Genomic DNA, 54,460 nt, shown 5'->3' with positions numbered 1-54,460 from the left:
GGCGTCGATGCGGTCTTCGACCTCGGTCCGAAGGTGGTCGGCCTCAGCCTCGCCGAGACGGGCATAGGCGACTCTCGCGAGTTCCTGCGCTTCGATCTGGGACACGCCGAGGTGATCGGCGATGGTGCCCCAGTCCTGCCCTTCGCGGCGCATCACGACAGCGCGCAAGGCCCGTTCGACGGCTCGGTCAGCCTCGACTTCGGCGGCGACCGCCACCGCAGCCGCTTCCTTCTTCTTACTCGCCATCATCGTCGCCGATCGAGAAGTCACCGAGGCCCGGGCTCGTCACCGGCTCGTCGACAGTGTCTTCGCCGGGAACGGGCACGACAATGTCGGGCTTCGACTTCGCGGCTCCACGCTGCACGTCGAGGGTGTCCATCGCCTCGCCGATCGCGCTGCCGATGCTGTCGAGCGCACTCGTGACGTACACGTGGGAGTTGTCGACGGCCACGAGCGCCGGCGCGGCGTCGATGCGCGGCTCGGCGAGCCCCCGCAGGCGGAGCCCCGTCGTCAGGCGGTCGAGCAGCCCCAGCACCGACAGATGCTCATCGAGCTCGGCGCCGGCCTTGCGGAGCATCTCCCGTGCGGTGGTGACCCGCAGCACGTCCGCGTCGGCCTGATCCAGCGCGGACGCGCGCCATGCGGCGGCGTGAAAACGGATCGCCTCGACGACGCGCGCGTGCGCCTTGCGCAGGGCGGTGTCGCGGGCGTCGAACTCGATGCGTGCCTCGTCAAGTGCGTCTTGCGCGGCCCGCAGCTTCTTGACGAGCTTCTTCGCAGGCACTGTGCCGCCGTCCTCGGCCGCGTCCGCGGCTTCGGCGTCGATCTCACCGCGCGCACGACTCACGGCCTCGTCAGCGGCGGCCAGGGCGGCGCGCGCATCACGGTGCTGAGCCGCCCGCTTCGCGAACTTCTCGACGGCATCACGCACCGCGGGCACCGGGATCCGGGCCGGGTCCGGGAGCGTGAGCAGGAGCGAAGCGCCCTCGCGGGAGTGGAGGTTGTACGTAGTGGTCATTTCTTCTTGCCCTTCTTCATGGGGTGGGGATTGAGGGAGATCGACGAGACATCGACGCCGGGCGCGAGCGTGTAGCGCCACGTCGTCGTTTCCCGAAGATTGAGGCCGACCGTCGCGACGTCCTCGTCGACCGTCAGAAGGCCGAGAAGGTGCAGTGCCTGTAGCTGGCGATCAACGGTGGAGCGCGGTTTGTCGACGCGCTTGACGACGTCACGGAGCGCTGTCCAGTCGTTCGCTGCGACGTCTTCGAGGATTTCGAGGCGTAGAGGTGGCATCGAGTCGCGCGCTACGCGGATCGCGAGGGCGAGCGCGTCGGGCCGCGCTAGGCCGATCGCCACCGCACCGCGGAAGACTTGCGCGAGTTGCTTCGCGAAGCGGGTCGGCATCTCCGGTGCGTGGGAGTCGATCACGTTCCCGCGATAGTCCACGTCAACAGCTGTGCGAGCGAGGGTGACGAGATCCGCCGCCGCGAGCAGGCGCGCCGACTCGTCGTCGTCGGGGCCGGCCGCCATGAGGTCGGCGCCTTCGAGGACGCCAGCCACGGTCGCCGCAAGCTCAGCGCGCATCGCCTCTTCGCTCCCCGTGTTGCCGATCGCCTTCCGCCCGGCGGCAATACGCCCGACGGACGAATCCATGCGGACCACGACGAAGCGGTCGCCGAAGGCGGCGATCGTGTCCGCGTGCGCGCGGTCCCATGCCGTCGTGACAGCACCGATGACGACGATTCGGCCCTTCCATTCGAGGGCGCGACCGCCGTCGGTGCCGACGTTGCGCACCCAGTGGCCGTCGTACACCTCCCGGAGCGCTGCGAAGACCTGACCGCGGGCGGTGCGATCCATCGAGAGCATTGACGTCACGTCCTTCGGCACGAGGATGCCGCTCGACCCGATCTGGTGCAGCAGTCCCCCGGTCGCTTCCGCTGACCGCTCCCCCTTTGACGTCGCAGACAGAAGCGCGCCCTCTGACGCGATCGCCGAGACGACATGAGCGCCAGCGCCAGCGAGCGACTGGACCGTCTCTGTCTTCGCGTTTCCCGAGCCCGAGACGAGAAGCAACCAGGCCGGGTCACCGTCCATGCGCTCGATGACGGCCGCCGCGAGAACGGCGTCGAGTGCCCCGAGGTCGTAGTCGATGCCGAGCCACCCGCGGAAGGCGTCGTGGCACTCGGCGAGCGACACCGGTGCGGGGCGCTCGGGCTCAGCCGTGCGCGCCCGTTCGCGCTCGCGGAGCGCCTTCTTCTCGGCCTTCGACAGGGCGAACGTCACCGGCGGGAGCCCAAGGCGACGGATGCTCCCAGCGACGGCGAGATCCCATTGGCGGTCGGCGCCAGGCCATCCATCGGAGTAGGTCGCGCGAGCGCTGTCCAGGGCATCACCGACGCCGCGGTGCCCGTTGATGCCAAGCATGACCAGCGCCGCGACGGCGTCGAGCATGTCGGAGTGACTCATGTCCCGCGGCCAGACGTTCGCGAGCGCCTTCCTCACCGCCTTCGACGGCTTCCCGTCGTGCAGCCGGGCACGGAAGGTCGTCTCGTCAGCGCTCGGCGCTCGGTCGCTCTTGCCTGCGCTGCGGCTCGCGGTGAGGAGCCAGTCGGGCGCTGCGGCGACGTCGTCGAGCGTGGCGGGCGGATCGGCGTACAGCACGGCATAGGACTCGCCCGAGCGGCGGTCGATGCCGCTCCCCGCCTCGAAGAGGTCGGCGGCACCGTTGGGCATCTCAATCCCATCGGGCGCGGCGTAGAACGCATGAGAGCCGCCCGAGGGCGTGTCTTGCATCCACGTGGCCGGCAGCGAGTGCCCGAGCCGTGAGAGCGCCGCACGGCCGTCTTTGCCGTCGTGCACGTCGAGGTCGACGATCGCGAGCCCGGAGGGGCCGGCCACGACGGCAGGAAGGGCGTCGGGGTGAGCATCCCACCAGGCGCGGATGACCTTCTTTGACGTGCTCGCGTCCTTGAGGCCGTGGCGGGTGAGCGGGCGCTTGTCCGTGCCGCACGGGATGACGTGCCAGCCGAGGGCGGCAGCAGAGAGCGCGCGATCGGCCGGGCTCATGCGTTTCGCCGCTTCATCGCTTCGGACGCCGCCTCGGCCGCAGCGGTACGCATGAGGAGGATCGCCTCTCGTCGACGTGCCTCTCCTGACGGCCACTGGCGCTTGGGATAGCGACGATCGAGCTCTTCCAGCCATGGCTCAAGCTCTTCGGCGGATGGCTGAGGGGCGCGCTTCTTGAGGGCTGGGCGCCCTTCGGCGGCGCGGCGGTCGCTCTCGCGCTTCCACCGAGCCTCAGCGGCTGTGCGAGCCCGCGCCGATCGTTCTTCCGGCGACATGTTCGCGGCGGCACGGAGCCCGCCGAGGGCGCGACCGCGGAAGGTTGCCGGCGGCTTGCGGTCGGCGCTCATGCCGCACGACCGAGGAGGGTGGAGATCTCAGCGGCGGTGCCGGGAGAGATGGGCGGAGCGGCGTCGACGACGCGCGAGATGATGTCACGTTCGTCGGGAGAAAGCGGAGCGAGTGGGGCTGAGGTAGCCACGATGAGAGGCCCAATCGGTCAGATCCTGAGCACTCCTTTCCCGATTGGGCCGAGTGTCGGATCGACCGGCGATGACCTCCGCCGCTTCCGCGGTGGGCTGCTGCCTTCGAGCCTGTTCTACCGGGCTAGTTCCGCGCGTACCTCCTCGGTGCCACGGTCCCGTTGACGCGAACGTCTGTAGACACGGACACCGTACTACATAGCACCGCGCATTCATGGAAGGGAACCGCGACGGCGTGTCGCACCGCTCATCGACCCTCGCGCACTATCTGCGGAGGTGGAGGAGCCCGGGAGCTTCACCAGATTTGTTGGAGGGGGTACGGGTAGGGCGGTACACGCGAAGACGCCTCTTTCGGGGGTAGGGGGGTTACCCACAAATCTGGTTAGCGTTGAGGCGCAAATCTGGGTCTATTGCTCGTCACGCGCCACACTTAGCAGTGCGTGGGGACGCCCATACCGGGCCGAGAGAGCTAAGAGAGCCCTTCACGCGCAGATAACCTCCGCCACCTCCACCCAGTCGCCCGAACGGGGCGCGCTATCCGCATTTTCTCAGCGGAGTTATGTCCCGCGTATCAATGCGAGCCGGTGCGCTCGGTCAAGGTGTGACCTCGTCATCGACCGGCCTGAGTGCCTCTTCCGTGAATCGGCGCACCTCTCCGTCGTCGGTGAGGACTAGACACGTGTCGACGCGCGGCGCCGAGGGCATCGGACCAACCTTGACGGCGTCCTGTAGCGCGGCGCTAGTGAACGGGGCCGCGATCACACCCACGACGCCGCTTCGGCTGACGACACGCTGACCAACTGTGAACACGGCGGCTCCCTCACCAGTAGCTGACGAGCCCGAGCCTAGAGCTAGGCGTCGCGCCAGCGCGAGAGCCCGCTACGCTCGGCCGCATGGACGACGACCTCGACGGCGCGCAGCCGCGTTGCCCTTCGTGCGGTGTCCTCATGCGCGACGAGCGCGACGGCTTCCGCTGCCCGGCGTGCGCCACGCTGGTCGCCTTCGACGCCGCTCCCCCGCCGCCCACCTTCGACGGCCCCAGCATCCGCGGCGGCTAGTCCCTACGGAATGAGCAGCAGCCCGGCGAGCGCGAAGATGAGCCCCGCGGCGTAGAGGATGCGAGCCCAATCGCTGAGAGTCACGACTACTTGAGCGAGCCCGAACGCCGGATCTCTTCATCGGAGCCGAACGCCGCGAGCGAGTCGCGCGTGAAGTGACGAACCTCTCCGCTCTCCAGCAGCACGGCGAACACCTGGATATTCGGGTCCGCGCCGTCAGTGTGAATCGTGTAGGCCTTCCGGTCGACGCCGAGAATCCGGCCAGGTGTGCCGTCGGGAAGGGTGACAGGAGATCCGATCGCGAGCATGAGCCCGAGCCTAGAGCTCAGCGCCAGGTGAGGTCTAGCGTCGCCTCGGTGTGCGCCAGTCGCGCCGCCGCGTCGCGTGGTGCGCGTGAGCCCTTCCCTGGCGACCGCATCTCGATCGCCAGGAGCGCCCGCACGATCGCTCTCTGACGCTCGATGTCGAGGGCCTGCCACGCTTCGGCCACGGCGGCCCACCGCGCGTCGTAGGCGTCGCCTGCGTGCTCGGCGTGAGCCACGACGTCGCCGAGAACATCGACGCGGCCGCGGTCGGTCATCTGCGCTTCGAGCGCTGCCATTTCGGCCCGGAGATCCCGAAGCATCGCCTCGGCCTTCGCGAGGGTGGTGTGACCGCCGGCCACGAGCGCGAGCACGTTCGCTTCGCCCTGTTGCTTCACGAGCAGCTTCTCCCGAAGGGTGGCGGCATCGGGTGCGTCTTCGCGTCGGAGGATCTTCTCGGCGGCGTCAGGGCGTGCGAGCCGGTCGAGGACGACGTGTGTGATGAAGTGGTCGGCGTCGTCGCGCTTGCGGCTGAGGTGCGGCGACTCGCTGCACCGGTAGGAGCGGATATCGCGAATGACGCCTGCCTTCATCGCTCCCCCGCACACCCCGCACGTCGCGATCCCGGATAGCAGGGTCTTCGGCATCGCGCCGGGGTTGCTGCGTCGCACCGGATCGGCGAGGAGGTCGCGGGCAGCTGCCCACGTCTCGGGAGTGACCAGCGGCTCCCACGAACCGACGGGGAGGTCGGCAAGGCGCAGGTTCTGCTGCGCGCTGTGACCGCTGACGGCTGTTCGCGGCGGGGCGATCAGCGCGGCGTTCCGGGGGTTGGCGAGCACGTTTCGCACGCTGTACGCCTCGAAGGGGTGCCCGACGGTCGTCGTGAGGCCGTCTTCGTTCCAGACACGGGCGATCGAGCGCAGCGTCGCACCAGCGAGCAGCATCGCGTATCCGCGCCTCACGGCGGTCGCCTCGGGCTCGAAGGGCTCGTGGCCGTAGTCCGGCCATTCGCGACCGTCTGCGGCGACCCGCGCCGGCCACTCCGTCGACGCCCCAGCGCGCAGCTTCGTGTACCCGAACGCCCGGCGACCGCTGGCGGGAAGAAGTCGCTCTCGGCGGTGCGCGTTGGCTCGCTTCTGCCGCTCGCTCTTGCGCTGTACCTCGAAGCGCGCGAGCCCCGCAGCGAGAGTCGCCCTGAACTCGCCGTCAGCGGTCGCGAGGTCGATCTCGCCGTCGACGGTGGTGATCTTCGCGCCGACGTCGATGAGGGTGACGAGGTCACGGATGCCGCGCAGGATGCGGTCCTGGTCAACGGCGACCACGACGTCGTAGCGCGACGCCTTCGCGTCCTCGACGAGCCGATGCCACGCCGTGCCGCTGCCGCGCGGCTTCGAGGCCGACACGTCGTTGTCGACGTACTCGCCGACGATCTCCCACCCCCGGCGCTCGGCGAGATCGCGGCATCGCCCCCGCTGTCGGTCGATGCCTTCGGAGCGGCCCTCGCGGTCCATCGACTGACGAAGGTAGAGCGCTGCGCGTGTCATGACTTAAGTATGTCCTAGCCCGAACTTGTTACGCGCAGCACGCGGTCGTAGGCGCGGAGCGTGAGCGCGCCACGCTGCAGCGCGATGTCGAGCGGCCGGCGAGCTGCAGCATCCGGCGCAGCCGGGCCCTCGCGCAGCCACGGTCCGGCGACCTGCGCGTTGCGCCGCCACTCGGTCTCCCGAAGCCGGTGCGCCGCCCGGTCTCGCGCCTCGCGCACCCGCTCACGCGCCGTCTCGGTGCTCATCCCCTCACCGCTCGCGCGCCGCTGCGCCACCGAGACGCGGCGCAGGGTCAGTTCGATGTCGATGCGGTCCAACAGCGGTCCCGAAAGGCGCTGCAGGTAGCGACGGATCGCCATCGGCGGGCATGTGCACGACGAACCCGGAATGCCGTACCCGCCGCACGGACACGGGTTGGTCGCGAGGACGAGTTGGAAGCGCGCCGGGAAGCTCGCGACCGCTCCCGACCGGTGGATCTCGATCTCACCGCTCTCCAGCGGCTGTCGAAGCGCGTCCAGCGCGTGACCGCTGAACTCGCCCGCCTCATCGAGGAACAGCACCCCCTCACTCGCTCGTGCCACGGCGCCCGGATGGATCACGCGACTTCCACCTCCGACGAGGGCCGCCGAGCTCGCGCTGTGATGCGGGGCTTCGAACGGCGCTACGCGCGGAAGCGACCGGATGGTTCCGCCTCCCAGTGAGCGGATCGATGCGACAGCCAGCGCCGCCTCGTCGTCCAGTGGAGGCAGGATCCCGGGCAGCCGTCGGGCGAGCATGGTCTTGCCCGCTCCGGGCGGCCCCGTCATGAGGAGATGGTGGCCACCCGCGGCTGCGACGACGAGCGCTTCCACCGCGTCGTTCTGGCCGATGACGTCGGCGAGGTCGTGCCGGGCATCGGAGCGCACGTCGTCGGTCGGGCGCCCGTTCGCCACCGGCTCGCAGTCGGGGACGTCCACCCCGGCGCCGTGGAGGGCAGCGACCTCCGCGAGCGTCGTGGCAGCGCGCACCTCGATACCGTGGACGAGACGCGCCTCCGGGCCGTTCGCATGCGGAACCACCACGCGGGCGAAGCCGGCCCGCGTGGCCGCGACGACCGCGGGCAGCACCCCCGGCACCGGCCGCAGCCGCCCGTCGAGTCCCACTTCGCCGACGTGCACCGTGGCCGAGACCGACCCCACATCGAGATCGGTCTCGGTCGCGATCGCGGCGACGGCGATCGCGAGGTCGAACGCCGATCCGTGCTTGGGGAGGTTCGCCGGCGACAGGTTCACCGTGAGCCGCCGTCGAGGCAGGGGCAGACCGCTGTTCTCGCACGCGTTGTGCACGCGACGCGACGCTTCGTTGAGAGCCTTGTCGGGGAGCCCGATGATGCGCATGTCGGGCGTCTGATTGGACAGGTCGGCCTCGACCTCGACGATCGAGCCGACCGCCCCGTTGAGGGCGACGGCCCAGGTGCGAGCGACGGTCATGCCGGGACCGGCGGGCGGAGGGAGGAGCGTGTCATGCCCCGAGACTGCGCCCTCGCGACACCGGCCGCGGAGCGAATCTGCTCGGCCGTGCATGAACGGCCTCGTGACGAGGCTGGGGAGGGCAGGACAGGAACGGTCAGCGCAGATCGCGGAGATGCTCGATACGTGCACGGCCCGGAGGGGAACCCGTCACGCCGATCACATCCGTCCGAAGGGCGAGCCCCCGGGACGGCTCCGGATGGGCCGCCGCCCACGCGCGCCCCAGGCGCCAGAGGCGACTCCGCTTGCGCTCGTCGATCGCGTCGAAAGGATGCCCGAATCCGGTGCTCCTGCGCGTCTTCACCTCGACGATGACGAGTTCGCCCGCCTCGCGGGCCACGATGTCGATCTCGCCCTGCCCGCAGCGCCAGTTGCGATCGAGAACCACGAAGCCGAGCGCGACGAGATGATCGTGCGCGGCCTGCTCACCGGCACGCCCGAGGTCGTCCTTGATCGCCATGAGACGACCCTGTCCGCCTCAGGCATCGCCGCGCGGCACATCCGGGCGATCTGTGGACGGACCGGCGGACTCACAGGCCCCGCTCCGCCCGGAAGTCAGCTGTCGAGGGAGAGCTCGTCCGGCAGCCGGAAGTCCCGTCGCGTCAGCTCTTCGACGTTGACGTCCTTGAAGGTCAGCACCCGCACGGACTTGACGAAGCGGTCGGCGCGATAGATGTCCCACACCCACACGTCGGTCATCGTGATCTCGAAATAGAAGTCGTGCTCGCTGTCGCGGCGCACGACGTTGACGTCATTGGCGAGGTAGAACCGCCGTTCCGTCTCGATGACGTACTGGAACTGGGAGACGACGTCGCGATACTCCTTGTACAGGGCAAGCTCGAGTTCGCGGTCGTAGTCCTCGAAGACTTCGTCATCCATGATCCCCCCATCCTACGGTCGTGACGGCCGCGCCGAGACCGCGCGATCACGTGGTCCGGATCATCAGGTCGATTCCCGTAGCGTGGTGTGCGCGGCACATCCCGCACCCGCTGAAAGGACTCCATAACCGTGGCTGAGACCGAGATCTTCGAACCGGACGGACGCGCCGTCCCCTACGCCGACGACCACGGCGACGGACCGGCTCTCGTGCTCCTGCCCGGCGCCGGACTCCGGCTCGGCTATCTCGGCCTGCTGGCGGAGGCCCTCGGCGAAGAGGACTTCCGCGTGGTGAGGATCGGCTGCCGCCGGCCGAACGACGCCGTACCGGCGCCGACGCTCCACGATCTCGCGCAGGACGTCGTGGACGTGATGGATCACGTGGGCATGACACGGCCGTGGGTGGGCGGACACGGGTTCGGCGGCACCGTCGCGCGGACGGTCGCCCTGAACCATCCCGCGCGTGCCGCCGGCGTGCTGCTGCTCGCCGTCGAGGGCGAGGCGCCCGTGGAGGTGTCCCCCACGTCCGAGATCCCCGAGAACGCCTACGACCGGGAGCGGATGGCTCTGCAGCGCGCCGCCCGCGCCGCGTCTGCGGAGATCGGCGCCGCGACTCTCGCGCCCGGGATCCCGGTGCTCGCTCTCCAAGGGTCAGCCGACCGCGTGATGCCTCCGGCGAACGGCGAAACCCTGCGCGCCGCGGCCCCGGAGCGGGTCAGCCTCGTGACGATCGACGGCGCGGCCGACCTCTTCCCCCTCACTCACGTCGGCGAGACGGCCTGGCCGATCGAGGACTACCTCGACTGGGACTGACGTCCCGGCGCGGCTCAGAACAGGGTCGGAGCACTCGCGATGGACCACGACGCACGATGGTGGGGGCTCATGCCGTGCCGGCGGATCGCCTCCCGGTGATCGGGGCTGGCGTAGCCCTTGTTGCGCGCCCAGTGGTAGGCGGGCAAAGCGTCGTGCAGCCCGGTCATGAGACCGTCACGGGCCACCTTGGCGATGACCGAAGCCGCCGCGGCGCTTGCGCAATCCCGGTCTGCCTTGATCACCGGTGTGACCGACAGGCCGGCGCCTCCGGCCGGGGTGATGTAGTCGTGATTGCCGTCGAGGATCACGATCGCCTCCTCGGGGACGACCCCCTGGGCGCGCAGATCGCCGATCGCGCGCAGCGCGGCGAGGCCGAGCGCGCGGATGATCCCGACCTCGTCGATCTCCGCCGCGGTGGCCCATCCGACGGCGTTCGCCGACACCCACGATGCAGCGCGCGCCGCCACCTCGGGCCGGCGAGCCTCGGGGACGAGCTTGGAATCCCGCAGCCCCTCCGGCACGCGTCGACGAGAGCGCCCCGCGTCGACCACGGCGGCGCCCACCGCCACCGGGCCCGCGAGCGCTCCGCGACCGACCTCGTCGCACGCGATCACGAGCGCGTGCTCGCGCAGCAGCCGCCGCTCGAGCGTGAGACGAGGAACGGCGACGGTCACTCGACCGACTCCTCCTCGTCGGCCGCGGGCTCGTCCGGAACCCCCGCGAACACCTCGTGGTGGAAGTCGAGGGTGCCGAGCCGATCGAACGGCCACGTAATGAGGAACGCCCGACCCACCAGGTTCTCCAGCGGCACGAAGCCCTCTCCCGGCTGGTCCTGGTTGTAGCGGCTGTCCTTCGAGCGGTAGCGGTTGTCGCCGAGCACCCACAGGCTGTCCTCGGGAACGACGACATCGAAATCGTCGGCGGACGCGGGCGAATCCGGCGTGGGCAGCTTCAGGTAGGTGGTCTCGTCGATGGCGACCCCGTTGACGGTGATCTGGCCGACGTCGTTGCAGCAGACGACCTCGTCGCCGGGCAGACCGATGATGCGTTTGACGAGGTGGTCATCGCTGTCGGGCGCCGCCAGTCCGATGAGCGACAGCAGCCACTCGCCCATGTCCACGAGCATCCCTCGGTCGGGTGCGTCGCTCGGGGGAAGCCACCCGCCGGGGTCGGCGAAGACGACGACGTCACCGCGCTCGTACTCTCCGAACCGGGGCGTGATCTCATCCACGAGGATGCGGTCGTCGATCTCGAGCGTGTCCTCCATCGAGCCGGAGGGGATGTAGAACGAGCGGACCAGGAAGGTCTTGACGAGGAACGACACCAGAAGCGCGACGAGGATGATGATCACCACGTCACGCAGGAAAGTCAGCCAGCCTCGCCCTCGCGACCCCGAGCGATCGGCCGGCGCTTCCTCGGGTGCCCCTGACGGCGGCGTCCCGGTCTTCTCGGTCGTCATGTCGCTCTTTTCCCCTCCGCGCCGCCCTCGCGGACGGGTTCTTCCAGGTTCGCACATCTCCGCCGGTCGCGGGTGCCGTCGGAGCCCGCGCGTCGCCGCCGAAGTGAACGACGAAGCCCCCGGCGTCGACCGCCGGGGGCTTCGTGAGGGCGAAGCGTCAGTTCTCGCGCTTCTCCTTGATCTTGGCCTTCTTGCCGCGAAGGCTGCGGAGGTAGTAGAGCTTCGCGCGACGCACGTCACCGCGGGTGACGATCTCGATGTGGTCGATCACGGGGCTGTGCACCGGGAAGGTGCGCTCGACGCCCACCTGGAAGCTGATCTTGCGGACCGTGAAGGTCTCGCGCACGCCGTCGCCCTGGCGGCCGAGGACGACGCCCTGGAACACCTGGATGCGCGAGCGGTTTCCCTCGGTGATGTTGACGTGCACCTTGACGGTGTCACCGGGAGCGAAGTCGGGAATGTCGGAGCGGAGCGAAGCCGCGTCGACGGAGTCGAGGATCTGCATGATCGTGTCTCTCTGCAGCCGCCACAGGTCGACCGCGCGATATTCGGAAAAAAGGATGGTGTGTGCCCGAGCGCCTCGGATGTCTCCGGCGCCGGCTCCCCTGAGGCAGAGCAGGTCAGGGCACAAACGACAATTCTGCCACGGATACCGTCCCCGGCCAAAACGTGCGGACTCAGCGCCGGCTCGCGTCGGGCGGGCTTTGGGCGTCGGTCTCCGCGATGACGAACACGTCCGGTTCCGCGCCGCCGGTCCGGGAGGCATTCTCCCCCGCCGAGCCCGCTCCGCGTTGCACCGAAGGGTCGGTGCGGAAGTAGACCGCCGCGGGACGCGCCTCCCGCCACAGCTGCCAGAGTTGGAGCCAGAACAGCCCTGCCGCGACGAACAGGGTCAGCACCATGACGGGGGCCCACCACGCGGGGTCGAAGAAGCCGAGCGACACGATCAGCAGGTGCCAGACGGCGAACCCGCCGACGTCCCACCACGACACGGCGCGCTCAGCACGCACCGTGCCCCGCGCCCGCACGAGGAGGGTGAGGATCAGCTGCCCCACGAACACCGAGGGGATGGCCAGGAACAGCACCCACAGGAACGCCCATCCGCTCGCATCGAACACGCCCCAGCCCACCAGGAGCCATACGGGGAGCACGAACGCGGCGGGGAGGAGCCACGCGAAGAATCCGCGACGGAGCCACATGCCCCCGATGGTACGCCGCGCCGCGCTCGGTGGCGGGGCACGTACGGCGATGATGGGCATCCTCACAGCCCGCGGTCGACGTATCGGAGAGAATGGAGACCGCCCCGCGAAAGGACCCCGATGATCGAACTGCGCACTCCGGCCGAGATCGACGCGATGCGGCCGGCCGGCCGATTCGTCGCCGAGACCCTGGCGACGCTCCGCGAAGACACCAGAGTGGGGACGAATCTGCTCACGATCGACCGACGCGCTCACGACCTCATCCGGCGGGCCGGTGCGACGTCGTGCTACATCGACTACCACCCCTCCTTCGGCGCGAGCCCGTTCGGCAAGGTCATCTGCACCTCGATCAACGACGCGGTGCTGCACGGGCTCCCCTTCGATTACGACCTGCGCGACGGCGACCTCGTCACGCTCGATTTCGCCGTCGCCGTGGACGGCTGGGTGGCCGACTCGGCCGTGTCCTTCGTGGTCGGTTCTGCGCGCGACGAGGACCTCGCCCTCATCGACACCACCCGGCGCGCCCTCGAGGCCGCCATCGGCGCCGCGACCGTCGGGAATCGCATCGGCGACATCTCCCACGCGGTCGCCGAGGTCGCGCGCGCCGACGGCCTCTCGATCAACACCGACTTCGGCGGACACGGCGTCGGCCGCGAGATGCACGGCGACCCGCACGTGCCCAACGACGGCAAGCCCGGCCGGGGATACCCGCTTCGCGACGGACTCGTGCTGGCACTCGAGCCGTGGTTCCTGCAGTCCACCGACAAGCTGGTCACCGACAAGGACGGATGGACCCTGCGCAGCGCCGACGGCTCGCGCGGCGCGCACTCCGAGCACACGATCGCGATCACCGACGCCGGACCTGTCGTCCTCACCGACCGGTCGCACCTCGGCGTCGACTGACCTCGCCTCGCCGGCTCGGGCTCAGAGCAGGTCGGGACGGTGAGCGCGCGTGCGCTCGACGCTCTGCGCGAGCCGCCACTGCGCGATCGCGCCGTGGTTGCCGCTGAGCAGGATCTCCGGCACCTCGAGACCGCGCCACACCGGCGGCTTGGTGTAGATCGGGTATTCCAGCAGCCCCTCTTCGTGCGACTCCTCAACGAGACTGCCGGGGTTGCCGATGACGCCCGGAATCAAGCGCGTCGTCGCCTCGATCATGGCCATCGCGGCCACCTCGCCACCGTTGAGCACGTAGTCGCCGAGACTCACGAGACGCACGCGCCCTCGCGCGGCGTAGTGATCGATGACACGCTGGTCGATGCCCTCGTACCGGCCGCACGCGAAGGCGAGGTGGCCCTCGGCGGACAGCTCGCGAGCGAGCGACTGCGAGAACCGTTCCCCCGCTGGCGACGGAACGATGAGGGCGGTCCGTTCCTCGAGGATCTCGTCGAGCGCCTCACCCCACGGCTCCGGCTTCATCACCATGCCGGCACCCCCGCCGTAAGGGGTGTCGTCGACGGTGCGATGACGATCGCGAGTCCAGGAGCGGAGGTCGTGCACGCGCACGTCGAGGAGTCCCCGCGCGCGGGCCTTGCCGATCAGCGAGACATCGAGCACATCGAAGAACGCCGGAAAGATCGTGACGATGTCGATGCGCATGCCGTGATCACTCCTGCTCGGTGCGGGCCTCGGGAACCTCGCCGCCGAGTGCCTCGTCGGCTTCGGGGGGCAGCTCCTCGAACAGACCCGCCGGCGGTGTGATCCGCACCCGGCCTGCCGCGAGATCGACCTCGGGCACGATGGCCTTGACGAACGGAACGAGCACTTCCGTCTCGTCGGCGAGAAGGACCGCGAGAAGGTCCTGCGACGGCAGGTGGTCGACGCGCGCCACGCGACCGACGACGGCACCGTCTCGCACGACGTCGAGTCCGACCAGCTGGTGGTCGTACCACGCGTCCTCTTCGTCGGAGGCGGCGGCCTCGTCGATCCACAGAATCGCGCGGACGAGCTCCTCGGCGGCGGTGCGGTCGTCGACGCCCTCGAAGAAGGCGACGGGATGGGAGTTCATCCAGCGGAACTCGCGCACGGTCAGCGGCTTCCCATGCCAGGGCGAGGACTCGGGAACCTGGAGGGTGAACGTCGCCCCCGGCACGAAGCGTCCGTCGGGGTCGTCGGTGTACAGCTCGAGCTTGAGCGCGCCTTTCAGGCCGTGCGCCTTGACGAGGCGACCGACGCGCAACTGCGTTTTGGAGCCGACCGGCGGGCGGGCGTCACCGGAGGGGGCCACGTCAGTCATCCGCGACGTCGACCCGCACACGGCGGCCATCGGCGAGCGCGGTGATGAGCGTGCGCAGCGCCTTGGCGGTGCGTCCGCCGCGCCCGATCACGCGTCCGCGGTCATCGGAGTGCACGTGCACCTCGAGGACATCCCCTCGTGACGACGAGGAGGAGACGATGCGGACGTCGTCGGGGTGATCGACGATCCCCTTGACGACGTGTTCGAGCGCGGCGGCGAGCACGGAATTACGCTTCGGCGGACTCGTCGGACGCCGCGGCGTCCTCGGCAGCGTCGGCGGCGGGCTCCTCGGCCTTCTTCTCGACCTTGGGCTTGATGACCGACTTCTTGTCGGCGTCGACCTCGAATGCTGCCTTCGTCTCGGCGGTCTTCACTGTCGAAACGGCGTCCTTGTCACCCTGGTGACGACCCCAGTCGCCCGTGAGCTTGAGGATGGCACGCACCTGGTCGGTCGGCTGAGCGCCGACGCCGAGCCAGTACTGGGCGCGGTCGGAGTCGACCTCGATGAACGAGGGCTCCTCGGTCGGGTGGTACTTGCCGATCTCTTCGATGACACGACCGTCGCGCTTGGTGCGCGAGTCGGCCACGACGATGCGGTAATAGGGCGCACGGATCTTTCCGAGGCGCTTGAGGCGGATCTTGACAGCCACGATTCTCCTGAATGAGTGAAAGCGAACGAACCGATCGCCTGGAGCGTGGGGTGCACACCCGGCGGAAGCTCTGGAACGGTCCACGGCGCTGGATAGAGGGTCGAGCGCCGGGTCCGACCCTCTATTCTGCCAGATCCTGCGCGGCGTCGCGAACCGCGCCGACGGCCGCTCCGGCAAGGGTCCGCTAGGGTGAGCGGGTCAACCCGCCCCCGCCCGAAAGTCTCCCCCATGGCCAAATGGTTGTACCTCGTCGGCGCCATCGTGCTGGAGGTGTCGGCGACTCTCTCGCTGCGACAGCTCGTGGACCACGCCGGCTGGATCGTCCTCGTCCTTCTCGGCTACGGCGGCGCCTTCCTGTGTCTGGCTCTGCTGCTGCGCGCGGGAGCCCCGATCGGCCTGACCTACGGCGTCTGGGCCGCGTCGGGTGTCGCGCTGACCGCCGTGCTGGCCGCACTGCTCTACGGCGACCCGCTGACCTGGCTCATGAGTCTCGGGATCGCGATCGTCATCGGCGGGGTGCTGCTGGTGGAGATGGGTGCGAGCACCCACTCGCGGCAGGCGCCGGCGACCGGTCCGATCGCGACGGCCACGGCCGAAGCAGCCGACACGAGGGAGGGACGACGATGACCTGGCTGCTCCTCGCGGGAGCGATCGTCTTCGAGGTGACGGGCACGATGTCGCTGCGCGCATCGGAGGGCTTCAAGAAGCGCGTCTGGATCGCGCCCGTGGTCGTCTCCTATGTCCTGGCCTTCACTCTGCTGTTCCTCTGTCTGGCGAACGGCATGCCGGTCGGTGTGGCATACGGTATCTGGTCCGCCTGCGGGGTCGCGCTGACCGCGGTCCTGGCGCGCGTGCTCTTCAAGGAGCCCTTCACGTGGGTGATGGGCCTCGGGATCATCGCCATCGCCGGGGGCGTTCTGCTGATCGAGCTCGGCGCGCCGCACTGATTCCCCCGACATTCTGATCCGCGCCCGCAGCGGCGTGGCAGGATGACGGCATGACGGTGCCCTTCGCGACATCCGCGCGCTCCTCGGTCGGCATCGAGTGGGAGCTGATGCTCGCCGATCGGCGGACCGGCGACCTGGTGCCGCGTGCCCCGGAGGTGTTCGCCGCCCTCCCCGAGGACACGGCGCTCGAACGGTTCACCGTCACCCAGGAGCTGCTGACGAACACGCTCGAGCTCACCAGCGGCGTCGGCCAGACGGTCGCTGCCGCCGTGGACGACATCGCCGACGCGATCGAGACGGTGCGCAGCATCACCGATCCGCTCGGGGTCGAGCTGATGTGCGCGGGGAGCCACCCGTTCGCGCAGTGGTACGACCAGGAGATCACCGACAAGACCCGCTATCACGAGCTCATCGAGCGCACGCAGTGGTGGGGGCGCAACATGATGATCTGGGGCATCCACGTGCACGTCGGCATCGATGACGTCGCCAAGGTCCTGCCGATCATGAACGCGCTCTCGGTGTATCTCCCCCACCTTCAGGCCCTCTCCGCCTCGAGCCCCTTCTGGGCCGGGGATCGAACGGGCTACGCGTCGAACCGTGCGCTGGTGTTCCAGCAGCTGCCCACGGCGGGTCTGCCCTGGCCGCTGCGGGACTGGGCGGAGTTCGAGGCCTATCTCGACGACATGGTCCGCACCGGCGTGATGGCCGATGCGACGGAGGTGAGGTGGGACATCCGGCCCGCACCACGCTGGGGCACCATCGAAGTGCGCGCGTGCGACGGCATGTCGACGCTTCCCGAACTCGCCGCCGTGGCCGCCCTCACCCAGGTTCTCGTCGAGCACTTCTCGCGCGAGCTCGACGAAGGGCGCGAGCTCACGATGATCCAGCCGTGGTTCGTGCGCGAGAACAAGTGGCGGGCTGCCCGATACGGACTGGACGCTCAGGTGATCGTCGCCCCCGACGGCACGCAGGTGCCCGTCCGCGAGCACCTGATGGAGACGCTGGAGCGGCACGCGGAGATCGCGGTCGAGCTCAAGTGCGCCAAGGAGTACGCCGGCGTGAACCGGATCATCGCCGAGGGCGCGAGCTCGTCGCGTCAGCTCGTCGTGGCCGATGCCGCCGGCGGTGATCTGCGCGAGGTCGTGCAGCATCTCATCCGCGAGTTCCGCGGAGGGCCGACCCTCCGCGAGCACCTCGCCGCGATGCGCGACTGATCTCAGCCTTTGCCGAGCATCTTCTGCAGCTCGGCAAGATCCGCCTCACTGGGCATGTCCCTGCCGGCACCCAGGCCGAATCCCGAACCGGTCGCCTCCGAGGCGGCGACCCCCGCGTTCTCGGCCGCACGCTTGGCCGGATTCCCCGAGCGCGATCCGCTCTTCTTCTTGGAGTTCTTGCCGCCGCCGCGCTTGGCTGAAGCACCCGGCTTGCCCCCCATGGGCCCCATGCCCGGGACGTTCGGAACACCTCCCCGAGCGACCGTCTTCATCATCTTGGCAGCCTGGTCGAAGCGCTGGACGAGCTGGTTGACGTCGGTGACCGTCATCCCCGACCCGCGCGCGATGCGCAGGCGTCGGGAGCCGTTGAGAACCTTCGGATTGCGGCGCTCGCCCGGCGTCATCGACCGGATGATCGCCTCCGTCCGATCGATCTCACGCTCATCGAAGTCGTCGATCTGCTGCTTCATCTGGCCCATGCCCGGGAGCATCCCGAGCATCTTCTTCATCGAGCCCATCTTCTTGAACTGCTGCATCTGCTCGAGGAAGTCTTCGAGGGTGAACTGCTCCGTCGCGATCTTGTCGGCGACCTTGCGCGCTTCCTCTTCGTCGAACGTCTGCTGCGCCTGCTCGATCAGGGTGAGGATGTCGCCGAGGTCCAGGATGCGGCTGGCCATGCGGTCCGGGTGGAAGGGCTCGAGGTCATCGAGCCCCTCTCCCGTCGAGGCGAAGATGATCGGGCGACCGGTCACCGAGGCCACCGAGAGCGCGGCACCGCCGCGCGCGTCGCCGTCGAGCTTGGACAGCACCACGCCGGTGAAGTCGACCCCGTCCTGGAAGGCCTTGGCCGTGTTGACCGCGTCCTGGCCGATCATCGCGTCGATGACGAAGAGCACCTCGTCCGGTCGGGTCGCGGTGCGGATGTCGGCGGCCTGCTTCATCAGCTGCGCATCGACACCCAGCCGTCCGGCGGTGTCGATGATGACCACATCGTGCTGCTGACGGCGCGCCGTCTCGACGCCGGCGCGCGCGACCGCGACCGGGTCGCCGACGCCGTTGCCCGGTTCCGGGGCGAAGATCGCGGCCCCTGCTCGCTCGGCGACGACCTGCAGCTGGTTGACGGCGTTCGGGCGCTGCAGGTCGCACGCGACCAGGAGCGGGGTGTGGCCGTCCTTCTCGAGCCGCTTGGCGAGCTTGCCGGCGAAGGTGGTCTTTCCCGAGCCCTGGAGCCCCGCGAGCATGATGACGGTGGGAGGGTTCTTCGCGAATTCGAGGCGACGCTGCTGACCGCCGAGGATGGCCACGAGCTCCTCGTTGACGATCTGAACGACCTGCTGCGCCGGGTTCAGGGCCCGGTTCACCTCGTCGCCCAGCGCGCGCTCGCGCACCTTCGCGGTGAAATCCTTGACGACCGTCAGCGCCACGTCGGCGTCGAGCAGCGCACGACGGATCTCGCGGACGGTGCCGTCGACGTCCGCGGGAGTGAGCTTCCCTTTGGTGCGGAGGTTGCGGAAGGTCTCGGTGAGCCGGTCGGAGAGAGTGCCGAAAGTCGCCATGATCCACCGATTCTACGCGTCCGCGGCGGGTCAGCGCGGCAGCACGAGCGCCAGCGCCGCCGTCACCTCGTCGGGGAGAGATGACGTTCCGGGGCCCGACCCGGCCCACCGCCATACGGCGCTGAAGATGGCGGCCGCGCGCGCCGCCCCGTCGATGTCCGCGGCGGCGGAATCGTCCCCCGGAGCGCGAAGCCGGTCCGCGATCAGACCGCTCAGCCGCAGCTGGCGGCGGGCGCGTTCGGACTCGAGATCGCTCTCGATACCCATGATCGCCGCATTCACGATCCCGAGCGCGAGACTGTCCGGCGCGAACGCCTCGGCGAAGGAGCGGAGCGCGGCATCCACCTCGACGCCGTCGCTCAACGAACGCGCGACCACGTCGAGCCGCTCGTCGAACCCGCTCCACAGGATGTCGGACTTGGAGGCGAAGTAGTTGAAGAAGCTCGACCGGCTGACGCCCGCGCGCCGTGTGATGTCCACGATCGACGTCGCCGCGAAGCCCTGTTCGAGGAAGAGCTCGCAGGCCGCTTCGGCGAGTGTCTCTCGTGAAGACGCCTTGGGCCGGCCGACGCGCGCTCCACTGTCCACGGGTCCACGCTATCGACGCGGACGCATGCACGCGCGTGTCGCCGCCCGCTGATCGCAGCGCGGGTATTGTTGGACGCGTTCCAACATTCCAGGAAGGTTCGTGATGCCCGACATCCTGACCCTGGGCCTCGCCCCCGACCTCATGCCCTATCGCCACGCGTGGGAGCTGCAGCGACGCGTGCACGCCGATGTCGTCGATCGCACGCGCCCGGACACCGTGCTGCTGCTGGAGCACGAGGCCGTCTACACCGCGGGCACCCGCACCGCGGCACACGAGCGCCCGACCGACGGCACGCCGGTCATCGACGTCGACCGCGGCGGGAAGATCACGTGGCACGGACCCGGTCAGCTCGTCGGGTATCCCATCGTGCGCCTCCCCGACCCCGTCGACGTCGTCGCCCACGTACGGCGCCTCGAGCGCCTCCTCATCGACGCGCTGGCCGAGCACGGCGTCGAAGGGCGGCAGGTGACCGGACGGAGCGGGGTCTGGGTGCGGCGGCCCCTCGGCGACGACAAGGTGGCCGCGATCGGCGTGCGCGTCGAGCGCGGAGTGACGATGCACGGGTTCGCGATCAACTGCGACAACTCGCTCGCGCCGTTCCAGGGCATCATTCCGTGCGGGATCACCGACGCCGGCGTCACGACAGTGAGCGAAGCCTCCGGAGTGGTGACCAGTCCGCGCGACATCGTCGCCACCGTCATCCGGCACCTCACGAGCACCTACGCGGAGGTGGCGGCATGACCGGCTGCGCACCCACGAGCGGCGACAGTGCCGCGACCCGACCCGACGGGCGCAGGATGCTGCGGCTCGAGGTGCGCAACGCGCAGACGCCGATCGAGCGCAAGCCGGAGTGGATCAAGACGCGCGCGAAGATGGGACCGGAGTACTCCGCGCTGCACTCGCTCGTGAAGACCGAAGAGCTGCACACCGTCTGCCAGGAGGCCGGGTGCCCGAACATCTACGAGTGCTGGGAAGACCGCGAGGCGACCTTCCTCATCGGCGGCTCCCAGTGCACGCGACGCTGCGACTTCTGCCAGATCGACACCGGCAAGCCCGCCGACTACGACACGGATGAACCGCGGCGCGTGGCCGAGAGCGTCGCGAGGATGGACCTCCGATACGCGACCGTGACGGGGGTCGCCCGCGACGACCTGCCCGATGGTGGTGCGTGGCTGCATGCGGAGACGGTCCGAGCCATCCACGAGCGGAATCCGCGCACCGGCGTCGAGATCCTCGCCACCGACTTCAACGGGGATCCCGACCAGCTGGACGAGGTCTTCTCGAGCAGCCCCGAGGTGTTCGCCCACAACGTCGAGACGGTGCCGCGCATCTTCAAGCGCATCCGTCCGGCCTTCCGCTACGAGCGGTCGCTCGGCGTGCTCACGCGGGCACACCGTGCCGGTCTGATCACGAAGTCCAACCTCATCCTCGGCATGGGCGAGGAGCCGGAGGAGGTCGCGCAGGCGCTTCGGGACCTCCGCGAGGCGGGCACGGACATCATCACCATCACGCAGTACCTTCGACCGTCCCCGCGGCACCTGCCTGTCGCCCGCTGGGTCAAGCCGGAGGAGTTCGTCGCGTTCAAGACGGAGGCGGAGCGGATCGGATTCCTCGGCGTGCTGGCCGGTCCGCTCGTGCGCTCGTCCTACCGCGCGGGGCGCCTGTGGGCCCAGTCCATGCGGTCGATGGGACGAGACCTTCCCCGGCACCTCGCGCACATCGGCGAGGAAGCCGGCGCGGACCGCTTCGCCCAGGCCGTCTGACGCGCTCGGCGACCTACCGCGGGGCCCGCAGCCGTCAGTCGGCGCTGGTCACCGAGACGACGTCGCCGTCGGAGTCGAGGTTCACCAGCAGCACATCGTCCGTCGCGTCGGGATCCAGAGCGTACTCGAGCACGGCGAACGGATCGCTGCCGCCGAGTTCGTCCGCGAGGATGGTCATGCTCATGATCTGCAGCGACCGGATGATGTCGACGTGGGTGTCACCGCTGATGTCGACGAGCATGTCCTCGAGGTCGTCGCCGAGCGACTCCTGCTGCTGCAGGATGTACTCGATCACCTCGCTGGTGCGGTCGCCGAGCTCGGAGACCATCGCTCCCCGGGCCTTCGCGTCGACAGCCTCCAGGGCGGCGATGAGCGCGGCGGCGACATCGAGCGCGGCGGGCGAGACATCGTCCTGATCGGGAGCGGTGAGATCGACGGTCACGGACTGGTCGCCGAGCTCGACGACCTCCGACCAGAAGAGCGACCCGTCGGGGCCGGACTCGAGAAGGCCGAAGTAATCGTGCTCGATCGCCATCCCTCCATGAAACCAGCACGCCCGCCCGGGCGATAGATCTGCGGGTCGTGTCGCCGGATCAGTCCACGAGCGACGCGGCGAACACGTGCGGGGTGAACCCCGTGAGGTCGCCGATGCCCTCGCCCTGCCCGAGGAGCTTGACCGGGATCCCGGTGCGCTCCTGCACGTTGAGGATGAAACCGCCCTTGGCGGAGCCGTCGAGCTTGGTGATGACCAGTCCGGTCACACCGGCGTGCTGCAGGAACGCTTCCGCCTGCGTCACGCCGTTCTGTCCCGTCGTGGCGTCGAGCACGAGCAGCACTTCGCTGATCGGCGCCTGCTTCTCGACCACCCGGCGGATCTTCGTGAGTTCATCCATCAGCCCACCCTTGGTGTGCAGGCGTCCGGCGGTGTCGATGAGCACGATCTCCGTGCCGGTCTGCTTGGCGTGGTCGATCGTCTGGAACGCCACCGAGGCGGGGTCCTGACCCTCCTGCTGGGGACGCACGATCGTCGCGCCGCCGCGCTCGGCCCACGTGGCGAGCTGCTCGACGGCCGCGGCCCGGAAGGTGTCGGCCGCCCCGACGACGACGGTGCGTCCGTAACGCTGCAGGAACTTGGCGAACTTGCCGATCGTGGTGGTCTTGCCCACGCCGTTGACGCCGACCACGAGGACGACGGCCGGACGCTCCGTGAGTTTCAGCGTGGTGTCGAACCGGGCGAAGTGCTCCTCGAGCGTCTCACGCAGCATCCGCTGCAGGTCTCTCGGATCGGTGGTGCGGTACCGATCGACCTTCTCGCGCAGCTCGTCGACGATGCGCTCGGTGATGTCCGGACCGAAGTCGGCGGTGAGCAGCGCCGTCTCGAGGTCGTCCCACGTCGTCTCGTCGATCGTCGGCTTCACGAACATGCCGCGCAGCGCGCGACCGAGCGACCAGGAACTCTCTGCCATGCCCCCAGCCTAGGGGCGTCGCCCCGCCGCGACCGGAGCCCGCCACGGATCAGGCGGTGACGCGCTCCCGGTCGCGCACGCGCTGGCCGACGACCGCGGACACGCCGTCCTGACGCATCGAGACGCCGTAGAGCGCATCGGCGATCTCCATCGTGCGCTTCTGGTGCGTGATGACGATGAGCTGGCTGCTCTCGCGAAGCTGTTCGAACACGCCGAGCAGCCGGCCGAGGTTCGCGTCGTCGAGGGCAGCCTCGACCTCGTCGAGGATGTAGAAGGGGCTCGGCCGCGCCTTGAAGATCGCCGTCAGCAGCGCGACGGCGGCGAGTGAGCGCTCTCCCCCGGACAGCAGCGACAACCGCTCGATCTTCTTGCCGACCGGACGCACGGAGACCTCGATCCCGGTCGTCAACGGCGCGTCGGGGTCGGTGAGCGAGATGCTGCCGGTTCCTCCCGGAAAGAGGATCGGGAAGACCTCGCCGAAGGCGACCTTCGTGTCCTCGAACGCCTCGAGGAAGATGGTCCGCATCCGCTCGTCGAGCTCCTCGATGATGGTCGCGAGATCCTTTCGGGTACGCGTCAGATCGTCGAGCTGATCCACGAGGAATTTGTGACGCTGCTCGAGCGCGGCGAACTCCTCCAGCGCCAGCGGGTTCACCCGGCCGAGCTGCGACAGCTTCCGCTCGGCCTCCTGAAGCCGCTTCCGTTGGGCCGTCCGGTCGTATGCGACCGTCGGCATATCATCCTCCGTCATACCGTCAGATTGCTCGCCCGCGGCGTTGAGACTGCTCGATGAGGGGTCTACGTCGCAAGGAACGGGCTGATCCGGACCGTATTCCCCGACCAGGACGTCTTCGCCGAGACCCAACTCGTTCGATACCCGCTCCAGCAGGCTCGACACGTGCAGCTTCTTCTCGTGAATGGTCAATTCCAGCCCGTGCACGCTCTCGGTGAGCCCGGCGAGCCGCTCCCGCGTCGAGGCTTCGGATCGGCGGAGGTCGGCGAGCTCCGCCGTCAGCGCCGTGCGCGCGGACTCGGCCGCGGCCAGTTCGACACGCGCCTGACTGAGCGAGCGGTCGACGGAGTCGAGCACCGCGGGCAGCGCGGCCGAGATCCCCTGCGCGGTCTCACGCTGCGCACGGCGGATGACGGCGCGCCGCGCCGCCTCCTCCGCGGCCGCTCGCTCGCGCTCACGCTGTCTCTCCAGTTGCTGCACCCGTGCCTGCCCGGCTCGCACGCGCTCCCGCAGCGTCTCGACGTCGAGCCGTGCGCGCATCTCGGCGTCGCGGGCCTCTTCGAGCGCGAGGAGAAGGCTGTCGCGCGCGGAGACGTCGAGAATGGGCCGGGGAAGCTCCAGCGCGTGGGTCAGCTGCTCCTGTGCGGACCGGGCAGCCGCCTCGGCCTCTTCCACGGCAGCCTGAGCTTGACGGAGTCCGGCTGTGAGCCGCTCGCACTCGGCAGAGGCCGACTCCTGGCGCACCGTCGCGCGATTGACGCGCTCGGCGTGGGCCGCGAGCGCGGCGTCGTGCTCGCGGAGCGCGGACAGGCTCGCCTTCGTCTCGGCGCGGGCGCGATCGAGCTGTGCCGACCGTTCACCGAGCGCCTCGCGCAGCGAGTCGGCGACGACCAGGATCTCGGCGCGTCGATCCGCGGCGCCGTCGCGTTCAGCGGCGAGCTCGAGGCGCGATCGCCCCTGACCGGAGCCGGCACGCACCGTCGGTCCGGTGAAGACCTCGCCGTCTCGCGTGACCACCGTCAGCGGCGCGGCGGGCTGCGCGTCGAGAGTGTCGGCGACGGCGCGCACGGCGTCGAGGTCGTCCGCGATCAGCACACGGGCGAGCATGTCCTGAATGCCGGCCGGCGCCGTCACCACCTCGTGAGCGGGGCGCGTGCCGGGGATCTCCGGCAGGTCGCTGCCGCCAACCCGGACGTCGGCGATGACGATGTCCACGACACCGAGATCACGACCGCGCAGGGTCGACGCGAGGTCGAAAGCGGCACTGCGGTCCTGGGCGAGAACACCCTCGGCGAGGGGGCCGAGCACGGCGGCGATCGCGGCCTCGTATCCCGGCGTGACCTGCACCGCGTCCCCCACGAGGCCGACAAGCCCGGCAGCGCCTTCGGCGAGGAGCTCCGACGCCGCGTTGCGCACGTCGAGCGCACGGGAGAGGGCCGCGGTCTGTGCGCTGAGGGCTTCGCCCTCGCGCTCGGCGGCGTGCAGTCTGTCGCGCAGCTCCGAGACCGCGGTCTCGAGATCGCCGGCGGTGCGCTGAGCGCGCTCGTAGGCGGCGGCGTTCTCGTCGACGGCGCTCTGCGGCGCCGAGCCGACGTCGATCTCGTCGAGTTCCGCCTCGGCCTCGGCACGTCGGGTCAGTGCCGCATCGAGCGCTTTCTGCTGGCGGTCGACCGCAGTGCGCACCGCTGTCAGGGCGGAATCCGCTGCCTCGGCCGTTCCGCGCATCGCGGTGATCTTCATGTCGTGCGCCGAAACGAGTGAGCTCTGCTCGGCGATGTCGACATCGAGAGCGTCGAGCTCGGCGCGGGCACGGATGACGTCGCGCCCCGCCGATTCGGCGGCGTCCTGCGCGTCACCGAGGCCCGCGGCGATGTCGTCGATCTCGGCTCGTGCCTCGTCGATCGCCGCCTGGGTCACCGTCGCGCCCTCGACGATGTCGCTCTGCTCCGGTTCCGCCAGCAGCGACAGGCGCTGCCCGGCGAGGGCGTAGAGCGACCGGAGGCGCTCCTGAACACGCTCCAGGCCGTGGGCGACGCGCCGCGCCTCGTCGACGGCTTCCGAACGCTGTTCGGCCTCGAGATGCGCGATGCGGCCACGCACGACGTCGAGCTGCTCCTGCAATGCTCCGCGCTCGGTGTGCCGCTCCTGCTCGGTGCGGGCGAACGCGTCGAGCTCGGTGCGCAGGGCGACGAGGTCGTCGGCGAGCAGCCGCGCCTTCGCGTCGCGCACGATCGCGGCGATCGATTGCGCCTCTCTGGCGATCTCGGCCTGCCGACCGAGCGGCTTGAGCTGTCGGCGCAGCTCGCCGGCCAGGTCGCTGAGGCGTGTGAGGTTCGCCTCCATCGCCTCGAGCTTGCGCAACGTCTTCTCTTTACGGCGCCGATGCTTGAGGATGCCTGCTGCTTCTTCGATGAAGCCGCGGCGGTCTTCGGGAGAGGCCTGCAGCACGGCGTCGAGCCGGCCCTGACCGACGATGACGTGCATCTCGCGACCGAGCCCCGAATCGCTCAGCAGCTCCTGCACGTCGAGGAGCCGACACGACTCGCCGTTGATCGCGTATTCACTCGATCCGTTGCGGAACAGGGTGCGGCGGATGCTCACCTCGGCGTACTCGATCGGCAGGGCACCGTCGCCGTTGTCGATGGTCAGCTGCACCTCGGCACGTCCGAGCGGACCGCGCGTGGCCGTTCCGGCGAAGATGACATCCTCCATCTTGCCGCCGCGCAGCGTCTTCGCACCCTGCTCCCCCATCACCCACGCGAGCGCGTCGACGACATTGGACTTGCCGGATCCGTTCGGCCCGACGATGCACGTGACCCCTGTCTCGAGTTCGAAGGTCGTCGGCTGGGCGAACGACTTGAACCCTTTGAGCGTCACGCTCTTCAGGTGCATGGATGCGTCCTCCGGCCTGTCTGGATCACCGATACACGCTACCCGAGACGCGCCGTGACGTCGGCGCGACAGACGGTCATCGATCGCATCCGACACGCCCGTCGTCCACCGAAACCGAGAAATCCCTTGACGTCTTGGATCCGCCGCGCTAATGTCCAGATCGCGTCTCAGCCGGAAAGGAGGTCACCGATGATTCAGATGCTTGCGCCTTTTGCGCCGATCACCCGTACCGGGATCCGCTCCCCGCACCGTGGTCTCGCTCCGGTGGCCGGATTCCGCGACGTCGTCACGCGCGTCGCCGCCTGACCGCCGCCTCACCCGCACCCTGCGCCATCTGTGCGCGCCGCTTCGGCACCCCCGGCTCGACCTCGCTTCACCCCGAGGCTCCCTGCCGCTCGATCATTCTGCGCCATTCGCGCGTCCTCACTCGAAAGTGCACTTCCGTGAACACACTCGCACCCTTCGTGCCTTCGCACGAGCGGGAAACCCTGTCCGCCGCGGTGAGCGATCACCGCCTGTCCGCCCTCGATCGGCTCGAACTGCGTCTCGGCCTGTGGCTGCTCCTCCGGAGCGCTCGGCGCCTCGACGTCGCCGATGACCCTGCACAGCTGTCTCGACGCGACGCCGCACGCCGCGAACGCGCCGAACGCGAGAGACGGGCCGAACGCGTCTACCTGCTGCGCGTTCCACGCCTGTGACCACCCGACGGAAGAAGCGATCATGTCCGACACGACCCCCGAGGTCGTCCCCTTCCACGGCGGCTCGTTCCGCCGCGTCGGGATCCCCCGATCACCGGCGGATCCCGACGCGTCGGACTTCGTCGCCACCGTGGCGGCACGCAACACCGTCTCCCGGGAGGTGTCCGGGACCGACGACCACACCCGCACCGTTGCGGAGCTGTTGCCGCACTACCGCCCGGACGCGTATGAGATCCGGCATCTGTGGCTCGTGACCGACGACGACGGACGCGCGATCGGCCGGGTCGGCGTGGACATCCCTCTCGAAGCCGTGTCGACGGTGGCCTTCTGGACCATCGAACTCATCCGGGCGTCGTGGGGGCGCGGCATCGGCTCGGCCGCTCACCGTCTCGTCGAGAGGACGGCGCGCGAACACGGGCGCACGGTCCTGCAGTCGTGGGCGGACCACCCCGACGCTCGGGGCGAACGTCTTGCACCGCCGACGGGGTTCGGCAGCATCCCCCTCGATCACGCCGCGCGCTTCTATCGACGGCACGGCTACACCCTCGAGCAGATCGAGCGATGCAGCGCCTTCGACCTCACCGCCGCACCGGATCGGGTGCAGAGCCTGCTCACCGCTGCCCGGGCGGCGGCCTCCGGCTACCGGGTCGTGCAGTGGATGCTGCCCACTCCCGCGGAACGCGTCGCCGGGTACGCCTGGATGAAGTCGCGGATGTCGACGGATGTTCCCGCCGCCGCGCTGACCTTCGACGAAGAGGCCTGGGATGCCGCCCGCGTGGAACGGCACGACGCCCTGTGGCTCGACGGCGGCCACCGCGTTCTGGTGACCGCCGCAGAGCACATCGCCACCGGTGAGCTGTGCGCGTTCAACGAACTCGTGCGCGGCTCCGCTCCCGGTTCGGTCACGTTCCAGGAGGACACCCTCGTACTCGCGGCGCATCGCGGGCACCGCCTGGGCATGCTGGTCAAGTGCGCCGGTCTGCTGCGATGGCGCGAGATCGCGCCGGACTCCCCGCGCGTGCTGACCTACAACGCCGAGGAGAACCGGCCGATGCTCGACATCAACGAGGCACTCGGATTCGTCCCCGTCCTGTACGACGGCGCCTGGAAGAAGACGCTGACGTGAACCTCAGGACGCGCGCCTCTGGCACCGGGCGCAGAAGTGGCTGCTGCGGTTGGTGAACGACACCCGCACGACCGGATGCCCGCAGCGCGGACAGGCCTGCCCGGTGCGCCCGTAGACGTTCAGCGAATGGGCGAAGTAGCCCGCCTGACCGTTGACGTTCACGTACTGCGCGTCGAAACTCGTCCCACCCTCGGCGAGGGCCTTGTGCAGCACCGCGCGAACCTCGGAGAGCAGGCGCTGCACGGCTCGAGTGGTCAATGCGAACGCCGGCGTCTCGGGATGGATGCGAGCAGCCCACAGGGACTCGTCGGCATAGATGTTCCCGATGCCGCTCACGACGGTCTGATCCAGCAGCACGCGCTTGATCGCGGAGCCCTTGCGGCCCAGAGCCTTCCGGAAGTCCGCTTCGGCGAACGCGGGGTCGAGGGGGTCGCGGGCGATGTGAACGACCTGCGTCGGAACGGTCGCGGCCGGCCAGCCGGCGCCCCCGGCCGCGGCGTCCGGTGTCGGCACGAGGGCGTCCCAGGCGAGCGAGCCGAAGGTGCGCTGATCGGCGAACACGACGGCGAGCTCGCCGTGCTCGGGGTGCTGCACGTCGAGGCGAACACGTTCGTGACGCTCGGGGGGCGAACCGGCGGGACGAAGCAGCAGCTGACCGCTCATGCCGAGGTGCGCGACGACGCCGACCGATTCCTCCGGCGCCTCCGCCAGGAGCGGGAGCCACAGGAACTTGCCGCGGCGCGCGGCCGCCTGCATCGTCCGCCCCGTCAGTCGCGCCTCGAAGTCGGCCGCGGTGCCGGGGTGCCGTGTGAGAGCCCGGTCATCGAGCACCGTCACGGCGGCCACCCGGGCGCCGCTGACGGCGGGGGCGAGGCCCGCACGGACGACCTCGACCTCGGGCAGCTCAGGCACGCGCGCTGAGCTCGTGCCACGCGGCGAGCGCCGCGGCCATCTCGGCCTGCTTCTTGCTGGTCCCGACGCCGACCGAGGAGTGATCGCCCACGGCGACCGTGGCGGTGAACACCCGGTCGTGGTCGGGACCGGTGGAATCGACCTCGTAGACCGGCGCCGGACGCTCGAGCCTCGCGGCGAGCTCCTGGAGTCCCGTCTTGGGATCCATCGCGACGCCGTAGCGCTCGGGATCCGCGAGCAGCGGCTCGACCAGCCGCAGGACGAGGGAGGTCGCCGCGTCCGGACCCGTCGACAGATAGGTCGCGCCGATCACGGCCTCCATGGTGTCGGCGAGGATCGAGTCCTTGTCCCGCCCGCCCGTGCGGTCTTCACCGACCCCCAGGCGCAAATGCTCCCCGAGCCGGATGCCGCGCGCGACCTCGGCCAGCGCGACGGTGGACACCACGCTTGCACGACGCTTGGCCAGCGAGCCCTCGTCGAGTTCGGGATGCCGGGTGTACAGCCGCACGGTGACGGCTTGGCCGAGCACACTGTCCCCGAGGAACTCGAGACGTTCGTTGTGCGGTCCTTGGCCGTTCTCATACGCCCACGAACGGTGGGTGAGCGCAAGCGACAGAAGCTCGGGGTCGATATCGACCCCGAGCTTGTCGAGAAGGGACGCGTCGGACGCCGTCGCCCGCGTGCCACGCTGCGCCATGATCAGCCGCGACGGCCGATCAGACGTCGGCGACCTTGCGGCCCTTGTACTCCAGGAACAGCTCCGTGCCCTGCGAGTCGGTGACGACCTTCGCCTGGTGCGGACGACTGTAGACGGTCTTGCCGTTCTCGACGGTCTTGACGAGCGTGGGGGCCTCGGCCTTCCACTGCGCGCGGCGTGAGCGCGTGTTGGAACGGGAGACCTTCCGCTTCGGGGGGTTACCTGCCATGGCTGACTCTCTTCTGTGTTCTCGGCGACCTGCCCGCCCTCACGGGCGCGAGGTGTCGTCGTGGTCTGTGGTGTAGTCCTGCAACGCGGCCCAGCGCGGATCGATCGGAGCGGGCTGCTCCTGAACCGTGCGCTCCGTCAGCCTCTCGCCCGTCACGGGGTCGAGCCCGGGACAGTCCGGCTGACACACCGGCTGGAACGGAAGCGACAAGACGATCGCTTCCCTGACCGGAGGTTCAAGATCCACGTGGTCGTCGTGAACCTCGAAGTCAGTTTGTTCCGATCCAGGATACGCGAAAAGCTCCTGAAACTCGACTTCGACCGGTTCCGACACATCGGTGAGGCACCGACCGCAGACGCCTCGGTAGTCGGTGTCGATGTCCGCGGAGACGAGAATGCCCTCGTGAACCGACTCCAGACGCACGTGGACGGTGATCGGCTCACCCTGCGGAACCGAGACGAGGCCCTCGCCCCACTTCTCGGGAGCAGTCACCTCGATCTCGAACTCGCGCATCTCACCCGGGCGGTGGGTGATGTCGCGGACGGGGAGGACGAACGGTCCCTGACTGTGCTTGACCACGGTCGACAATGCTACCCGTGCGAAGCGGGAGGCGGGCCGGTCGGAGCATCCCGTCAGATCCCGCGGGCCCCCGTGTCGAGGAAGCGCGCAACCGGCGCAGGTACGAACGGCGACACGTCGCCGCCGAGAGCCGACACCTGCCGGACCAGGGAGCTCGACACCATGGCGTGGGCGGGGTCGGGCAGCAGGAACACCGTCTCGATCTCGGCGAGGTGCCGGTTCACGATGGCCATGGGGGTCTCGTATGCGACGTCCACCTGTGAGCGGATGCCCTTCACGAGCACGCCCGCTCCGACCTCCACCGCGTAGTCGACGAGCAGACCGACGCTCCAGGCCGCAACGACCACGTCGCCGTCGACGTCGCCCTCGGCGATGGATTCCTCCAGCAGCGACAGGCGCTGCGCGATCGGAAGCATCGCCTCCTTGTCCGGATTGTGCACGACCAGTACGTGCAGCCGGTCGTACAGACCCGCGGCGCGACGGATGACGTCGAGGTGGCCCAGGGTCGGCGGGTCGAAGGATCCCGGGACCACGGCGACACGGCTGCTCATGCGGCCAGCCTAGCGGCGCGGCCGTGCTCAGTTCTTGGCGAGGGCTGCTCGTTCCGCCATCCCCACCCTCCGCGCGAGGGCCGCCTCCAGCGCGGGGTGTCCTTCCAGGGCCGGATCGGCTGCGAGCACCTCCTCGGCCGCGGCGCGGGCGTGGGCGATCATGTCGGCGTCGGTGACGACCCGGAGCAGTCGCAGCGAGGTGCGCGCGCCCGACTGCGCGTCACCGAGCACATCTCCCTCGCCCCGCAGCTCGAGGTCGACCTCGGCGAGGGCGAATCCGTCGAGGGTGCGCGCCACCGCATCGACCCGGTCGCGCGCGGGACTGCCTCGCTCGGCCTCCGTCACGAGCAGGCACAGGCCCGGCACGCCGCCGCGGCCGACACGCCCCCGCAACTGGTGGAGCTGCGACACACCGAATCGATCAGCCTCGAGGATGACCATCGTCGAGGCGTTGGGCACATCGACGCCGACCTCGACGACGGTCGTTGCCACGAGCACGTCGACCTCGCCGCGGGCGAAGGCCTGCATCACCGCGTCCTTGTGCTCGGCGGGCATCTTGCCGTGCAGCGTCTCGACGCGCAGCGCCGCGAAGGCCGGGTGCCCCGCCAGCAGCTCTGCGACCTGCACGACGCCCCATCGCGTGCGCGCCGGACCCGCGCCCGCCGCATCGGCGTCAGCGAGGGGGTCGACGGTGGGGGCGTCGGCGCCGTCGCGCACGGCTCCTCCGCTGCCGTCGGCGTCGATCGCCGCGCACACGACGAACGCCTGTCGTCCCTGCGACACCTCTTCGGCGATGCGGTCCCACACGCGAGCGAACCAGGCCGGTCGCTCGGCGACCGGAGCCACGTGCGTCTCGATGCCTGCTCGTCCGGCCGGCATCGAGCGGATCGTGGAGACGTCGAGGTCGCCGAACACCGTCATCGCGACGGTGCGGGGGATGGGTGTGGCCGTGAGGACCAGAGCGTGCGGGGAGGTTCCCTTCGCCCGCAACGATTCGCGCTGGTCGACCCCGAACCGGTGCTGCTCGTCGACGACGACGAGTCCGAGGTCGGCGAAGGTCGTGCTCTCGCTCAGGAGGGCGTGCGTGCCGACGACGACGAGCGACTGCCCCGACGCGACGCGCAGTGCTGCGCGTCGTCGTTCCGCCGCCGAGAGCTGCCCGGTGAGCAGCGTCGGCATGATCCGCGGGGCGAGTTCGGGGCCGAGCATTTTGGTGATCGAGCGAAGATGCTGAGCGGCGAGGACCTCGGTCGGCGCGATGAGGGCGGACTGCCCCCCGCTCTCGGCGACCTGGAGCATCGCTCGGAGCGCCACCAGCGTCTTCCCCGAGCCGACCTCGCCCTGCACGAGACGGTTCATCGGCCAGGCCCCGGCGAGGTCCGCGCCGATGCGCTCACCGACCTCGACCTGATCCTCGGTGAGCTCGAACGGCAGTCGCGCATCGAAGTCGGCCAGCAGTGCGCCCGATGTCCGGGCGGTCGCCGACATCGCCCGCACGAACTGACGCTGCTGCAGCAGCGCCGCCTGCAGCACGAAGGCCTCGTGCATGCGGAGCGTCTGTCGGGCTGGTTCGATCTGCTCGTCGAAGTCCGGGCGGTGAATGCGTTCGATGGCGGTGCCCAGCGGAAGCAGACGAGCAGCCTCGCGAAGCCTGTCGGGTAGCGGGTCGGGCACGGGGTCGAGCACGTCGAGGGCGTGGTGGACGAGCTTGGTGATCTGCCAGCTCGTCAGCGTGCTGGTCGCCGGATAGATGGGGATGGGAAGCTTCGCCCACGCTTCGGCCGACATGAGGGCGGTGTCGATGTCATCGAAGAGTTCGTAGGCGGGATGCGTCAACTGCACCGACCCGCGGTACTCCCCCACCTTTCCCGAGAAGGTGCCGCGACGCCCCGGCCGGAGGTCCTTCATGCGCCAGGACTGATTGAAGAACGTCAGCGACATCTCGCCGGTGCCGTCGCCGATCACGACCTCGAGGATGCTCCCGCTGCGGTTGCGCATGCGCCGTTCGCCGACGCGGCGCACCTCGGCGACGATGGTGACCGTCTCGCCCACGGGCAGCGTGAGGATGGGCGTCAGCTCGCCCCGACGGGCGTAGCGCCGAGGATAGTGGCCGAGCAGATCGCCCACGGTCTTCATCCCGAACGCGCGCTCGAGCGTCTTGGCCGCGGTGCCGACGACACCGTCGAGGCGGGAGTCGAGGGTGGGCATGGCAGAAAGTCTAGGCACCGCCACCGACGCCTCCGGCTTTGTAGGGTGGAGCGGTGACCCGCATCATCGCCGGAGGCGCCGGCTCGATCCCCCTCGAGGTCCCCGATGCCGGCACGCGACCGACCTCGGAGCGGGTCCGCGAATCCCTGATCGGGGCGCTCGAGTCCGCCGGGGCGATCGCCGGATCGGCTGTCCTCGACCTGTACGCCGGCTCCGGGGCGCTCGGCCTGGAATGCCTCTCCCGCGGCGCCACGTCGGCAGACCTCGTCGAGAAGGCACCGAAGGCGGCCGCCGTCGCCACGCGGAACGCCCGACGAGTGGCCAAGGCCATGGACGGCGTGATGGCGCTGGTGCACCGGTCAAGCAGCGACGCGTTCCTCCGCGGCACGTCGCAGCGGTTCGACCTCGTGTTCCTCGATCCGCCGTACGACCTCCCCGACGCGGAGCTGACCGAGACCCTCGCGCTCGTTGCCGGAGTGCTCTCCGCCGACGCGGACGTCGTGATCGAGCGCGCCACGCGGTCGGGCGAGCCGACCCTTCCGCCGGGACTGCGCTGGCAGCGATCCCGACGCCACGGCGACACGACGATCTGGTGGGCGCGGCCGGAGCCCGCTGGGGAATCGGATCAGCCCCTGCCGGCGTCCCAGTCGGCGTAAGGGTCCCAGCCGCCACGACCTCGCGGAGCCTGCCCGTCGATGAGCACGGCGTCGCCTCCCGCGGGGACCACCTCTCCGACGACGCGGAAGCCCTCCGGACGTGACGCCTGCGGCGGGAAAGTGGCCAGCAGCGCGTGGTCCTCGCCGCCGGACAGCTCCGACTCCCCGCCGATCGACGACGAGCGAAGATCGATCGTCACCCCGGAGGCGGCCGCGAGGCGCGTCGCGTCGAGCACGAGCCCGTCCGACACGTCCATCATGGCCGTCGCCCCCGCGCGGGCGGCTGCGGGACCGGCGGCGATCGGCGGAACCGGGCGGAGCTGACGGGACAGATCGAAACGCTCCGCGGCGTCGAGTACGCCCTCGTCGACAGCGACCGGCGTGCCGTCGCGGTCACGGAATCGCTGGAACAGCAGGCCGAGGCCGCGCGCAGCAGGGCCGACCTCCCCCGCGACGGCGACGACGTCGCCCGCGTACGCGCCGCTGCGCCGCACCGGTTCCCGACCCTCGAGGGTGCCGAGGGCGGTGACGGCGATCGTCAGGGTGTCGGACGCGGTGAGGTCGCCGCCTTCCACGCGGCTGCCGGGCGCCAGGGTCTCGCACGCGGCCCGCAGACCGTCGGCGAGGGAGGCGACGGTGTCCATCGACGTGTCGTCGGGCATCGCGAGCGCGACCAGCAGCGCGACGGGGCGTGCACCCATGGCCGCCACGTCGGCGAGGTTCACCGCCGCGGCCTTCCACCCGAGGTCGAAGCCGCTGGACCAGGCCAGACGGAAGTCCGGCCCGTGCACGAGCGTGTCGGTCGTCGCCACGACCCGGTGGTCCGCGAGCGGGAGCACCGCGGCGTCATCCCCCGGGCCCACTTCCGCCGCGGAGGTCCCGAGGCGGTCGAGGATGCGCGCGAGCACCTGCATCTCGCCCAGCTGTCCTACGGTGCGACTGTCGGTCATGACTCCACGCTATCGGCGGGCGGCTCGCAGGATCGCCGGGTAGCGTGGACGGGTGCTCACCTCCCGTGGTCCGTCGCGCCGCATCGCCAGCGGAACGGTGGGCGTCTCACTCGCTGTCGCCGTCTTGGCCGGCTGCTCGTCGACGGTCGCCCTCGACCCCGCCGCCGACGCCAACGACCCTCTCTGCGCCGACGTGATCGTGCGCCTTCCCGACGCGCTCGACGGACAGGATCGGCGGTGGACCGACGCGCAGTCGACGGGAGCGTGGGGAGATCCCGCCGCGGTGCTGCTCACGTGCGGGGTCACCCCTCCCGGCCCCACGGAGGCGCAGTGCATCACCATCGGCGGCGTCGACTGGATCGTCGACGATTCGCAGGCCCCGACCTACCTGATCACGAGCTACGGGCGCACGCCGGCGGTGGAGGTCTTCGTCGACAACGAGACGGTCTCCCCCAACGAAGTGCTCGGTTCCCTCGGTCCCCTCGTGGAGCAGCTGCCGGCCGAGAGCTCCTGCACGACCACCGACACGCTGCTGCCCTGAGCGGTCGGCTCAGCGCTCGCGCGCGCCGTCGATCAGTTCGGAGATCAAGTCGGTGTAGGTCATGCCGGTCGCGATCCAGCAAGCGGGGAACATCGAGATCGGGGTGAAGCCGGGCATCGTGTTCACCTCGTTGACGAAGAAGTCGGTGCCGGTGAAGAAGAAGTCGACGCGAGCGAGACCCTCGCCGCCCACGGCCTCGAAGGCGCGGGCCGCGACGCGTTGCATCTCGGCCATCTCGCCGTCGCGGAGCTGGGCCGGACACACCAGTTCGACCCCGGGCGCGCCGAGGTACTTGGCCTCGAAATCGTAGAACTCGCGTCCCGTGATCACGATCTCCCCGGGCAGGCTCACGCGCGGCAGACCGCCGTCGCGCCCGGGCAGCACGCCGCACTCGATCTCGCGGCCCGTCACGGCCTTCTCCACGAGCACCGTGTCATCTTCGGCGAAGGCGGTCTCGAGCGCGGCGTCCAGGTCGGACAGGTCCGCCACCTTGGTCACCCCGACGCTCGATCCGGCGCGCGCCGGCTTGACGAACACGGGGAGGTCGAGGGCACGCACGCGGTGCTCGATCTGCGCGCGGTCTCGTTCGAGATCAGCGCGGGTCACCGTCACCCACGGCACGACGGGCACGCCCGCCGCCTTCAGCACGCTCTTGGTCGTGTGCTTGTCCATGCCGATCGCCGACATCAGCACTCCGGCGCCCGCGTAGGGGATGTCGAGGAGCTCGAGGAACCCCTGCACCGTCCCGTCCTCCCCGAATCGCCCGTGGAGGATCGGCAGCACGACGTCGATCCGCCCGAGCGAACGCTCGCCCGCGGCATCCCGCACCCGCAGTTCACGGGTCTCGGCGGAATCCGGCCAGACGATGCGCGTGCCGTTGTCGACGACCTCGGGCATGCGGCTCGGGTCGAGGGCGAACTTCTCGGGGTCGTCGTCCTCGAGCACGTAGGCGCCGGAACGGGTGATCCCGACCGGGATCACGTCGAAGCGATCCCGGTCAATCGCGCGGAGGACGCCGCCCGCCGTCGCGGAGCTGATCGAGTGCTCGCTGGAGCGACCTCCAAAGAGCACCGCCACCGCCCGCTTGTCCATTCTGCGTCCTCTCCCCCTGGGGGTCGTCGTCGTCGGTCGTCAAGTGCGGCGCGATCTCGCGCGGGTCCATCGTGCCATCCAGCACGCGCTTGACCTGCTCGACGATGGGCATCTGCACACCGGCCTCACGGGCGAGCTGGAGCACCGGAGCCACCGACGCCAGGCCTTCGGCGGTCTGCTCCATCTGCTTGACCACGTCCTGAAAGCTGTAACCCTGCCCGAGCAGCCGCCCGGCGGTGTTGTTCCGGCTCAGGGGCGACTGGCAGGTGGCGATCAGGTCGCCGAGGCCCGCCAGGCCCTGGAGCGTCTCGGGCTGCGCGCCCTGCGCGACCGCGAAGTCGGTCATCTCGACCAGACCGCGGGTGATGATCGACGCCTTGGTGTTCTCGCCGTATCCCACGCCGTCGACGATCCCGATCGCGACCGCGATGAGATTCTTCAGCACGCCACCGAACTCGGTACCGATGACATCGGTGTTCACGAAACTCCGGAAGTACCGATTCCTGGCGCGGCGCGCGACGGCGTCGGCGGTGTCCTGGCTGAGCGAGGAGATCACCGCGGCCGTCGGCTGCTCGCGGGCGATCTCGAGAGCGAGGTTCGGTCCCGACGCCACGGCGATCCGCGCCGGATCGCACACCAGCTCCTGCTCGATGACCTGACTCATCCGCAGGCCGCTGCGCCGCTCGACGCCCTTCATGAGCGACACGATCGGAACATCGGTCGCCGCCACGAGCGGACGCAGAGCCGTGAGGTTCTGCCGAGCCGACTGGCTCGGGATCGACAGATAGATCTGTTCGGCGCCCTCGACCGCCTCCGACAGGTGGGGGGTCGCGCTCATCTCGCGGGGGAGGTTGATGCCGGCGAGGTACTGGCTGTTCCGCTTGGCTTCGTCGATCTCGTGGGCGAGCTCCGGGCGACGAGCCCACATGGTCACGTGCGCGCCGCCGTCGGCGAGGATCTTGCCGAAGGTCGTTCCCCAGCTCCCGGCGCCGATGACCGCCACGCGCGGCAAGGTCGCCTCGTGCTTACGACTCAAGGCGTCCGGTCTCCTTCTGCCCGTGGGCACTCGGGTCCCACCGGTCGGCTGGTGCGGGCTCGTCGCGGAGGGTCGCCAGCAGACGGGAGATCTCGCCCATCACCACGTCGGTCGCGGGGATGAGGGCGGCCGCCTGCCCGTCGCGCGCGGCATAGGCCGTCAGATCGACGGGATCGCCCACGACCACCCGGACCCGACGGCGCAGGGGCCAGAGCTTGAGCTTCCCGTAGCGCGGCAGGATCTGCTGAGTCCCCCACTGCGCCACGGGGATGACGGGGATGCCGCCGGCCAGGGCCAGCCGCACCGCTCCGGTCTTGCCGCGCATCGGCCACAGGTCGGGGTCGCGGGTGAGGGATCCCTCCGGGTAGACGATCACGCCGCGGCCGTTGGCCACGATCTCGGTGGACGCCTCGAGAGTCGCACGCGACGACGACGCGGAGGCGGAGCGTGCGACCGGCACCATGCCCGTCGTACGCAGAGCCCAGCCGAGCACCGGCACGCGGAACAGGCTCTCCTTCGCGAGGAAGCGCGGTGCGCGGCCCATGCGCCACGTCGCGACGGCGACGATGATCGGGTCGAACTCGCTGTTGTGATTCGGCGCCAGCACGTAAGCACCCTCGCGCGGAAGCTTGTGACCGTCGATGACCTCGATCTTGGCGAGGAGTCCGGTCAGCGGCACGATGATCGCAGCGAGCGGCCAGAACATGCTGGGGCGCGTCTTCTCCGTCGAGGCGCGCGGGCGAGGCGACGTCACCGGGTCATCCGATGATGTCGAATTCCGCGCCCAGGGCGTCGAGCTTTGCGAACAGCTTCTCGTAGCCGCGGCGCAGGATGTCGACGTTCCGCACGATCGACTCGCCGTCGGCGGCGAGCGCGGCGATGAGGTAGCTGTACCCACCGCGGAGGTCGGGCACGACGACATCCGCCCCGCGCAGCGGCGTGGGTCCGTTGATGACGGCCGCCTGCTCCAGCGCGCGACGCGGGACGCGGCGTTCCGGGGTGTCCAGGCCGTCGGGGTGCACGACGATGTCGGCGCCCATCTGGTTGAGGGCGGCGGTGAATCCGAGGCGGTTCTCGTACACCGTCTCGTGCACGATCGAGCGTCCGTCCGCCTGGGTGAGCGCGACGATCAGCGGCTGCTGCCAGTCGGTCATGAAGCCGGGGTGCACGTCGGTTTCGACCATGACGGGTTTCAGCGCTCCGTCTCGCCGGAAGAGGATGCCGTCCTCGTGGACGTCGAACCAGCCCCCGGCCTTGCGGAAGACGTTGAGGAACGTGAGCATCTCCTGCTGCTTGGCGCCGTCGACGAAGATCTCGCCGTCGGTGGCCAGCGCCGCACATGCCCACGAAGCGGCCTCGTTGCGATCGAAGATGCAGCGATGGTCGTAGCCGCGCAGCGAATCGACGCCCTCGATGAGGATCACACGGTTCGGCTCGTACGAGATGATCGCGCCCATCTTCTGCAGCACCGCGATCAGGTCCATGATCTCGGGCTCGATGGCGGCGTTGCGCAGCTCCGTCGTGCCCTTCGCGCGCACGGCGGTCAGCAGGACCTGCTCGGTGGCGCCGACGCTCGGGTAGGGCAACTCGATCGACGCACCGTGGAGGCCGTCGGGTGCCGTGATGCGGATGCCCTCGTAGCTCTTGTCGACCACCGCGCCGAACGCGCGCAGCGCGTCCATGTGGAAGTTGATCGGACGGTCTCCGATGCGGCATCCGCCCAGGTCGGGGATGAGGGCCTCGCCCAGCAGGTGCAGCAGCGGACCGCAGAACAGGATCGGGATGCGGGAGGCACCCGCGTGCGCGTCGATCTCCTCGAAGTGGGCCGCCACAGCCCCTCGCGGGTCGAAGGTGTAACTGCCGGGCTCCGGCCCCTCCGCCACGGTCACGCCGTGCACTTCGAGGAGGGACCGGACCACCTGCACATCGCTGATGTCGGGAACATCGCGCAGAACGCTCGTCGTCTCGCCGAGGAGCGAGGCCACCATCGCCTTGGTCGCGAGGTTCTTCGCGCCCTTCACCTCGACGCGGCCGCGCAACGGCCGACCGCCCGTGATCCGCAGGGTTTCTCCGGTCATCTGCTTCTCTCCTGACGTGGGCTCGGCCGAGTCGTCGAGAAGTGTCTTCATCCGGTGAACCTCATTCGCGTGTTCGAGGGGCGCTTGTCGCCGACCCTTCCGGTGGGAAGGGTCCGGGCTCAACGGACGGGTGTCGTCCGTGGCCGCCACGCCTCGCGGCGAGCCTCGAATTCTGCGATCTTGTGTTCGTTCCGCAGGGTGAGCCCGATGTCATCGAGCCCCTCGAGAAGCCGCCACCTAGTGTAATCGTCGATCTCGAATCGAGCTTCGAGGTTGCCGAGTACGGCGGTTCGCGCTTCGAGGTCGACGGTCATCTCGGCTCCCGGCTCGGCCGCCATCGCGTCCCAGAAGGCCTCGAGCTCGGTGTCGGTGATCACCCCGGTCACCAGTCCCTGCTTGCCGGAGTTGCCCCGGAAGATGTCCGCGAACTTGGTGCTGAGCACGACTTTGAAGCCGTAGTCGCGCAGCGCCCAGACCGCGTGCTCACGGCTGGACCCGGTTCCGAAATCGGGCCCGGCGACGAGGATCGACGCGGATGCGTACGCGGGCTGATTGAGGACGAAGTCGGGGTCCTGACGCCAGTTCGCGAACAGCGCGTCGTCGAAGCCGGTCTTCGTCACGCGCTTGAGGTAGACGGCGGGGATGATCTGGTCGGTGTCGACCGCGGAACGGCGCAGCGGGGCGGCGACGCCGGTGTGGGTGGTGAACTTCTCCATGTCAGGCCCCCGCTCCGCTCGTGGCCGGCACAGCCTGCTCGACGGGTTCGAGATCCGAGGGACTGGACAGCGTGCCGCGCACCGCCGTCGCAGCCGCGACCAGGGGCGAGACCAGGTGGGTGCGGCCACCCTTGCCCTGTCGCCCCTCGAAATTGCGGTTGCTCGTCGACGCGCAGCGCTCCCCCGGGCTCAGCTGGTCGGGGTTCATGCCGAGGCACATCGAGCAGCCGGCGAACCGCCATTCGGCACCGAAGGCCGTGATGATCTTGTCGAGTCCCTCGGCCTCGGCCTCCAGCCTCACGCGCGCGGAGCCGGGAACGACCATCACCCGGACACCGGGTGCCTTCGTGCGCCCATCGATGATCGACGCGAACTCGCGCAGGTCTTCGATGCGGCTGTTCGTGCACGATCCCATGAAGACCGCGTCGACGGGGATGTCCTTCATCGGCGTCCCCGCCTGGAGGTCCATGTACTCGAGGGCGCGCTCGGCCGCGACGCGCGCGTTCGCGTCGGCGAAATCGTCGGGCGAGGGGACGCGATCACTCAGCGACACCCCCTGCCCGGGGTTCGTGCCCCACGTGACGAACGGCTCGAGTTCTGCGGCGTCGAGGAACACCTCGGCGTCGTACACGGCCCCCTCGTCCGAGGGCAGGGTGCGCCAGTACGCGACCGCGTCATCCCAGTCCTGTCCGGTCGGCGCGTGATCGCGACCCTCGAGATAGGCGAAGGTCGTCTCATCCGGGGCGACCATGCCGGCGCGGGCGCCCGCCTCGATCGACATGTTGCACATCGTCATGCGGCCCTCCATCGACAGGCCGCGGATCGCGCTGCCTCGGTACTCGAGCACGTAGCCCTGGCCGCCGTTGGTGCCGATCTTCGCGATCACGGCGAGGATGATGTCCTTCGCCGTCACGCCGGGGCGCAGCTCGCCCTCGACGGTCACCGCCATGGTCTTGAACGGCTTCAGCGGCAAGGTCTGCGTCGCGAGCACGTGCTCGACCTCGCTCGTGCCGATGCCGAAGGCCATCGCCCCGAACGCTCCGTGCGTCGAGGTGTGGGAGTCACCGCACACGACGGTGATGCCCGGCATCGTGAGTCCGAGCTGCGGGCCGACGACGTGGACGATGCCCTGCTCCTTGTCACCCAGAGAATGCAGACGCACGCCGAACTCCTCCGCGTTGCGACGCAGGGTCTCGATCTGGGTGCGACTGGTGACGTCGGCGATGGGCTTGTGGATCTCCAGCGTCGGCGTGTTGTGGTCCTCGGTGGCGATCGTGTGCTCGAGACGCCGCACCGGGCGGTTCTCAGCGCGCAGGCCGTCGAACGCCTGCGGGCTGGTGACCTCGTGCACCAGGTGCAGGTCGATGTAGATCAGGTCGGGCTGGCCACCCTCGCCCTTGACGACGAGGTGGTCGTCCCACACCTTCTCGGCGAGGGTCCGGGGGCGGTCGGGAATGACGGATGCGTCGGGAATGGGTGTGCTCATTGCGCTCTCCTCGGGATGGGGGATCAAGCCCGCGACGAAACTCCGCGACGAGTGAGGCCTGGATTACGAGGACTCGTCGCGGCCGCTAAGGAGAAGGCGAGCGATCCGCACGGAGCCAGGTTACCACTGCCGCCGCCGTGCCCGGACGCGCCCGAGCATGCCTCAGCCGCGGTCGCGGGGGTCGACCGTGGGCGGAGTGGCGTGCTCGTCCGCGACGACGGATGCCGCCTCTTCGGCGTCGGTCGCGCCGCTGCCGTCGGGGAGGGCGGGCGTCTCCGGCTCCGGCACCACCGGCTCCTTGCCGGCGGCGACGAGACTGGCGACGGTCGCGACCGCCATCGACACCAGGATGACGCCCAGCGAGACCCAGGTGGAGATCTCCGGTGCCCACTCGACGTGCTCGCCGCCGTTGATGAACGGAAGCTCGTTGACGTGCAGGGCGTGCAGGAAGAGCTTCACGCCGATGAAGGCGAGGATGAATGCGATGCCGTAGTGCAGGTAGCGGAGCCGGTCGAGCAGTCCGCCGAGGAGGAAGTAGAGCTGGCGCAGTCCCATCAGCGCGAAGAGGTTCGCCGTGAACACGATGAACGCACTCTGGGTGATGCCGAAGATCGCGGGGATCGAATCGATCGCGAAGACGAGATCGGTGAAGCCGATCGCCACGAAGACGAGGATCATCGGCGTCCACACCTTCTTGCCGCCGATCACCGTGCGCAGCTTGGGGCCGTCGTACGACTCGGAGATGTTGAAGAAGCGCCGCATGAAGCGCACCAGCCCGGTCTCGGTCTGCGCCGAGTTCTCGTGCGATCCGGGGAACGCCTGCCGCCACGCCGTGTAGACGAGGAAGAGGCCGAAGACGTAGAAGATCCAGCTGAGGTTCTCGATGAGGACGGCGCCGAGCATGATGAAGATCGCGCGCAGGACCAGCGCGATGATGATGCCCACCATCAGCACCTCCTGCTGGTATCGGCGCGGCACCGCGAACTGGCTCATGAGCAGGACGAAGACGAAGAGATTGTCCACCGACAGGCTGTACTCCGTCAGCCATCCCGCGACGAACTCCCCCATCGCATCGTGGCTGCCGGTCACCCACAGCAGCACGAACGCGAACACCAGCGCCAGCGAGACGTAGAAAACCACCCAGAGCGTCGCCTCCCGCATCGACGGGATGTGCGGGCGCTTCAGGATCAGCAGCAGGTCGGCGACCAGGATGACCACCAGCACGGCGAGCGCGGCGATCTGGAACCACGCGGGGATCTCGTAACCCATCAGGGCCTTTCGAAGAGGGATGCACGAATCACCGAAAGTCTCTCCCCCGCTGACGCGGCGCGCGCCCGGGGCCCTGCAGGACCCGTGATGACGGACGCGCGAGGACGGGATACTCCCTCTCGCGGCCTCAACCCTACCGGGTCGCCGCGCGGCACCCCACCGATGTGAGACGATCGCGCCGGTGCCGACACTTCACGGGTGTAGGACCACCCTCGGCCTCGAAGGAGCAGCACCGCATGAGTTCCGCGCCCGCATCCGACGACGCGACGCTCGTGGCGCTCGCCGCGAGCGGGAGCGAGCACGCCTTCCGCACGCTGTACCGCTCCTATGCGACCGCCCTGTACCGCGTCGCGTACGCGCTGCTCGGTGACGCGGCCGACGCCGAGGACGTGCTGCAGGAGACCTTCCTCGTGGCGTGGCGGAAGCTGCCGGGCATGCGCCTGGCGGGCGAGTCGCTCTTTCCGTGGCTGGTGACGATCTGCCGCTTCCAGTCGGCGAACCGGATGCGCCTGCAACGTCGCGACCGGGAAACCCGCGGTCGGCTCCCCGAGGGCGCGCCCGCGCGAGTGGACGTCGAGCAGCAGGTGATCGGAGCCGACCTCGCGCGTCGCATCGGCGACGAGGTCGACGGACTCGGCGAGCTCGATCGGGGCATCTTCCTGCTGTGCGCGGTGGAAGGACTCGACTACGGGACGGCGGCCGCGCGGCTCGGTGTCTCGCACGGGGTGGTCCGCAATCGCCTGTCCCGCATCCGTTCGCGGCTGCGGGCGACCGTGAAGGAGAGCACGTCATGACATCGAACGACCCGCTGCCGCACCTCTCCGAGGCCAGCCTGGATCGCATCGAGGACTCGGTGTTCACCGGAATCGCGCGCGAACGCGACCGACGCCGCAAGCGACGTGCGCGGTGGTGGGCCGGCGGCGCCGCCGCGGTCGCCGTGATCGCAGCGGCGGCGCTCATCGGCCCCGCCGTGCTGGTCGGGCCCGCCTCCACCGACATCAGCGCGGTCGAGGTCCCCGACGGCGGCGGCCAGATGGCGGATGCCCCCGCCGATGGCGCGACGGAGTCGGGGATGGCTGCCGACGATGCGACCTCGTCGGGGATCGAGATCGGGCCCGGCGACACCGATCGCGAACTCATCACCTCCGCGACGGCGAATATCGTCGTCGACGACGCCGCGACCGGCGCCGAGGCGGTCGCCGTCGCCGCACGAACCCGCGGCGGCTGGGTGGAGTCGCTGACGATCACCGAGGACGAATCCCGCTCGGACGAGGCGTACACGTCGGGGATGACGGACACGTCGATGCCCGTCCCGTACGCCGGATCGTGGATCACGGTGCGCGTTCCCGCCGATCAGCTCGACGCGATCGTCGCCGACCTCTCCGGGATCGGAGAGGTGCGTTCGAGCTCGGTCGACACCTTCGACGTCACGGAGCAGGCGATCGACCTTCGCGCACGGGTGGAGGCCACGGAGACGTCGGTTGCCCGGCTCACGGAACTGCTCGACGAATCCGCGGACCTGTCTGATCTGATCGCTGCCGAGACGGCGCTCGCCGACCGACAGGCGCTCTTGGAGTCGTACCGCCAGCAGCTGGAAGACCTCGAAGGGAGGGTCGCGACATCGAGTCTGACGGTGACCCTCATCGAGCCGTCGGAGCCGGTCGAAGCCGACCCCGCCGGATTCGGAGACGGGCTGGCGGCCGGGTGGAACGGGCTCGTGGCCACACTCAACGGAATCGTCATCGGCCTCGGTTTCCTGCTCCCCTGGCTTCTGGTGGTCGCCGTGGTGGTCGCCGCCGTCTGGCTGATCGTCATCGGTCGCCGAGCGCGTGCTCGGCGCCGCGCCGCATCCGTCGCCCCCACCCCGGAGGACGCCGACGTCTGAGGCCCGCTCAGTGCGTCAGATAATGGATGACCGCGAGCACCCGACGGTGGTCGTCGGCGTCCACGGCGAGCCCGAGCATGTCGTAGATGTTCGAGGTGTGCTGCACGATCGCCTTCTCCGACAATCCGAGTTCCGCGGCGATCCATCCGTTGCTCCGACCCTGCGCCATGAGTGCGAGCACCTCCCGCTGCCGCGGCGTCAGGGCCTCGACGCCCCCGCCGAGCAGACGGGCGCGCGCGACCATGATCTCGACGACGTCGGGGTCGAGCGCCGTGCCGCCACGGGCGACGCGACGCAGGTCGGCGGTGAAGGTGCGCACGTCGGCGATCCGCTGCTTCAGCAGGTATCCGATCCCCGCGCCGCCGTCGCCGATGAGCTCTTCGGCGTAGCGGCGCTGCACGTGCTGGGAGAGCACCACCACGGGCATCGCCGGCCGCTCCGACCGGATGCGCACCGCGGCGGCGAGGCCCTCATCGGTGTAGGAGGGCGGCATGCGGATGTCGGTGATGACGAGATCGGGGTCGTGAGCCCGGACGGCTTCCTCCAGCGCGACCGCGTCGGGCGCGACCTCCACCACGTCGAACCCGTCCTGTCGCAGCAGCAGCGCGAGTCCCTGGCGCAGGAGCGCTTCGTCTTCACCGATCACGACGCGCACGGCAGACGCACCTCCAGACGTGTGCCCTCCCCGTGCGGCGACGAGATGAACCAGTCGCCGCCGAGGGTGTCCACCCGATCGGCGAGCCCTCGCAGACCGCGACCGTTCGGGTCGGCACCGCCGATGCCGTCGTCGGTCACGGTGATGCGCAGCGTCGGGCCATCGTGCGCGAGTCCCACCTCGGCGGACCCTGCCCTCGCGTGCTTGACCGCGTTCGCGAGAGCTTCGGCCACGACGAAATAGGCGGTGGTTCCCGTGGCGGCGGGCAGCAGGCCCGGCTCGACCCGCGCCGACATGGTGGTCGGCACGGGCATACGGTCGACGAGGTCCTCCACGGCCGCGACGAAACCGCGCTCCATGAGCGGCATGGGCAGCACGTCGTGTACGAGCCGGCGCAGATCTGCGGCGGCGACGTCGATACGACGACGCAACGCCGTGGCCGCCGCAGCGGCAGCGGCTCCGACTTCCGGCGCATGCGCGATCTGCTGAGCCTCGACGCCCAGCAGCACCAGCTGCGCCTGCAGTCCGTCGTGGAGGTCTTGGGCGATGCGGAACCGCTCGCGATCGGCGGTCTCCACGATGCGGATGCGGGATGCGAGCACCTCGCGACGGCTCTGGCGCAGCTCGGCGGTCAGCCGGGAGCGGTCGATCGCGACGGCGATGATGCGTCCGGCGCGACGCACGCGCGTCTCGTCGATCTCGGAGCGGCAGTCATACTCGATCGCACCCACCGGGCGTCCGTCGATGTCGACATCGACGACCCCGCGGTCAGGATGCGCCGACACGCGCGCGGGTTCGCCGTCCTCGTCGACCAGACCGTCGGGCGCGCGCAGGAGCACCCGGAGCGACGGATCGCCGAGCGTGTCCGCCACGGCATCGGACAGCGGACGCGAGCCGTCGGATGAGGTCGACAGCTGCTCACCGAGATCGGCGAGATCCCGCGTCGGAGTGAATCCGCCGCCGAGCACGCCGATCAGGAACGAGATCGGGATGCCGAGCAGGAGCAGCAGCTGGAGCCCGGCGCGCAGCACCGCCTCGTCGGCGGGCAGGACCACGGGGAGCGCGACGATGGCGAGCACAGCGATGATGCCGTAGGTGTAGAGCGGCAGCAGCACCCGCCTCGCGCGAGCATCGGCGTGCTGCAGTCGTCGCACCAGCAGCCACGCCGTCGCGACCATGATCGCAAGCCCGACGGTGCTCTGCACGGCGGCCACCGGCGGCGCCATTGCGGGAGCATCCAGCAGCACCGCGGGCAGCGGGAGGAGGATGGCGATCGTGTAGGCGATCGCAGCGAGTCCGACCGCGAGCCTCCCCGTGAGCCGGCCGGTGGGGAAGGCCAGCAGCAGGTGCACGATGACCGCGAGAACCGCCGTCGCGAACACGTTGCCGAGTGTCGCGAGCTCCGGCACCGGCGCGTTCGCGAGATTCGCGACCGTGAGGGAGACCCCGCCGCAGACCAGCAGCATCCCGGTGGCATTGGCGGGGCGTCGAAGCCAGGCGACGGCGCCCGCGACCAGGTAGACGATCGCGACGACCGCGAAGAGGGTGATGGGGACGGCCCCCTCCCCCGCACCGGGGAGCACGAGCGCGAGCACGACGAGCGCCAGCAGCGATCCGACGAGCGTGAGGATGCTGAGGACCCCGCGCATCGACCGGACCGACGGCGCCCGGTAGCGCGTGGGTGCTGCCATGCGTCCTCCCCGATCATCACCGGCCCGATCATCGCCGGCGGGTTCGACTATCCTCGCGCATCCCGTTCACCGCCATGGACCTGGGTCTATGTTCCTCACGCGTGGTCCACCGCCAGAGTGGAAGAGGCCCTGCCCCACCCGATACGGAGAGCCCATGCCCCGCAGAACCCTCGTTCCCGCCGCCGCCATCGCCTCGGCGGGCCTCCTTCTCACCGGGTGCGTCTCCGACGCCGGCGGTGAGGCGGTGGTCGTCGACACGGCCGACGCGCCGCCGGGCGATGCGATCGCCCTGCCCGCGGCGAGCGTCGACGATGCCGTCACGGGCGCTCTGGCGCAGCTGTCCGACCTGATCGCGGACGACCTCGCGGAGACAGGCGTGCCCGGACTCGCCGTGGCCGTCGTCCACGGCGGCGAGATCGTGTACGCCGAAGGCTTCGGGGTGAAGACCGTGGGCGAAGGGGATCCGGTCGACCCGGAGACGGTGTTCCAGATCGCGTCGGTCTCGAAGTCGCTGTCGGCGACCGCGGTCTCCGCCGCCATCGGACAGGGTGCCCTCACGTGGGAGACCCCGGTGTCCGATCTCCTCCCGGGCTTCGCGCTGAGCGACCCCTACGTGACCGAGCACGCCACGGTCGGCGACTTCTTCTCGCACCGGACGGGACTGGATACCGGAGCGGGCGACGACCTGGAAGACCTCGGGTACGGGCGCGAGTACATCCTCGATCATCTCGACATGCTCCCCCTCGACGCGTTCCGATCCAGCTACCACTACTCCAACTACGGCATCACCGTAGGCGCTGAGGCGGCCGCCGCCGCAGTCGGCGAGCCGTGGGAGGACGTCACCGAGTCGCTGGTGTACGAACCGCTCGGGATGACGCGGACGAGCTCCCGCTACGAGGACTTCCTCGCGGAGGACGATCGCGCGACCATCCACGCGTTCGTCGACGGCACGTTCCAGCCGCTCTTCGACCGCGACCCCGATGCACAGGCTCCCGCCGGCGGCGTCTCGTCGAACGTCATCGACCTCGCCGCGTGGATGAACGCCGTCCTGGCCGGCGGAGAGCATGGCGGGGAGCAGGTCTTCGACCCCGCGGCCCTGACGGCGGCGACGACCGGTGAGATGATCTCGGGCCATCCTCCGGAAGCGACCTGGCGCACCAGCATGTACGGGTTCGGCTTCAACGTCGACACGGCGGTGGGAGGACGCACCGGCATCGCCCACTCCGGGGGGTTCGTGCTGGGAGCCGCGACGAACTTCCGCCTGATCCCGAGCCTGGACCTGGGGATCGTGACCCTCACCAACGGGGGCCCCTACGGCCTTCCCGAGGCGGTCAACGCACAGTTCCTGGACCTGGTGCAGTACGGCGACCTGACCCGCGACTGGATCACGGACTACCGTGCCGCCGTGGCGAGCCTCACGACGCCCGTCGGCGATCTCGTCGACGAGCAGGCGCCGAGTGCCCCCGATGCACCTCGTGAACTCGCCGACTATGAGGGGACCTATGAGAACGCCTACTTCGGACCGCTCACCGTGTCCGAGCGGAACGGTCAGCTCGTCGTGGCGATGGGAGCGGATGACGGGTACGTGCTCGAGTTGAGGCATTGGGACGGGGATGCCTTCGCGTTCGTCCCGACGGGCGAGAACGCCCCGGAGGGATCCCTGTCCTCCGCGACGTTCGTCCAAGACGCGGGTGATGTCACCGGCGTCACACTGCAGTTCTTCGACACCCAGGGGCTCGGGACCTGGAGCCGGTGACGAAGCGCGCCGAGGCGGGTGAGCCGGGACTGGGGCCGGCTCACCCGCGTCGAGGCCGCTGCGATGAGAGGTGAAACGAAGAACTCCCCGGCGCAAGCCGGGGAGTTCTTCGTTGTTGCCGGATAAGGTGTGTCAACACGTGTGACCCCAGCGGGATTCGAACCCGCGTTACCGCCGTGAGAGGGCGGCGTACTAGGCCGCTATACGATGGGGCCGGAAGGCAACCGTTCGATTATGGCACGGCTTCGCCATGCCTCCAAATCGATGCAGGCATGCCGATCGGCGCTTGCCCGACAGCCCTCGCGGGAGTTGACTCGACCCATGCGAGTGACCAAGTTCGAGCACGCCACCCTGACGCTCCGCGAGTCCGGCAAGACGCTCATCATCGACCCGGGCTCCTTCACCTCCCCCCTCCCCGATCTCGAAGACGTCGTCGGCGTGGTCATCACTCACGAGCACCCCGACCACTGCACACCGCAGCATCTCGACCGCATCCTGAAGGCGTTTCCCGGCACTCCCCTCTTCGGACCGCAGGGGGTCGCCGACGCCGCAGCCGAGTACGACATCACCGTGGTCGCGCCGGGCGATGCGATCAGCGTCGAGCCGTTCCGGCTGCAGTTCTTCGGCGGCCGTCACGCCGTCATCCACGAGTCGATCCCGGTGGTCGACAACGTGGGTGTGCTCGTCAACGACACGGTCTACTATCCGGGTGACTCCTATACGGCACCCGAGGTTCCCGTGAAGCTGCTGGCCGCACCCGTTGGCGCACCGTGGCTGAAGATCGGTGAGGCGATGGACTTCGTGCTCGCGGTGGCGCCGCGAAGTGCGTTCGGCACGCATGACATGACGCTCTCGGTAGCGGGCCGGCAGATGGGGCGGGCGCGCTTGACGTGGGCGGTCGAGCAGAACGGCGGCGAATTCTTCGAGCTCGATCCCGGTGAATCCGTCGACGTGTGACGCGAGGCTGACGCGGAGGGAACGGACCGGATGACCGACGACGCGCGGGAGCCGATCACCGCGGAGGCGTTGATGCGGTCGCGCTTCGACGCGTTCCGGCGGGCGGACGCCGCCTGGTTGATGCGCACGTGGCATCCGGACACCCGACCGGCCCAGCTGGACCTGACCGGCAACCCGCGATGGCGGGGACTTCAGATCGTCGACGTGGTGGCCGGCGGGGAGGATGACGACACCGGCGTGGTGGAATTCCGTGCCAGTTATCTCACCGACGAGGGGATCGCCGTTCTCCACGAGCGCTCGAGATTCGTACGGGAAGGCGGACGCTGGTTCTATCTGGACGGGGACGACCGCGCGGGCTGAGGGGGCTGCCAACCGGGTCGCGAGACGCGCCTCGTGAAACGCGAAAACCCCCGCTGAGCGGGGGTCTTTCACGTGGCTGACTTACACGACCTCTGTTCGAACCATTGGGAGCTGCCGTTCACCCCTGTAGAAATGCGGAATCTCGCGGTTCCTGGCGATCGAAACGACGATTCGGGAGCGCAGAACATGTACCGAGACCATGAGCTGTCTAAGCGTCTTGGCGGCGCGAAGGTCGACGAACTTGTCCGTCGCGCCAAAGCAGGTGAAAGTGTGCGGTCACTCGCGCGCGAACTAGGTGTGGCGAACTCAGCACTCACGCGGATGCTGCGTGAGCACGGTGTCGATATCTCGAAGCGGAAGGTCACTGACGACGAGGCAGCCGCGATGACGCGGGAGTATGAGGCCGGCTCGACCATAGCGGAACTGGAGAAGAAGTACGGGTTATCGCACGGAGCGGTCTTGAGAGCACTGCATCGATGCGGGGCAAAGATGAGAGCAAGTGCGCCTCGCCACAGAATCTAGGCAAGATCACGCTGCGTCACTACCACTCGTGTTCCTGCTCGCCCTGGAGTACATCTCCCAGTCGAGACTCGAGGTGTTCAAGCAGCTTCCGACACCACCGCTTAGCACCCTCGGATTGACCAGGTTGCGCGAGCCAGCGCTTCACCTGAGCAATCTGACCCTTGATTCGATCTGACTCGTCCCCTGACCACATCCCGGAAATGAACTCACCGACAAGCGAAGATGTCACACCCCTCTCGTCTCCGAAGCGACTCAAGAGAAAGGACGCGACCGGATTTATCTCGTCTGAGCCTACAGAAGCAACTGAGGCCACAGTCTTGGCGCGATCTACCGAGTCGCCGACCCAACTTTCAATCACATCAAGATCGATGATGTCAGCGACCCAACCTTGCGTAGAGAATGCCAACTTCCATGACTCACGCTTCGCAAGCCGATCAAGGAGTTCGATCCAGGTCTCTTTCCCTGCGAGCTTGAGAGCTCGGCCGAAGAGTCCCTTCTCTTGAGAGTCCGAGTACATACTGATCGCGTCTTGCTCGACAAGCTCTACGAGAATTCGAACGATGCTCGCCGGGTCCTTCTCAAGCTGTCGCTCTGCGAGTTGAGACCAGTCATACTCTTGCTGACCCAGTACTGGAAATTTAAGCCGCAGCTCGACGATCTCTTCGATCGCAGTCTGAAGCTCTGGCGAGATTTCCGGTCGATCATGCAACTCGAATGCAAGGAAGTCCACGAGTGCGCGATAGTCATCCTCCGATTCGACGCGCGTCTTCCAGTCATTGATGTAGAGGCGAAGTAGGTCGTCGTCGCTGGTCTCACGCAGCCAGTAGAAGACTGCGCGAGCGCCTTCTGCAACTGAGATTTGTGGAAGAAGCTCTGCCGCCCGTGCTTCAGCGCGCGAAGTGCGTGGACCTTGCGTGGTGAGGCGAAGCTTCGTAATCGGATCGGCGTTTAGCTGGTCAACGTACTCGTCGTAAGTACCAGGAGTTGCCTCCTCCAGACCAACGAGGAACCCTACCAATGCGCGAGCGTTGGAGCCCGACAACTTCGCGAGCAGCATAGGTGCAGTGGCGGCGATATCTGCACCACGCTTTGCAAGCACCCTCCCGATAATGAAGTCGGTGGGTACCTCTTTCACGAGCAGTGCGAGAAGCTTGGCCGTGGCGGACTCGGTTTCCGTCCCCTCCAGGGCATTTATGAAGTCAGTTTCGATGTCGCCGTTGCGCCTGTCCCATGGCGATGCGTGCGCGAGCACCCAGAGCTGGTCGTCAAGCGTGCCGGCGGGCAGTGCCGTGAGGATAGCGTCGATGTCTTCGGCATGATGCTTCTCGTCACCAGTGCGGTCGTACAGCGACGCAAGGTCTGCAAGTTTCGCACGAGCATCTTGGAGCTGCTCGGGAGGAAGGCTTGCAAGGGTTGACGCCAGATGGTCTCGAAGCACGGGCTGGCCGAGGGAAACATGAATAGCGTCCGTAAGCGCCTTGACGGCGGACGCCGCAACGTCTGCGTCCGAATCGCCGCTGAGAGAACCGAGGGTGTCGATGATGGCGTTGCGGTATTCCCAAGACTCACCCCAAGTCTTGGGCGCACCGCGAGGTTCAACCACCACTCCACCTTGAAGCTCTCCTGACACCATCGTGTGCTCGTGGGAATCAAGCGCCCGATGCGCGGCCTTCACTACGAGCGCACGGATTTCCGGACGACCTTCCGCGGCCTTCGATCGCAGATAGGCGAGGCGTTCGGCCGGAGACGCAGCTGTCGACGGCAGCATCGTTCCGAACAGGTCCACCCAGACGCCCGTCGAGTTATTGGAGAAGGATTCATTTTCAACGAGAGCAAGTCGTAGAAGGGAATCGGCTGCTTCAGTGAAGGTTGAGGTATGCCATGCAAGCTTCTGCAGTGCCCACACCAGTGGCCGTCGTGCGCCTTCAGCCTTGCGCAGGTCGTCGTCGTCTGTTTCCGCAAGTAGCTCAGCAATCCGACCCGACACCCTCTCGGGCGAGAGAATCGCGAGGTGATCCAGCAGGTTCCCGCGGCGATCTGTTGCTACGGCTTCAAGTGAGCTGAGTGGACCATCGGCACCAAGCATTTGATCGATGACCGCGCGAGGCAATGTGGAATCGCCAATCTCGGCAGCGCGTCGGAAGAGGCGTTCAGTGAGGTCTTCGGAGAGTTTGGGCAGGAGGTCAGTGACGATGCGTGATCCGAACTCTGTCCACCCGTTTGAGGCTAGGTAGATTGCGACAGGGTGGGGGCCGACACTTCGATAGCGTCCCTGTGTCGTGAGCAAACCGTGTGAGGCGAGGTCTGCTGCCGCGGCCCGAAGATCGGGCTCAGGTACGCCGAGCCCCTCGCCCAGTATTGAGAGTTCCGAAGCGAGTTCAGCGTCGAAGCCGATGCGGCTAAAAAGGGCGAGGGCGGATGATGCTAAAAAAAGTGTCCCTCCAGGAAGTTCATCGACGATGAACTGGCGGATGTCGTTGGGGTCGATCAGTTGGCGTGCAGTGCCAGGACGTTGGGCAACGAGTGCCTTCGCACACTTCAGTGCGTAGTCGATGTTCCCCGCAGAGACTTCGACAATGACCCTGGTCGCTTCCGGCCATAGTGTCGGTACGTTCTTCTGCAAGAGCTCAGTGAGCGGAGCGTCCTCGAAAGCCGTGATTTGGAGCGTCGCCGCTCGGGCTGCACGCTGAGACGGTTCGCTAACGGTGACGAGTCGGATCTTCGTACCTGTCTGGAGCATCGCGGCAAAGATGTCATGACGCTTTGCATCGCACTCATCGATGATGATTACCGCTGAGCGCCCCTGCGTCTGAAGTTGACTCAAGACGGCCGGAGTGAACTGGTCTTCGCTCGGCACATAGATCACAAGGCCCTGATTGGGCTGGCCTCGGAGCGCCTCCATGACCAGTCGGGTCTTTCCGAGTCCGCTCACGCCCTCGACATGCACGCCAGACTCGTCCCCAGACTGTATGGCTTCCTGCAAACTCTCGATTTGTTTATCGCGTGCCTCAGACGCAACCCAAGTCGTTTTATGACTGACTGAGGCCGACCACTCATCGAAGGTCTGCCCGATAATGCCGATACCGCGAATCAAAGGACTGATCGCAACCGCTGGGTACACCTCCGCCCATCGAGCAAGGTGATCAGCGTTCAACACCTCGATAGTGCCAGCGTCGACCGTAATACCGACAGAACGCGCGGCATCTTCCAGGGCTGCCTTCCGTTTGGCGATCTTTGCAGGGGTCAGTGACCGGCCCAGAGCTAACCGGTAGGAGCCGCCATTCTTGAGAACTTCTAGGGCTGCGGTCGCGCCAAGAAGCTCTGTCTTACATGCGGCTGGCGCGAGATCGCCAGCCTTGAACTGCCATGCTGATTGTCCAAGAGGAACCCAGACAGTAGCGAGATCAGAGTCCAGTCCTGCATCGACACCCCCGTCGGGTGCGTTCGTACGGTATGTCTG

The 54,460-nt window shown here is 68.8% G+C and carries 56 protein-coding genes and 1 tRNA gene (1 of these 57 cut by a window edge); 17 read left to right on the top strand and 40 right to left on the bottom strand.

Annotated features, from left to right (window positions below):
* From ACGG9C_RS00285 to ACGG9C_RS00270, 4 genes are all read right to left on the bottom strand, one after another.
* Positions 1-246, bottom strand: the 5' portion of a protein-coding gene (locus ACGG9C_RS00285) for a hypothetical protein (protein WP_390178066.1). The gene continues 147 nt to the left of window position 1, outside the view; only the first 246 of its 393 coding nucleotides appear in the window; it begins with the start codon at positions 244-246; its stop codon lies beyond the left edge, outside the window.
* Positions 236-1,018, bottom strand: a complete 783-nt coding sequence (locus ACGG9C_RS00280; protein WP_390178065.1) for a hypothetical protein — start codon at positions 1,016-1,018, stop codon at positions 236-238. The genes ACGG9C_RS00285 and ACGG9C_RS00280 overlap by 11 nt, the downstream gene beginning before the upstream one ends.
* Positions 1,015-3,066: a bifunctional DNA primase/polymerase gene (locus ACGG9C_RS00275; RefSeq protein WP_390178064.1), complete on the bottom strand. Its 2,052-nt coding sequence runs from the start codon at positions 3,064-3,066 to the stop codon at positions 1,015-1,017. Before ACGG9C_RS00275 ends, ACGG9C_RS00280 begins: the two co-directional genes overlap by 4 nt.
* Positions 3,067-3,409: 343 nt before the next feature.
* Entirely contained in the window at positions 3,410-3,544 is a 135-nt protein-coding gene (locus ACGG9C_RS00270) for a hypothetical protein (protein WP_390178063.1), read from the bottom strand.
* Between the two features lie 894 nt (positions 3,545-4,438).
* Here ACGG9C_RS00270 and ACGG9C_RS00265 point away from each other — a divergent pair.
* Positions 4,439-4,603: a hypothetical protein gene (locus tag ACGG9C_RS00265; protein WP_390178062.1), complete on the top strand. Its 165-nt coding sequence runs from the start codon at positions 4,439-4,441 to the stop codon at positions 4,601-4,603.
* Between the two features lie 86 nt (positions 4,604-4,689).
* On the opposite strand, the gene ACGG9C_RS00260 is transcribed toward ACGG9C_RS00265, so the two are convergent.
* From ACGG9C_RS00260 to ACGG9C_RS00240, 5 genes are all read right to left on the bottom strand, one after another.
* On the bottom strand, positions 4,690-4,911 hold the full coding sequence (locus ACGG9C_RS00260; protein ID WP_390178061.1) for a hypothetical protein: 222 nt from the start codon (positions 4,909-4,911) through the stop codon (positions 4,690-4,692).
* A gap of 17 nt (positions 4,912-4,928) precedes the next feature.
* Positions 4,929-6,449, bottom strand: a complete 1,521-nt coding sequence (locus ACGG9C_RS00255; RefSeq protein ID WP_390178060.1) for a recombinase family protein — start codon at positions 6,447-6,449, stop codon at positions 4,929-4,931.
* Between the two features lie 14 nt (positions 6,450-6,463).
* On the bottom strand, positions 6,464-7,918 hold the full coding sequence (locus ACGG9C_RS00250) for a YifB family Mg chelatase-like AAA ATPase (RefSeq protein ID WP_390178059.1): 1,455 nt from the start codon (positions 7,916-7,918) through the stop codon (positions 6,464-6,466).
* Between the two features lie 136 nt (positions 7,919-8,054).
* On the bottom strand, positions 8,055-8,417 hold the full coding sequence (locus ACGG9C_RS00245) for a YraN family protein (protein WP_194385126.1): 363 nt from the start codon (positions 8,415-8,417) through the stop codon (positions 8,055-8,057).
* A 95-nt stretch (positions 8,418-8,512) separates the two neighbouring features.
* The gene (locus ACGG9C_RS00240) at positions 8,513-8,836 is read right to left on the bottom strand and encodes a DUF2469 family protein (RefSeq protein WP_071043217.1); all 324 of its coding nucleotides are present in this window, start codon (positions 8,834-8,836) and stop codon (positions 8,513-8,515) included.
* Positions 8,837-8,965: 129 nt separating this feature from the next.
* Here ACGG9C_RS00240 and ACGG9C_RS00235 point away from each other — a divergent pair, with 129 nt between their 5' ends.
* Positions 8,966-9,646 (top strand): alpha/beta fold hydrolase, encoded by a 681-nt coding sequence (locus ACGG9C_RS00235; RefSeq protein WP_228481009.1) that lies wholly within the window; start codon positions 8,966-8,968, stop codon positions 9,644-9,646.
* A gap of 14 nt (positions 9,647-9,660) precedes the next feature.
* On the opposite strand, the gene ACGG9C_RS00230 is transcribed toward ACGG9C_RS00235, so the two are convergent.
* The 4 genes from ACGG9C_RS00230 to ACGG9C_RS00215 form a co-directional block, all read right to left on the bottom strand.
* On the bottom strand, positions 9,661-10,320 hold the full coding sequence (locus ACGG9C_RS00230; protein WP_194385125.1) for a ribonuclease HII: 660 nt from the start codon (positions 10,318-10,320) through the stop codon (positions 9,661-9,663).
* The gene (gene lepB / locus ACGG9C_RS00225) at positions 10,317-11,105 is read right to left on the bottom strand and encodes a signal peptidase I (protein ID WP_194385124.1); all 789 of its coding nucleotides are present in this window, start codon (positions 11,103-11,105) and stop codon (positions 10,317-10,319) included. The genes ACGG9C_RS00230 and lepB overlap by 4 nt, the downstream gene beginning before the upstream one ends.
* A 157-nt stretch (positions 11,106-11,262) precedes the next feature.
* On the bottom strand, positions 11,263-11,610 hold the full coding sequence (rplS, locus tag ACGG9C_RS00220; protein WP_071043209.1) for a 50S ribosomal protein L19: 348 nt from the start codon (positions 11,608-11,610) through the stop codon (positions 11,263-11,265).
* 172 nt (positions 11,611-11,782) lie between these two features.
* Positions 11,783-12,304 (bottom strand): MFS transporter permease, encoded by a 522-nt coding sequence (locus tag ACGG9C_RS00215; RefSeq protein ID WP_194385123.1) that lies wholly within the window; start codon positions 12,302-12,304, stop codon positions 11,783-11,785.
* A gap of 120 nt (positions 12,305-12,424) precedes the next feature.
* On the opposite strand from ACGG9C_RS00215, the gene map reads away from it, so the two are divergent.
* Positions 12,425-13,207 (top strand): type I methionyl aminopeptidase, encoded by a 783-nt coding sequence (gene map, locus ACGG9C_RS00210; RefSeq protein ID WP_071043205.1) that lies wholly within the window; start codon positions 12,425-12,427, stop codon positions 13,205-13,207.
* Between the two features lie 21 nt (positions 13,208-13,228).
* Here the strand turns inward: map and trmD are convergent, their stop codons facing one another.
* The 4 genes from trmD to rpsP are packed head-to-tail and all read right to left on the bottom strand — an operon-like array spanning position 13,229 to position 15,190.
* Entirely contained in the window at positions 13,229-13,903 is a 675-nt protein-coding gene (gene trmD / locus ACGG9C_RS00205; protein WP_071043203.1) for a tRNA (guanosine(37)-N1)-methyltransferase TrmD, read from the bottom strand.
* Between the two features lie 7 nt (positions 13,904-13,910).
* Positions 13,911-14,540: a ribosome maturation factor RimM gene (rimM, locus tag ACGG9C_RS00200; RefSeq protein ID WP_228481007.1), complete on the bottom strand. Its 630-nt coding sequence runs from the start codon at positions 14,538-14,540 to the stop codon at positions 13,911-13,913.
* A complete protein-coding gene (locus ACGG9C_RS00195; RefSeq protein WP_071043200.1) occupies positions 14,533-14,763 on the bottom strand; it encodes an RNA-binding protein in 231 nt (76 codons plus the stop codon). The genes rimM and ACGG9C_RS00195 overlap by 8 nt, the downstream gene beginning before the upstream one ends.
* 4 nt (positions 14,764-14,767) lie before the next feature.
* Positions 14,768-15,190 carry a 30S ribosomal protein S16 gene (gene rpsP / locus ACGG9C_RS00190; RefSeq protein WP_071043198.1) on the bottom strand — a complete coding sequence of 141 codons (423 nt, stop codon included), beginning with the start codon at positions 15,188-15,190 and terminating at the stop codon, positions 14,768-14,770.
* Positions 15,191-15,418: 228 nt separating this feature from the next.
* On the opposite strand from rpsP, the gene ACGG9C_RS00185 reads away from it, so the two are divergent.
* Genes ACGG9C_RS00185 through ACGG9C_RS00175 form a run of 3 tightly spaced genes read left to right on the top strand, consistent with a single transcriptional unit; the run spans position 15,419 to position 17,351 of the window.
* On the top strand, positions 15,419-15,817 hold the full coding sequence (locus ACGG9C_RS00185) for a multidrug efflux SMR transporter (protein WP_286720721.1): 399 nt from the start codon (positions 15,419-15,421) through the stop codon (positions 15,815-15,817).
* Positions 15,814-16,137, top strand: a complete 324-nt coding sequence (locus tag ACGG9C_RS00180; protein WP_071043194.1) for a multidrug efflux SMR transporter — start codon at positions 15,814-15,816, stop codon at positions 16,135-16,137. The genes ACGG9C_RS00185 and ACGG9C_RS00180 overlap by 4 nt, the downstream gene beginning before the upstream one ends.
* 50 nt (positions 16,138-16,187) lie before the next feature.
* A complete protein-coding gene (locus ACGG9C_RS00175; protein WP_071043192.1) occupies positions 16,188-17,351 on the top strand; it encodes a glutamate--cysteine ligase in 1,164 nt (387 codons plus the stop codon).
* Between the two features lie 2 nt (positions 17,352-17,353).
* Here the strand turns inward: ACGG9C_RS00175 and ffh are convergent, their stop codons facing one another.
* Positions 17,354-18,907 (bottom strand): signal recognition particle protein, encoded by a 1,554-nt coding sequence (gene ffh / locus ACGG9C_RS00170; protein ID WP_071043190.1) that lies wholly within the window; start codon positions 18,905-18,907, stop codon positions 17,354-17,356.
* A gap of 30 nt (positions 18,908-18,937) precedes the next feature.
* Positions 18,938-19,495 (bottom strand): TetR/AcrR family transcriptional regulator, encoded by a 558-nt coding sequence (locus tag ACGG9C_RS00165; RefSeq protein ID WP_071043188.1) that lies wholly within the window; start codon positions 19,493-19,495, stop codon positions 18,938-18,940.
* A gap of 103 nt (positions 19,496-19,598) precedes the next feature.
* On the opposite strand from ACGG9C_RS00165, the gene lipB reads away from it, so the two are divergent.
* Both lipB and lipA read left to right on the top strand, forming a co-directional pair.
* Complete coding sequence (gene lipB, locus ACGG9C_RS00160) at positions 19,599-20,237, top strand: lipoyl(octanoyl) transferase LipB (protein ID WP_286720727.1); 639 nt, start codon at positions 19,599-19,601, stop codon at positions 20,235-20,237.
* A complete protein-coding gene (gene lipA, locus ACGG9C_RS00155; RefSeq protein ID WP_176759360.1) occupies positions 20,234-21,259 on the top strand; it encodes a lipoyl synthase in 1,026 nt (341 codons plus the stop codon). The genes lipB and lipA overlap by 4 nt, the downstream gene beginning before the upstream one ends.
* 34 nt (positions 21,260-21,293) lie before the next feature.
* Here the strand turns inward: lipA and ACGG9C_RS00150 are convergent, their stop codons facing one another.
* From ACGG9C_RS00150 to smc, 3 genes are read right to left on the bottom strand one after another with little or no spacing between them, the layout of a single operon-like run.
* Positions 21,294-21,794 carry a DUF2004 domain-containing protein gene (locus ACGG9C_RS00150; RefSeq protein ID WP_071043184.1) on the bottom strand — a complete coding sequence of 167 codons (501 nt, stop codon included), beginning with the start codon at positions 21,792-21,794 and terminating at the stop codon, positions 21,294-21,296.
* 58 nt (positions 21,795-21,852) lie between these two features.
* Entirely contained in the window at positions 21,853-22,725 is an 873-nt protein-coding gene (gene ftsY, locus ACGG9C_RS00145) for a signal recognition particle-docking protein FtsY (RefSeq protein WP_286720730.1), read from the bottom strand.
* A 49-nt stretch (positions 22,726-22,774) separates the two neighbouring features.
* On the bottom strand, positions 22,775-26,350 hold the full coding sequence (smc, locus tag ACGG9C_RS00140; RefSeq protein ID WP_390178058.1) for a chromosome segregation protein SMC: 3,576 nt from the start codon (positions 26,348-26,350) through the stop codon (positions 22,775-22,777).
* Between the two features lie 443 nt (positions 26,351-26,793).
* Here smc and ACGG9C_RS00135 point away from each other — a divergent pair, with 443 nt between their 5' ends.
* Together ACGG9C_RS00135 and ACGG9C_RS00130 are read left to right on the top strand one after the other, a co-directional pair.
* The gene (locus ACGG9C_RS00135) at positions 26,794-27,048 is read left to right on the top strand and encodes a hypothetical protein (protein WP_286720733.1); all 255 of its coding nucleotides are present in this window, start codon (positions 26,794-26,796) and stop codon (positions 27,046-27,048) included.
* 22 nt (positions 27,049-27,070) lie between these two features.
* On the top strand, positions 27,071-28,174 hold the full coding sequence (locus ACGG9C_RS00130; protein WP_286720735.1) for a GNAT family N-acetyltransferase: 1,104 nt from the start codon (positions 27,071-27,073) through the stop codon (positions 28,172-28,174).
* Between the two features lie 3 nt (positions 28,175-28,177).
* Here ACGG9C_RS00130 and mutM read toward each other — a convergent pair whose 3' ends face one another.
* The 6 genes from mutM to ACGG9C_RS00100 all read right to left on the bottom strand — a co-directional run bounded on the left by mutM (position 28,178) and on the right by ACGG9C_RS00100 (position 33,350).
* A complete protein-coding gene (mutM, locus tag ACGG9C_RS00125; protein WP_286720736.1) occupies positions 28,178-29,086 on the bottom strand; it encodes a bifunctional DNA-formamidopyrimidine glycosylase/DNA-(apurinic or apyrimidinic site) lyase in 909 nt (302 codons plus the stop codon).
* A complete protein-coding gene (rnc, locus tag ACGG9C_RS00120) occupies positions 29,079-29,783 on the bottom strand; it encodes a ribonuclease III (protein ID WP_390178057.1) in 705 nt (234 codons plus the stop codon). The genes mutM and rnc overlap by 8 nt, the downstream gene beginning before the upstream one ends.
* 19 nt (positions 29,784-29,802) lie before the next feature.
* Positions 29,803-30,012 carry a 50S ribosomal protein L32 gene (rpmF, locus tag ACGG9C_RS00115; RefSeq protein WP_045297913.1) on the bottom strand — a complete coding sequence of 70 codons (210 nt, stop codon included), beginning with the start codon at positions 30,010-30,012 and terminating at the stop codon, positions 29,803-29,805.
* A gap of 39 nt (positions 30,013-30,051) precedes the next feature.
* Positions 30,052-30,525 carry a DUF177 domain-containing protein gene (locus ACGG9C_RS00110; RefSeq protein ID WP_286720777.1) on the bottom strand — a complete coding sequence of 158 codons (474 nt, stop codon included), beginning with the start codon at positions 30,523-30,525 and terminating at the stop codon, positions 30,052-30,054.
* A gap of 119 nt (positions 30,526-30,644) precedes the next feature.
* Positions 30,645-31,142, bottom strand: coding sequence for a pantetheine-phosphate adenylyltransferase (coaD, locus tag ACGG9C_RS00105; RefSeq protein WP_071043171.1), 498 nt, complete (start codon positions 31,140-31,142; stop codon positions 30,645-30,647).
* 27 nt (positions 31,143-31,169) lie between these two features.
* Entirely contained in the window at positions 31,170-33,350 is a 2,181-nt protein-coding gene (locus ACGG9C_RS00100; protein WP_286720746.1) for an ATP-dependent DNA helicase RecG, read from the bottom strand.
* Positions 33,351-33,403: 53 nt separating this feature from the next.
* Between ACGG9C_RS00100 and ACGG9C_RS00095 the strand changes: the two genes are divergently transcribed.
* Positions 33,404-34,006 carry an RsmD family RNA methyltransferase gene (locus tag ACGG9C_RS00095; RefSeq protein ID WP_286720748.1) on the top strand — a complete coding sequence of 201 codons (603 nt, stop codon included), beginning with the start codon at positions 33,404-33,406 and terminating at the stop codon, positions 34,004-34,006.
* Here ACGG9C_RS00095 and thiL read toward each other — a convergent pair.
* Positions 33,976-34,956 (bottom strand): thiamine-phosphate kinase, encoded by a 981-nt coding sequence (thiL, locus tag ACGG9C_RS00090; protein ID WP_390178056.1) that lies wholly within the window; start codon positions 34,954-34,956, stop codon positions 33,976-33,978. The two genes, ACGG9C_RS00095 and thiL, sit on opposite strands and share 31 nt — an antisense overlap.
* 52 nt (positions 34,957-35,008) lie before the next feature.
* Between thiL and ACGG9C_RS00085 the strand changes: the two genes are divergently transcribed.
* Entirely contained in the window at positions 35,009-35,497 is a 489-nt protein-coding gene (locus tag ACGG9C_RS00085; protein ID WP_286720751.1) for a DUF3515 family protein, read from the top strand.
* Between the two features lie 9 nt (positions 35,498-35,506).
* Here the strand turns inward: ACGG9C_RS00085 and ACGG9C_RS00080 are convergent, their stop codons facing one another.
* From ACGG9C_RS00080 to ACGG9C_RS00050, 7 genes are all read right to left on the bottom strand, one after another.
* The gene (locus ACGG9C_RS00080) at positions 35,507-36,589 is read right to left on the bottom strand and encodes a D-alanine--D-alanine ligase family protein (protein ID WP_286720753.1); all 1,083 of its coding nucleotides are present in this window, start codon (positions 36,587-36,589) and stop codon (positions 35,507-35,509) included.
* Positions 36,495-37,625, bottom strand: coding sequence for an NAD(P)H-dependent glycerol-3-phosphate dehydrogenase (locus tag ACGG9C_RS00075; protein ID WP_286720755.1), 1,131 nt, complete (start codon positions 37,623-37,625; stop codon positions 36,495-36,497). The genes ACGG9C_RS00080 and ACGG9C_RS00075 overlap by 95 nt, the downstream gene beginning before the upstream one ends.
* A complete protein-coding gene (locus ACGG9C_RS00070) occupies positions 37,615-38,331 on the bottom strand; it encodes a lysophospholipid acyltransferase family protein (RefSeq protein WP_071043391.1) in 717 nt (238 codons plus the stop codon). Before ACGG9C_RS00070 ends, ACGG9C_RS00075 begins: the two co-directional genes overlap by 11 nt.
* Before the next feature lie 52 nt (positions 38,332-38,383).
* On the bottom strand, positions 38,384-39,754 hold the full coding sequence (murA, locus tag ACGG9C_RS00065) for a UDP-N-acetylglucosamine 1-carboxyvinyltransferase (protein ID WP_286720758.1): 1,371 nt from the start codon (positions 39,752-39,754) through the stop codon (positions 38,384-38,386).
* A gap of 68 nt (positions 39,755-39,822) precedes the next feature.
* Complete coding sequence (gene leuD, locus ACGG9C_RS00060) at positions 39,823-40,419, bottom strand: 3-isopropylmalate dehydratase small subunit (protein WP_071043160.1); 597 nt, start codon at positions 40,417-40,419, stop codon at positions 39,823-39,825.
* Between the two features lies 1 nt (position 40,420).
* A complete protein-coding gene (gene leuC, locus ACGG9C_RS00055) occupies positions 40,421-41,905 on the bottom strand; it encodes a 3-isopropylmalate dehydratase large subunit (protein WP_286720759.1) in 1,485 nt (494 codons plus the stop codon).
* 162 nt (positions 41,906-42,067) lie between these two features.
* The gene (locus ACGG9C_RS00050; RefSeq protein WP_071043157.1) at positions 42,068-43,174 is read right to left on the bottom strand and encodes a TerC family protein; all 1,107 of its coding nucleotides are present in this window, start codon (positions 43,172-43,174) and stop codon (positions 42,068-42,070) included.
* Between the two features lie 236 nt (positions 43,175-43,410).
* On the opposite strand from ACGG9C_RS00050, the gene ACGG9C_RS00045 reads away from it, so the two are divergent.
* Both ACGG9C_RS00045 and ACGG9C_RS00040 read left to right on the top strand, forming a co-directional pair.
* The gene (locus ACGG9C_RS00045) at positions 43,411-43,968 is read left to right on the top strand and encodes an RNA polymerase sigma factor (RefSeq protein ID WP_286720760.1); all 558 of its coding nucleotides are present in this window, start codon (positions 43,411-43,413) and stop codon (positions 43,966-43,968) included.
* Positions 43,965-45,059, top strand: a complete 1,095-nt coding sequence (locus tag ACGG9C_RS00040) for a DUF4349 domain-containing protein (protein ID WP_390178055.1) — start codon at positions 43,965-43,967, stop codon at positions 45,057-45,059. Before ACGG9C_RS00045 ends, ACGG9C_RS00040 begins: the two co-directional genes overlap by 4 nt.
* Before the next feature lie 7 nt (positions 45,060-45,066).
* On the opposite strand, the gene ACGG9C_RS00035 is transcribed toward ACGG9C_RS00040, so the two are convergent.
* Together ACGG9C_RS00035 and ACGG9C_RS00030 are read right to left on the bottom strand one after the other, a co-directional pair.
* The gene (locus ACGG9C_RS00035) at positions 45,067-45,714 is read right to left on the bottom strand and encodes a response regulator transcription factor (protein WP_071043149.1); all 648 of its coding nucleotides are present in this window, start codon (positions 45,712-45,714) and stop codon (positions 45,067-45,069) included.
* A complete protein-coding gene (locus ACGG9C_RS00030) occupies positions 45,702-47,405 on the bottom strand; it encodes an ATP-binding protein (protein ID WP_286720762.1) in 1,704 nt (567 codons plus the stop codon). Before ACGG9C_RS00030 ends, ACGG9C_RS00035 begins: the two co-directional genes overlap by 13 nt.
* A 154-nt stretch (positions 47,406-47,559) precedes the next feature.
* On the opposite strand from ACGG9C_RS00030, the gene ACGG9C_RS00025 reads away from it, so the two are divergent.
* Positions 47,560-49,161 (top strand): serine hydrolase, encoded by a 1,602-nt coding sequence (locus tag ACGG9C_RS00025; RefSeq protein ID WP_390178054.1) that lies wholly within the window; start codon positions 47,560-47,562, stop codon positions 49,159-49,161.
* A gap of 142 nt (positions 49,162-49,303) precedes the next feature.
* Here ACGG9C_RS00025 and ACGG9C_RS00020 read toward each other — a convergent pair.
* Positions 49,304-49,376, bottom strand: a tRNA-Glu gene (locus ACGG9C_RS00020).
* Positions 49,377-49,482: 106 nt separating this feature from the next.
* On the opposite strand from ACGG9C_RS00020, the gene ACGG9C_RS00015 reads away from it, so the two are divergent.
* Both ACGG9C_RS00015 and ACGG9C_RS00010 read left to right on the top strand, forming a co-directional pair.
* A complete protein-coding gene (locus ACGG9C_RS00015) occupies positions 49,483-50,118 on the top strand; it encodes an MBL fold metallo-hydrolase (protein ID WP_390178053.1) in 636 nt (211 codons plus the stop codon).
* Positions 50,119-50,148: 30 nt separating this feature from the next.
* Positions 50,149-50,478: a YchJ family metal-binding protein gene (locus tag ACGG9C_RS00010; RefSeq protein ID WP_071043141.1), complete on the top strand. Its 330-nt coding sequence runs from the start codon at positions 50,149-50,151 to the stop codon at positions 50,476-50,478.
* 541 nt (positions 50,479-51,019) lie between these two features.
* Here the strand turns inward: ACGG9C_RS00010 and ACGG9C_RS00005 are convergent.
* Positions 51,020-54,154, bottom strand: coding sequence for a hypothetical protein (locus tag ACGG9C_RS00005; protein WP_390178052.1), 3,135 nt, complete (start codon positions 54,152-54,154; stop codon positions 51,020-51,022).
* Between the last annotated feature and the right edge of the window lie 306 nt (positions 54,155-54,460).

The organism is Microbacterium sp. MTN4-26, from assembly GCF_042846595.1.
Lineage (GTDB): Bacteria > Actinomycetota > Actinomycetes > Actinomycetales > Microbacteriaceae > Microbacterium > Microbacterium luteum.
This window is presented reverse-complemented; position numbering and strand designations above follow the sequence as displayed.

Bases quoted from the DNA above. Each gene is read 5' to 3' on its own strand.
- ACGG9C_RS00280 (WP_390178065.1), bottom strand. From the start codon at position 1,018: ATGACCACTACGTACAACCTCCACTCCCGCGAGGGCGCTTCGCTCCTG.
- ACGG9C_RS00275 (WP_390178064.1), bottom strand. From the start codon at position 3,066: ATGAGCCCGGCCGATCGCGCGCTCTCTGCTGCCGCCCTCGGCTGGCAC.
- ACGG9C_RS00265 (WP_390178062.1), top strand. From the start codon at position 4,439: ATGGACGACGACCTCGACGGCGCGCAGCCGCGTTGCCCTTCGTGCGGT.
- ACGG9C_RS00260 (WP_390178061.1), bottom strand. From the start codon at position 4,911: ATGCTCGCGATCGGATCTCCTGTCACCCTTCCCGACGGCACACCTGGC.
- ACGG9C_RS00255 (WP_390178060.1), bottom strand. From the start codon at position 6,449: ATGACACGCGCAGCGCTCTACCTTCGTCAGTCGATGGACCGCGAGGGC.
- ACGG9C_RS00250 (WP_390178059.1), bottom strand. From the start codon at position 7,918: ATGACCGTCGCTCGCACCTGGGCCGTCGCCCTCAACGGGGCGGTCGGC.
- ACGG9C_RS00245 (WP_194385126.1), bottom strand. From the start codon at position 8,417: ATGGCGATCAAGGACGACCTCGGGCGTGCCGGTGAGCAGGCCGCGCAC.
- ACGG9C_RS00240 (WP_071043217.1), bottom strand. From the start codon at position 8,836: ATGGATGACGAAGTCTTCGAGGACTACGACCGCGAACTCGAGCTTGCC.
- lepB (WP_194385124.1), bottom strand. From the start codon at position 11,105: ATGACGACCGAGAAGACCGGGACGCCGCCGTCAGGGGCACCCGAGGAA.
- rplS (WP_071043209.1), bottom strand. From the start codon at position 11,610: ATGCAGATCCTCGACTCCGTCGACGCGGCTTCGCTCCGCTCCGACATT.
- ACGG9C_RS00215 (WP_194385123.1), bottom strand. From the start codon at position 12,304: ATGTGGCTCCGTCGCGGATTCTTCGCGTGGCTCCTCCCCGCCGCGTTC.
- map (WP_071043205.1), top strand. From the start codon at position 12,425: ATGATCGAACTGCGCACTCCGGCCGAGATCGACGCGATGCGGCCGGCC.
- trmD (WP_071043203.1), bottom strand. From the start codon at position 13,903: ATGCGCATCGACATCGTCACGATCTTTCCGGCGTTCTTCGATGTGCTC.
- rimM (WP_228481007.1), bottom strand. From the start codon at position 14,540: ATGACTGACGTGGCCCCCTCCGGTGACGCCCGCCCGCCGGTCGGCTCC.
- ACGG9C_RS00185 (WP_286720721.1), top strand. From the start codon at position 15,419: ATGGCCAAATGGTTGTACCTCGTCGGCGCCATCGTGCTGGAGGTGTCG.
- ACGG9C_RS00180 (WP_071043194.1), top strand. From the start codon at position 15,814: ATGACCTGGCTGCTCCTCGCGGGAGCGATCGTCTTCGAGGTGACGGGC.
- ACGG9C_RS00175 (WP_071043192.1), top strand. From the start codon at position 16,188: ATGACGGTGCCCTTCGCGACATCCGCGCGCTCCTCGGTCGGCATCGAG.
- ffh (WP_071043190.1), bottom strand. From the start codon at position 18,907: ATGGCGACTTTCGGCACTCTCTCCGACCGGCTCACCGAGACCTTCCGC.
- lipB (WP_286720727.1), top strand. From the start codon at position 19,599: ATGCCCGACATCCTGACCCTGGGCCTCGCCCCCGACCTCATGCCCTAT.
- lipA (WP_176759360.1), top strand. From the start codon at position 20,234: ATGACCGGCTGCGCACCCACGAGCGGCGACAGTGCCGCGACCCGACCC.
- ACGG9C_RS00150 (WP_071043184.1), bottom strand. From the start codon at position 21,794: ATGGCGATCGAGCACGATTACTTCGGCCTTCTCGAGTCCGGCCCCGAC.
- ftsY (WP_286720730.1), bottom strand. From the start codon at position 22,725: ATGGCAGAGAGTTCCTGGTCGCTCGGTCGCGCGCTGCGCGGCATGTTC.
- smc (WP_390178058.1), bottom strand. From the start codon at position 26,350: ATGCACCTGAAGAGCGTGACGCTCAAAGGGTTCAAGTCGTTCGCCCAG.
- ACGG9C_RS00130 (WP_286720735.1), top strand. From the start codon at position 27,071: ATGTCCGACACGACCCCCGAGGTCGTCCCCTTCCACGGCGGCTCGTTC.
- rnc (WP_390178057.1), bottom strand. From the start codon at position 29,783: ATGGCGCAGCGTGGCACGCGGGCGACGGCGTCCGACGCGTCCCTTCTC.
- rpmF (WP_045297913.1), bottom strand. From the start codon at position 30,012: ATGGCAGGTAACCCCCCGAAGCGGAAGGTCTCCCGTTCCAACACGCGC.
- ACGG9C_RS00110 (WP_286720777.1), bottom strand. From the start codon at position 30,525: ATGCGCGAGTTCGAGATCGAGGTGACTGCTCCCGAGAAGTGGGGCGAG.
- coaD (WP_071043171.1), bottom strand. From the start codon at position 31,142: ATGAGCAGCCGTGTCGCCGTGGTCCCGGGATCCTTCGACCCGCCGACC.
- ACGG9C_RS00100 (WP_286720746.1), bottom strand. From the start codon at position 33,350: ATGCCCACCCTCGACTCCCGCCTCGACGGTGTCGTCGGCACCGCGGCC.
- thiL (WP_390178056.1), bottom strand. From the start codon at position 34,956: ATGACCGACAGTCGCACCGTAGGACAGCTGGGCGAGATGCAGGTGCTC.
- ACGG9C_RS00080 (WP_286720753.1), bottom strand. From the start codon at position 36,589: ATGGACAAGCGGGCGGTGGCGGTGCTCTTTGGAGGTCGCTCCAGCGAG.
- ACGG9C_RS00070 (WP_071043391.1), bottom strand. From the start codon at position 38,331: ATGTTCTGGCCGCTCGCTGCGATCATCGTGCCGCTGACCGGACTCCTC.
- murA (WP_286720758.1), bottom strand. From the start codon at position 39,754: ATGAAGACACTTCTCGACGACTCGGCCGAGCCCACGTCAGGAGAGAAG.
- leuD (WP_071043160.1), bottom strand. From the start codon at position 40,419: ATGGAGAAGTTCACCACCCACACCGGCGTCGCCGCCCCGCTGCGCCGT.
- leuC (WP_286720759.1), bottom strand. From the start codon at position 41,905: ATGAGCACACCCATTCCCGACGCATCCGTCATTCCCGACCGCCCCCGG.
- ACGG9C_RS00050 (WP_071043157.1), bottom strand. From the start codon at position 43,174: ATGGGTTACGAGATCCCCGCGTGGTTCCAGATCGCCGCGCTCGCCGTG.
- ACGG9C_RS00045 (WP_286720760.1), top strand. From the start codon at position 43,411: ATGAGTTCCGCGCCCGCATCCGACGACGCGACGCTCGTGGCGCTCGCC.
- ACGG9C_RS00040 (WP_390178055.1), top strand. From the start codon at position 43,965: ATGACATCGAACGACCCGCTGCCGCACCTCTCCGAGGCCAGCCTGGAT.
- ACGG9C_RS00030 (WP_286720762.1), bottom strand. From the start codon at position 47,405: ATGGCAGCACCCACGCGCTACCGGGCGCCGTCGGTCCGGTCGATGCGC.
- ACGG9C_RS00025 (WP_390178054.1), top strand. From the start codon at position 47,560: ATGCCCCGCAGAACCCTCGTTCCCGCCGCCGCCATCGCCTCGGCGGGC.
- ACGG9C_RS00015 (WP_390178053.1), top strand. From the start codon at position 49,483: ATGCGAGTGACCAAGTTCGAGCACGCCACCCTGACGCTCCGCGAGTCC.
- ACGG9C_RS00010 (WP_071043141.1), top strand. From the start codon at position 50,149: ATGACCGACGACGCGCGGGAGCCGATCACCGCGGAGGCGTTGATGCGG.